Annotated in this window: 56 protein-coding genes and 1 tRNA gene (2 of these 57 cut by a window edge); 37 read left to right on the top strand and 20 right to left on the bottom strand. The window is 67.6% G+C overall.

The features are described 5' to 3' along the window. A protein-coding gene (gene serS / locus DIE02_RS11865; protein ID WP_044849213.1) for a serine--tRNA ligase crosses the window boundary here: on the bottom strand, window positions 1-1,099 show its 5' portion. It extends 203 nt beyond the left edge of the window; the window shows 1,099 of its 1,302 coding nt (coding positions 1-1,099); its start codon is at window positions 1,097-1,099; the stop codon falls past the left edge of the window. A 251-nt stretch (window positions 1,100-1,350) separates the two neighbouring features. Between serS and DIE02_RS11860 the strand changes: the two genes are divergently transcribed. Continuing rightward, the gene (locus DIE02_RS11860; RefSeq protein ID WP_124487783.1) at window positions 1,351-1,617 is read left to right on the top strand and encodes a DUF2164 domain-containing protein; all 267 of its coding nucleotides are present in this window, start codon (window positions 1,351-1,353) and stop codon (window positions 1,615-1,617) included. A 43-nt stretch (window positions 1,618-1,660) separates the two neighbouring features. Here the strand turns inward: DIE02_RS11860 and DIE02_RS11855 are convergent, their stop codons facing one another. The 3 genes from DIE02_RS11855 to DIE02_RS11845 all read right to left on the bottom strand — a co-directional run bounded on the left by DIE02_RS11855 (window position 1,661) and on the right by DIE02_RS11845 (window position 6,220). Further along, a complete protein-coding gene (locus tag DIE02_RS11855) occupies window positions 1,661-2,971 on the bottom strand; it encodes a replication-associated recombination protein A (protein ID WP_044849211.1) in 1,311 nt (436 codons plus the stop codon). 203 nt (window positions 2,972-3,174) lie between these two features. After that, entirely contained in the window at window positions 3,175-3,864 is a 690-nt protein-coding gene (gene lolA / locus DIE02_RS11850) for an outer membrane lipoprotein chaperone LolA (protein WP_044846204.1), read from the bottom strand. A gap of 46 nt (window positions 3,865-3,910) precedes the next feature. Further along, entirely contained in the window at window positions 3,911-6,220 is a 2,310-nt protein-coding gene (locus DIE02_RS11845; RefSeq protein ID WP_124487781.1) for a DNA translocase FtsK, read from the bottom strand. Between the two features lie 425 nt (window positions 6,221-6,645). On the opposite strand from DIE02_RS11845, the gene trxB reads away from it, so the two are divergent. From trxB to DIE02_RS11830, 3 genes are all read left to right on the top strand, one after another. Then, on the top strand, window positions 6,646-7,608 hold the full coding sequence (trxB, locus tag DIE02_RS11840; RefSeq protein ID WP_044846206.1) for a thioredoxin-disulfide reductase: 963 nt from the start codon (window positions 6,646-6,648) through the stop codon (window positions 7,606-7,608). A 136-nt stretch (window positions 7,609-7,744) separates the two neighbouring features. Further along, window positions 7,745-8,524: a Smr/MutS family protein gene (locus DIE02_RS11835; RefSeq protein WP_124487780.1), complete on the top strand. Its 780-nt coding sequence runs from the start codon at window positions 7,745-7,747 to the stop codon at window positions 8,522-8,524. Beyond that, on the top strand, window positions 8,511-9,134 hold the full coding sequence (locus DIE02_RS11830; RefSeq protein ID WP_044846208.1) for a trimeric intracellular cation channel family protein: 624 nt from the start codon (window positions 8,511-8,513) through the stop codon (window positions 9,132-9,134). The genes DIE02_RS11835 and DIE02_RS11830 overlap by 14 nt, the downstream gene beginning before the upstream one ends. Window positions 9,135-9,222: 88 nt before the next feature. Here DIE02_RS11830 and DIE02_RS11825 read toward each other — a convergent pair whose 3' ends face one another. The 4 genes from DIE02_RS11825 to DIE02_RS11810 all read right to left on the bottom strand — a co-directional run bounded on the left by DIE02_RS11825 (window position 9,223) and on the right by DIE02_RS11810 (window position 13,623). Continuing rightward, window positions 9,223-10,341: an ABC transporter ATP-binding protein gene (locus tag DIE02_RS11825; RefSeq protein ID WP_124521644.1), complete on the bottom strand. Its 1,119-nt coding sequence runs from the start codon at window positions 10,339-10,341 to the stop codon at window positions 9,223-9,225. 110 nt (window positions 10,342-10,451) lie between these two features. Continuing rightward, window positions 10,452-11,309: a carbohydrate ABC transporter permease gene (locus DIE02_RS11820; RefSeq protein ID WP_124522128.1), complete on the bottom strand. Its 858-nt coding sequence runs from the start codon at window positions 11,307-11,309 to the stop codon at window positions 10,452-10,454. Next, window positions 11,299-12,237 (bottom strand): carbohydrate ABC transporter permease, encoded by a 939-nt coding sequence (locus tag DIE02_RS11815; protein WP_124487779.1) that lies wholly within the window; start codon window positions 12,235-12,237, stop codon window positions 11,299-11,301. The genes DIE02_RS11820 and DIE02_RS11815 overlap by 11 nt, the downstream gene beginning before the upstream one ends. Window positions 12,238-12,375: 138 nt before the next feature. Next, window positions 12,376-13,623, bottom strand: coding sequence for an ABC transporter substrate-binding protein (locus DIE02_RS11810; RefSeq protein ID WP_124521642.1), 1,248 nt, complete (start codon window positions 13,621-13,623; stop codon window positions 12,376-12,378). A gap of 432 nt (window positions 13,624-14,055) precedes the next feature. Here DIE02_RS11810 and zwf point away from each other — a divergent pair, with 432 nt between their 5' ends. From zwf to DIE02_RS11780, 6 genes are all read left to right on the top strand, one after another. Then, window positions 14,056-15,525, top strand: coding sequence for a glucose-6-phosphate dehydrogenase (gene zwf / locus DIE02_RS11805; protein ID WP_124487777.1), 1,470 nt, complete (start codon window positions 14,056-14,058; stop codon window positions 15,523-15,525). Between the two features lie 86 nt (window positions 15,526-15,611). Beyond that, entirely contained in the window at window positions 15,612-16,292 is a 681-nt protein-coding gene (gene pgl, locus DIE02_RS11800) for a 6-phosphogluconolactonase (RefSeq protein WP_124522130.1), read from the top strand. Next, window positions 16,270-18,198, top strand: a complete 1,929-nt coding sequence (locus tag DIE02_RS11795; protein ID WP_124487775.1) for a bifunctional transcriptional regulator/glucokinase — start codon at window positions 16,270-16,272, stop codon at window positions 18,196-18,198. Before pgl ends, DIE02_RS11795 begins: the two co-directional genes overlap by 23 nt. Before the next feature lie 574 nt (window positions 18,199-18,772). Then, window positions 18,773-19,204, top strand: a complete 432-nt coding sequence (locus DIE02_RS11790) for an STM2901 family protein (protein ID WP_124487774.1) — start codon at window positions 18,773-18,775, stop codon at window positions 19,202-19,204. Then, window positions 19,204-19,560, top strand: a complete 357-nt coding sequence (locus tag DIE02_RS11785) for a DUF1493 family protein (protein WP_124522132.1) — start codon at window positions 19,204-19,206, stop codon at window positions 19,558-19,560. Before DIE02_RS11790 ends, DIE02_RS11785 begins: the two co-directional genes overlap by 1 nt. Before the next feature lie 73 nt (window positions 19,561-19,633). Next, entirely contained in the window at window positions 19,634-20,095 is a 462-nt protein-coding gene (locus DIE02_RS11780; RefSeq protein WP_124487772.1) for a type VI secretion system amidase immunity protein Tai4, read from the top strand. A 20-nt stretch (window positions 20,096-20,115) separates the two neighbouring features. Here the strand turns inward: DIE02_RS11780 and DIE02_RS11775 are convergent, their stop codons facing one another. Next, on the bottom strand, window positions 20,116-21,333 hold the full coding sequence (locus DIE02_RS11775) for a Bcr/CflA family multidrug efflux MFS transporter (protein WP_124487771.1): 1,218 nt from the start codon (window positions 21,331-21,333) through the stop codon (window positions 20,116-20,118). 247 nt (window positions 21,334-21,580) lie between these two features. Between DIE02_RS11775 and DIE02_RS11770 the strand changes: the two genes are divergently transcribed. From DIE02_RS11770 to DIE02_RS11730, 9 genes are all read left to right on the top strand, one after another. Beyond that, the gene (locus DIE02_RS11770) at window positions 21,581-22,033 is read left to right on the top strand and encodes a hypothetical protein (RefSeq protein WP_124487770.1); all 453 of its coding nucleotides are present in this window, start codon (window positions 21,581-21,583) and stop codon (window positions 22,031-22,033) included. Window positions 22,034-22,207: 174 nt separating this feature from the next. Then, window positions 22,208-23,491 (top strand): glutamate-1-semialdehyde 2,1-aminomutase, encoded by a 1,284-nt coding sequence (gene hemL, locus DIE02_RS11765; RefSeq protein ID WP_124487769.1) that lies wholly within the window; start codon window positions 22,208-22,210, stop codon window positions 23,489-23,491. Between the two features lie 15 nt (window positions 23,492-23,506). After that, on the top strand, window positions 23,507-24,628 hold the full coding sequence (gene ribD / locus DIE02_RS11760) for a bifunctional diaminohydroxyphosphoribosylaminopyrimidine deaminase/5-amino-6-(5-phosphoribosylamino)uracil reductase RibD (RefSeq protein ID WP_124487768.1): 1,122 nt from the start codon (window positions 23,507-23,509) through the stop codon (window positions 24,626-24,628). Window positions 24,629-24,642: 14 nt separating this feature from the next. Next, on the top strand, window positions 24,643-25,272 hold the full coding sequence (locus tag DIE02_RS11755) for a riboflavin synthase (RefSeq protein WP_124522134.1): 630 nt from the start codon (window positions 24,643-24,645) through the stop codon (window positions 25,270-25,272). Between the two features lie 182 nt (window positions 25,273-25,454). Further along, entirely contained in the window at window positions 25,455-25,973 is a 519-nt protein-coding gene (locus DIE02_RS11750; protein ID WP_124487766.1) for a DUF1993 family protein, read from the top strand. 187 nt (window positions 25,974-26,160) lie between these two features. Then, window positions 26,161-27,303 carry a bifunctional 3,4-dihydroxy-2-butanone-4-phosphate synthase/GTP cyclohydrolase II gene (gene ribBA, locus DIE02_RS11745; protein ID WP_044846224.1) on the top strand — a complete coding sequence of 381 codons (1,143 nt, stop codon included), beginning with the start codon at window positions 26,161-26,163 and terminating at the stop codon, window positions 27,301-27,303. Between the two features lie 53 nt (window positions 27,304-27,356). Beyond that, the gene (ribH, locus tag DIE02_RS11740; RefSeq protein WP_040143614.1) at window positions 27,357-27,872 is read left to right on the top strand and encodes a 6,7-dimethyl-8-ribityllumazine synthase; all 516 of its coding nucleotides are present in this window, start codon (window positions 27,357-27,359) and stop codon (window positions 27,870-27,872) included. Next, on the top strand, window positions 27,869-28,306 hold the full coding sequence (gene nusB / locus DIE02_RS11735) for a transcription antitermination factor NusB (RefSeq protein ID WP_044846225.1): 438 nt from the start codon (window positions 27,869-27,871) through the stop codon (window positions 28,304-28,306). The genes ribH and nusB overlap by 4 nt, the downstream gene beginning before the upstream one ends. Before the next feature lie 70 nt (window positions 28,307-28,376). Further along, the gene (locus tag DIE02_RS11730; protein WP_124522136.1) at window positions 28,377-29,573 is read left to right on the top strand and encodes a pyridoxal phosphate-dependent aminotransferase; all 1,197 of its coding nucleotides are present in this window, start codon (window positions 28,377-28,379) and stop codon (window positions 29,571-29,573) included. A gap of 120 nt (window positions 29,574-29,693) precedes the next feature. Here the strand turns inward: DIE02_RS11730 and DIE02_RS11725 are convergent, their stop codons facing one another. Further along, window positions 29,694-30,821, bottom strand: a complete 1,128-nt coding sequence (locus DIE02_RS11725; protein WP_124522138.1) for a transglycosylase SLT domain-containing protein — start codon at window positions 30,819-30,821, stop codon at window positions 29,694-29,696. A 597-nt stretch (window positions 30,822-31,418) separates the two neighbouring features. Between DIE02_RS11725 and DIE02_RS11720 the strand changes: the two genes are divergently transcribed. Next, window positions 31,419-32,975, top strand: a complete 1,557-nt coding sequence (locus DIE02_RS11720; RefSeq protein ID WP_124487762.1) for a UbiD family decarboxylase — start codon at window positions 31,419-31,421, stop codon at window positions 32,973-32,975. 34 nt (window positions 32,976-33,009) lie between these two features. Continuing rightward, window positions 33,010-33,684, top strand: a complete 675-nt coding sequence (locus tag DIE02_RS11715; protein WP_124487761.1) for a LysE family translocator — start codon at window positions 33,010-33,012, stop codon at window positions 33,682-33,684. Window positions 33,685-33,787: 103 nt separating this feature from the next. Here the strand turns inward: DIE02_RS11715 and DIE02_RS11710 are convergent, their stop codons facing one another. After that, a complete protein-coding gene (locus tag DIE02_RS11710; protein WP_044846230.1) occupies window positions 33,788-34,081 on the bottom strand; it encodes a hypothetical protein in 294 nt (97 codons plus the stop codon). A 512-nt stretch (window positions 34,082-34,593) separates the two neighbouring features. Between DIE02_RS11710 and DIE02_RS11700 the strand changes: the two genes are divergently transcribed. Together DIE02_RS11700 and DIE02_RS11695 are read left to right on the top strand one after the other, a co-directional pair. Next, window positions 34,594-35,523, top strand: coding sequence for a Rossmann-like and DUF2520 domain-containing protein (locus DIE02_RS11700; RefSeq protein ID WP_124521629.1), 930 nt, complete (start codon window positions 34,594-34,596; stop codon window positions 35,521-35,523). A gap of 76 nt (window positions 35,524-35,599) precedes the next feature. After that, window positions 35,600-36,163, top strand: coding sequence for a YggT family protein (locus DIE02_RS11695; protein WP_044846232.1), 564 nt, complete (start codon window positions 35,600-35,602; stop codon window positions 36,161-36,163). Between the two features lie 14 nt (window positions 36,164-36,177). Here the strand turns inward: DIE02_RS11695 and DIE02_RS11690 are convergent, their stop codons facing one another. Both DIE02_RS11690 and crcB read right to left on the bottom strand, forming a co-directional pair. Next, entirely contained in the window at window positions 36,178-36,528 is a 351-nt protein-coding gene (locus DIE02_RS11690; RefSeq protein ID WP_124487758.1) for a DUF190 domain-containing protein, read from the bottom strand. A gap of 24 nt (window positions 36,529-36,552) precedes the next feature. Next, window positions 36,553-36,939, bottom strand: a complete 387-nt coding sequence (crcB, locus tag DIE02_RS11685) for a fluoride efflux transporter CrcB (protein ID WP_124522140.1) — start codon at window positions 36,937-36,939, stop codon at window positions 36,553-36,555. A gap of 53 nt (window positions 36,940-36,992) precedes the next feature. On the opposite strand from crcB, the gene DIE02_RS11680 reads away from it, so the two are divergent. Together DIE02_RS11680 and DIE02_RS11675 are read left to right on the top strand one after the other, a co-directional pair. Continuing rightward, window positions 36,993-37,211: a hypothetical protein gene (locus tag DIE02_RS11680; RefSeq protein WP_124521625.1), complete on the top strand. Its 219-nt coding sequence runs from the start codon at window positions 36,993-36,995 to the stop codon at window positions 37,209-37,211. A 137-nt stretch (window positions 37,212-37,348) separates the two neighbouring features. Beyond that, window positions 37,349-38,560 carry a S53 family peptidase gene (locus DIE02_RS11675; RefSeq protein WP_124522142.1) on the top strand — a complete coding sequence of 404 codons (1,212 nt, stop codon included), beginning with the start codon at window positions 37,349-37,351 and terminating at the stop codon, window positions 38,558-38,560. Between the two features lie 128 nt (window positions 38,561-38,688). Here the strand turns inward: DIE02_RS11675 and DIE02_RS11670 are convergent, their stop codons facing one another. Beyond that, a complete protein-coding gene (locus DIE02_RS11670) occupies window positions 38,689-39,573 on the bottom strand; it encodes a Sir2 family NAD-dependent protein deacetylase (protein ID WP_124521621.1) in 885 nt (294 codons plus the stop codon). 79 nt (window positions 39,574-39,652) lie between these two features. Continuing rightward, a complete protein-coding gene (locus DIE02_RS11665) occupies window positions 39,653-40,258 on the bottom strand; it encodes an NUDIX domain-containing protein (RefSeq protein ID WP_124522144.1) in 606 nt (201 codons plus the stop codon). An 81-nt stretch (window positions 40,259-40,339) separates the two neighbouring features. Between DIE02_RS11665 and DIE02_RS11660 the strand changes: the two genes are divergently transcribed. The 3 genes from DIE02_RS11660 (at window position 40,340) to DIE02_RS11650 (ending at window position 42,369) form a co-directional block, all read left to right on the top strand. Then, on the top strand, window positions 40,340-41,095 hold the full coding sequence (locus tag DIE02_RS11660) for a DeoR/GlpR family DNA-binding transcription regulator (protein ID WP_124522146.1): 756 nt from the start codon (window positions 40,340-40,342) through the stop codon (window positions 41,093-41,095). Window positions 41,096-41,224: 129 nt separating this feature from the next. Continuing rightward, window positions 41,225-41,836 carry a chromate transporter gene (locus DIE02_RS11655; protein WP_124521619.1) on the top strand — a complete coding sequence of 204 codons (612 nt, stop codon included), beginning with the start codon at window positions 41,225-41,227 and terminating at the stop codon, window positions 41,834-41,836. Then, window positions 41,833-42,369, top strand: a complete 537-nt coding sequence (locus tag DIE02_RS11650) for a chromate transporter (protein WP_124521610.1) — start codon at window positions 41,833-41,835, stop codon at window positions 42,367-42,369. The genes DIE02_RS11655 and DIE02_RS11650 overlap by 4 nt, the downstream gene beginning before the upstream one ends. An 83-nt stretch (window positions 42,370-42,452) precedes the next feature. On the opposite strand, the gene DIE02_RS11645 is transcribed toward DIE02_RS11650, so the two are convergent. Continuing rightward, entirely contained in the window at window positions 42,453-43,613 is a 1,161-nt protein-coding gene (locus tag DIE02_RS11645; RefSeq protein ID WP_124487752.1) for an enolase C-terminal domain-like protein, read from the bottom strand. A gap of 589 nt (window positions 43,614-44,202) precedes the next feature. After that, entirely contained in the window at window positions 44,203-44,547 is a 345-nt protein-coding gene (locus DIE02_RS11640; RefSeq protein WP_124522149.1) for a cupin domain-containing protein, read from the bottom strand. A 304-nt stretch (window positions 44,548-44,851) separates the two neighbouring features. On the opposite strand from DIE02_RS11640, the gene DIE02_RS11635 reads away from it, so the two are divergent. Beyond that, window positions 44,852-44,926, top strand: a tRNA-Gly gene (locus DIE02_RS11635). 142 nt (window positions 44,927-45,068) lie between these two features. Then, the gene (trmB, locus tag DIE02_RS11630; RefSeq protein ID WP_124487751.1) at window positions 45,069-45,836 is read left to right on the top strand and encodes a tRNA (guanosine(46)-N7)-methyltransferase TrmB; all 768 of its coding nucleotides are present in this window, start codon (window positions 45,069-45,071) and stop codon (window positions 45,834-45,836) included. 124 nt (window positions 45,837-45,960) lie between these two features. On the opposite strand, the gene DIE02_RS11625 is transcribed toward trmB, so the two are convergent. The 3 genes from DIE02_RS11625 to DIE02_RS11615 all read right to left on the bottom strand — a co-directional run bounded on the left by DIE02_RS11625 (window position 45,961) and on the right by DIE02_RS11615 (window position 47,902). Beyond that, the gene (locus tag DIE02_RS11625; protein ID WP_044846253.1) at window positions 45,961-46,791 is read right to left on the bottom strand and encodes an undecaprenyl-diphosphate phosphatase; all 831 of its coding nucleotides are present in this window, start codon (window positions 46,789-46,791) and stop codon (window positions 45,961-45,963) included. 76 nt (window positions 46,792-46,867) lie between these two features. Beyond that, on the bottom strand, window positions 46,868-47,449 hold the full coding sequence (locus DIE02_RS11620) for a DUF1439 domain-containing protein (protein WP_044846254.1): 582 nt from the start codon (window positions 47,447-47,449) through the stop codon (window positions 46,868-46,870). A 141-nt stretch (window positions 47,450-47,590) separates the two neighbouring features. Next, window positions 47,591-47,902 carry a YkgJ family cysteine cluster protein gene (locus DIE02_RS11615; protein WP_044846310.1) on the bottom strand — a complete coding sequence of 104 codons (312 nt, stop codon included), beginning with the start codon at window positions 47,900-47,902 and terminating at the stop codon, window positions 47,591-47,593. Between the two features lie 172 nt (window positions 47,903-48,074). Here DIE02_RS11615 and hemN point away from each other — a divergent pair, with 172 nt between their 5' ends. From hemN to urtC, 7 genes are all read left to right on the top strand, one after another. Next, window positions 48,075-49,466, top strand: a complete 1,392-nt coding sequence (hemN, locus tag DIE02_RS11610) for an oxygen-independent coproporphyrinogen III oxidase (RefSeq protein ID WP_124522151.1) — start codon at window positions 48,075-48,077, stop codon at window positions 49,464-49,466. Window positions 49,467-49,538: 72 nt separating this feature from the next. After that, window positions 49,539-49,796: a hypothetical protein gene (locus DIE02_RS11605; protein ID WP_044846256.1), complete on the top strand. Its 258-nt coding sequence runs from the start codon at window positions 49,539-49,541 to the stop codon at window positions 49,794-49,796. 104 nt (window positions 49,797-49,900) lie between these two features. Further along, complete coding sequence (locus DIE02_RS11600) at window positions 49,901-50,557, top strand: protein-L-isoaspartate O-methyltransferase (RefSeq protein ID WP_124487749.1); 657 nt, start codon at window positions 49,901-49,903, stop codon at window positions 50,555-50,557. Window positions 50,558-50,568: 11 nt separating this feature from the next. Beyond that, window positions 50,569-50,892 (top strand): rhodanese-like domain-containing protein, encoded by a 324-nt coding sequence (locus DIE02_RS11595; protein WP_006758748.1) that lies wholly within the window; start codon window positions 50,569-50,571, stop codon window positions 50,890-50,892. A gap of 551 nt (window positions 50,893-51,443) precedes the next feature. Further along, entirely contained in the window at window positions 51,444-52,751 is a 1,308-nt protein-coding gene (gene urtA, locus DIE02_RS11590; RefSeq protein WP_124522153.1) for an urea ABC transporter substrate-binding protein, read from the top strand. A gap of 133 nt (window positions 52,752-52,884) precedes the next feature. Next, entirely contained in the window at window positions 52,885-54,504 is a 1,620-nt protein-coding gene (urtB, locus tag DIE02_RS11585) for an urea ABC transporter permease subunit UrtB (RefSeq protein ID WP_124522155.1), read from the top strand. 1 nt (window position 54,505) lies between these two features. Further along, window positions 54,506-55,248, top strand: partial view of an urea ABC transporter permease subunit UrtC gene (gene urtC / locus DIE02_RS11580; RefSeq protein WP_044846260.1) — the 5' portion only. 445 nt of this gene lie beyond the right edge of the window; 743 of the gene's 1,188 nt are visible here — the first part of the coding sequence; the start codon lies at window positions 54,506-54,508; the stop codon falls past the right edge of the window.

Genomic DNA, 55,248 nt, shown 5'->3' with positions numbered 1-55,248 from the left:
GGCGCGCCTGGAACGCTTCGGTGTTCGAGCAGCTCGAGATCTCGCGATAGGTGTTCTGCGCGGGCAGCCACACTTCGAGGTCGAACGTCTTCGCGGCCGAGAAGCCCATGTCGCCCGTGCACAGCGTGATCACGCGGTACGGCAGGCCGAGCTTCTGCAGGATCGCCTCCGCGTGGCCGACCATCTCGTCGAGTGCCGCATACGACGCGTCCGGCGCGACGACCTGCACCATCTCGACCTTGTCGAACTGGTGCTGGCGGATCATCCCGCGCGTGTCGCGGCCATACGAGCCGGCTTCGGAGCGGAAGCACGGCGAATGCGCGGTCAGCTTGATCGGCAGCGCGGAGCCTTCGACGATCGACTCGCGCACGGTGTTCGTCAGCGAAATCTCGGACGTGGAGATCAGGTACTGCGTGATCGTGTTTTCGGCGCCGCCCTTCTCGACGCGGAACATGTCGTCCGCGAACTTCGGCAGCTGGCCCGTGCCGTACAGGATCTCGGGATTCACGATGTACGGCGTGTACGTCTCGCTGTAGCCGTGCTGCAGCGTGTGCGTGTCGATCATGAACTGCGCGAGCGCGCGGTGCAGGCGTGCGATCGAGCCGCGCAGCATCGTGAAGCGTGCGCCGGCGAGCTTCGCGCCGGTTTCGAAATCGAGGCCGAGCGGCGTGCCGACGTCGACGTGATCCTTCACCTCGAAGTCGAACTGGCGCGGCGTGCCCCAGCGGCGCACTTCGACGTTGTCGGCTTCGTCCTTGCCGACCGGCACGCTTTCGTGCGCGATGTTCGGCATGCCCAGCATCAGGTCGGACAGGCGCGTCTGAATCTCGCCGAGCTTGGCCTCCGACGCCTTCATTTCGTCGCCGATCCCGCCGACTTCGGCCATGACGGCCGACGTGTCCTCGCCCTTCCCCTTCATCGCGCCGATCTGCTTCGACAGGCTGTTGCGGCGCGCCTGAAGCTCTTCGGTACGGGTCTGGATCGCACGGCGTTCCGCTTCGAGGGCGGAGAACGCGGCGACGTCGAGGGTGTAGCCGCGATCGGCGAGGCGCTTCGCGACGCCGTCGAGGTCTTTGCGCAGCAACTGGATGTCGAGCATGGGAGGACTTGGAAAATCGTTGTGTAAGACGGGAATTCTAACGCACCGCGGGGCCGCCACGGCATTGGCCGGATGGACAGTGCCGCAAACGCGCGACGGGCGTGGCAGTATCGCATTGCCGGCCTGCGCGCCCGCAGCCGGCGAAGCGCGTTGCGCGACGCCGCGGCGCAGCGCGCGACAGCCGCCCCGGCCGGGCGCAACGCGGCGGGCAACGCACCCGTCTTCGCATCACCATCACCCGAGGGAACCCGATGGCCATCGAACTGGACAAGGATGTTCGCGACCGCGCGATCGCGTCGCTGCAACGCTATTTCACAGAAAACATGGACGAGCCGATCGGCAACATCCAGGCCGGTGCGCTGCTGCATTTCTTCGTCGAGGAAATCGCGCCGGCAATCTACAACCTCGCGATCGCCGATGCGCAGGAGCGCCTGCACGCACGGGTCGCCGAGCTCGACATCGACTGCCACGAGGAGCCGTTCGAGTACTGGAAGAAGCAGCCGGGCCGCCGGCGCTGACACGCCCCCCGGCAGCGCCGGCCGTCGGGCCGCGCGCAGCCGGTCAGTCCTTCTTGCCGGCCTCGCGGTCGAGCTCGCGCAGCCACGCGAGCTTGTCGGCGATCTTCGATTCGAGCCCGCGCGGCACCGGCTTGTACCAGCGCGGTTCGCGCATCCCTTCCGGAAGATACGACTCGCCGGCCGCATAGGCATTCGGCTCGTCATGCGCGTAGCGATACGCGTGACCGTAGCCGAGTTCCTTCATCAGCTTGGTCGGCGCATTGCGCAGATGCACGGGCACCTCGCGCGACTTGTCCTGCTTCACGAACGCCATCGCCTGGTTGAACGCGTTGTAGCCCGCATTGCTCTTCGCCGCGCACGCGAGATAGATCACCGCCTGCCCGAGCGCCAGCTCGCCTTCGGGCGAGCCGAGCCGCTCGTAGGTCTCGGCCGCGTCGTTCGCCACCTGCAGTGCGCGCGGATCGGCGAGGCCGATGTCTTCCCACGCCATCCGCACGATGCGCCGCGCGAGATATTTCGGATCCGCGCCGCCGTCGATCATCCGGCAGAACCAGTACAGCGCACCGTCCGGGCTCGAACCGCGCACCGACTTGTGCAGCGCCGAGATCTGGTCGTAGAAGTTGTCGCCGCCCTTGTCGAAGCGCCGCGCGTTCAGCGTCATCGCGCTGCTGACGAACTCGGCATCGATGGTCGTGACCTTGGCCGAGGCTGCGGCCGTCTGCGCCTGCTCGAGCAGGTTCAGGAAGCGCCGCGCGTCGCCGTCCGCATAACCGATGAGCGTATCGATCGCCTTGTCGTCGAACGCGAGCCCGTCGAGCGCGATTTCCTGCGCGCGCTTGAGCAGCTGACGCATCTCGTCGTCGTTCAGCGACTGCAGCACGTACACCTGCGCCCGCGACAGCAGCGCCGAGTTGACTTCGAAGCTCGGGTTCTCGGTCGTCGCGCCGATGAAGGTCACGAGCCCCGACTCGACGAACGGCAGCAGCGCATCCTGCTGACCCTTGTTGAAGCGGTGGATTTCGTCGACGAACAGGATCGTGTGGCGGCCGGTGCGATTCAGCGTGTCCTTCGCCTGCTCCATCGACTCGCGGATGTCCTTCACGCCGCCGAGCACCGCGGACAGCGCGATGAACTCGCAGTCGAACGCGAGCGCGGTGAGGCGCGCGAGCGTCGTCTTGCCGACGCCGGGCGGCCCCCACAGGATCATCGAATGCGGCTTGCCGGATTCGAACGCGAGCCGCAGCGGCTTGCCTTCGCCCAGCAGATGCGTCTGGCCGATCACCTCGGCGAGCGTCTTCGGCCGCAGCGCCTCGGCGAGCGGCCGGCGCGGCTCGACTTGAAACAGGTCGGACATGAACCCTCGCTCCAGATCAAACGATGGCGGCCGAACGGGCCGCCGGACCCGACATTATGACAGCCGCGCGACTGCACCGCCGCGCCTGGTGCTTGCGCCCGATCCCGACGCCCGATGCCCGACGCCCGATGCCCGCGCCCCAAAAAACAACACGGGCCTGCCGTCGCCGGCAGGCCCGTGTCGGGAAAACGGCGTGGTGCCGGTCAGCCGTTGATCACGTCCGCGCCCTTCGGCACGACGAACTTGAACGTATCGCTCTTCAGCGGCGGGTTCGTCTGGATGTTCGTGAACGTGAGCAGCGTGACGTTGCCGAACACGTCGTGCAATTCCATCGCGGCGAGCGTGCCGTTGCGGAAGCCGATGCCGATCCGCTGGAATTGCGTGTCCTGCGCCTTCGGCAGCATCTCGAGCCACTCGATGCCGCCCTTCTCGCCTGCATCGCGCAGCGTGTAGTTCTTGTCGAGATCGTTGCTGCCGAACAGGATCGCGGCCGGGCTCGCGCCCAGCGCGCCGTTCAGCTTGCGTTCGGTGACCTGGTTCAGGTCGCGGTCGTACACGTAGAGCTTGTCGCCGTCGGCCTGCAGCACCTGCTGGTACGGCTTCTGGTACGTCCAGATGAACTTGCCCGGACGCGAGAACACGAACGTGCCGCTCGAGTTGTCGTTCGGCTTCGGCGCGGCCTGCACGGCGCTCGCGCCCTTCGCCGGCGCCTTGACGATCTGCTGCGTGAAATCGCCTTTCGCCGAGCGCACCTGCGATACGAAGGCCTTCAGCTGCTCGGTGCCGCCCGCGAACGCGTGCGTCGCCGCGAGCATCAGCGATGCGCCGGCGAGCGCCGCGCCGAGCCAGCGCCGCGTCGAACGAAGGGACACTGCGAACGAATGTTGCTGCATATTGCGGTTTTCTCCCTGGGTGGCCGGCGCTGCGGGCGCCGCGGACTCATTCCGCGTCGCGCGCCGGCACAAGAATTTCGCGGTTGCCGCTCGACGACATCGCCGACACGAGCCCCGACTGTTCCATCTGTTCGAGCAGCCGCGCCGCGCGGTTGTAGCCGATCCGCAGATGGCGCTGCACGAGCGAAATCGACGCGCGGCGGTTCTTGATGACGATCTCGACCGCCTGGTCGTACAGCGGATCAGACTCCTCGCCGCCTTCGCCGGTTCCCGCGCCGGCCGAGCCCTCGTCGCCGTCGGCCGTGCCGCCTTCGAGCAGCCCTTCGACGTAGTTCGGCTCGCCCTGCTCCTTGAGCTTCTCGACGACGCGATGCACTTCGTCGTCGGCGACGAATGCGCCGTGCACGCGCACCGGCAGCCCGGTGCCCGGCGGCAGGTAAAGCATGTCGCCCATCCCGAGCAGCGATTCGGCACCCATCTGGTCGAGAATCGTGCGCGAGTCGATCTTCGACGACACCTGGAACGCGATCCGCGTCGGCACGTTCGCCTTGATCAGGCCGGTAATCACGTCGACGGACGGACGCTGCGTTGCGAGGATCAGGTGGATGCCGGCCGCGCGCGCCTTCTGCGCGATCCGCGCGATCAGTTCCTCGACCTTCTTGCCGACGACCATCATCAGGTCGGCCAGCTCGTCGATCACGACGACGATGTTCGGCAGGCGGCCGAGCGGTTCAGGATCGTCCGGCGTCAGGCTGAACGGATTCGGAATCTTTTCCTCGCGCTTCGCCGCTTCGTCGATCTTGTTGTTGTAGCCCGCCAGGTTGCGCACGCCGAGCTTGCTCATCAGCTTGTAGCGGCGCTCCATCTCCGCGACCGTCCAGTTCAGCGCATGGCCGGCCTGGCGCATGTCGGTGACGACCGGGCACAGCAGGTGCGGAATGCCTTCGTAGACGCTCATTTCGAGCATCTTCGGATCGATCAGGATCAGGCGCACCTGCTCGGCAGTGGCCTTGTACAGCAGCGACAGGATCATCGCGTTGATCCCGACCGACTTGCCCGAACCGGTCGTGCCGGCGACCAGCAGGTGCGGCATCTTCGCGAGGTCCGCGCAGACCGGCTTGCCGCCGATGTCCTTGCCGAGGCTCAGCGTCAGCGCCGACGACGCGGCCGCATAGACTTCCGAGCCGATGATCTCGGACAGGTGGACCGTCTGGCGGCGCTGGTTCGGCAGCTCGAGCGCCATGTAGTTCTTGCCGGGGATCGTCTCGACCACGCGGATCGACACGAGCGACAGCGAACGCGCGAGATCCTTAGCGAGGTTGACGATCTGGCTGCCCTTCACGCCGGTGGCCGGCTCGATCTCGTAGCGCGTGACGACCGGGCCCGGATACGCAGCGACGACGCTCGCCTCGACACCGAAGTCCTTCAGCTTCTTCTCGATCAGGCGCGACGTGAATTCGAGCGTATCGGCAGAAATCGCTTCCTGCGTCTTCGGCGCGGGATCGAGCAGCGACACCGGCGGCAGCGTCGAATCGCCCGGCAGGTCGGTGAAGAGCGGCACCTGGCGCTCGCGCTCGACGCGCTCGGACTTCGCCGGCGTGACGACCGGCGGCACGATCGTCACGGGTTCGTGATCCTCGATGCGCACGCGCTCCTCTTCGACCTTGCCTTCGCGGCGCACGGCCGCGGCCTCGCCGAGCTTGCGGTCGCGCTCGGCCTCGCGGCGCAGCTTCGCGACGTTGACGGCGGACAGGATCGCCCCGCCCACGCGCTCGGCGACCGACAGCCACGAGAAGCGGAAATACAGCGACAGGCCGATCGCGAGCAGGATCAGCAGCAGCAGCGTGCCGCCGGTGAAGCCGAACGCGTGCGACATCGCACCCGCCACGGCCTCGCCGATCACGCCGCCCGGTGCGCGCGGCAGCTGCACCTTCAGCGACCACATGCGCAGCGCCTCGATGCCGTCGCACGCGAGCACGACGAGCACGAACGCCAGGATCTCGGTGAGCCAGCCGATCGGCCGCTCGGGTTCGTCGGCGACCGCCTCGTGGCGCGTGATGCGCCGGTAGTTGACCGCGATGCGCCGCCCGAGCGGCACGATCAGCCAGTAGGCCGACAGGCCGAACAGCAGCAGGATGATGTCGGCCGTCCACGCGCCGACGCGGCCGGCCCAGTTCGAGATGTGGTCCACCTGCGCGGCGTGCGTCCAGCTCGGATCGCGCCGGCTGTAGCTCAACAGGGCCATCACCAGAAAAGCGCAGAGCGCGACCTGGAGAATCCAGCGGATCTCCGTGAGGAGCTTCGACATCCGGTGCGGCAACGCCTGTGCCTGGGCGGAATAAGGAGCTTTTGCCATGAATCCGTATAAAGAGGACGGGCCGCGCGCCCGCCTGTCGTTCGATCGCGCTTATTGTAAACGCTGCACCGGGGCGCCAAGTGTAAATGACGGTTACATAAGAGGGTCGGGGCGGCCGAAGCCGATACCCACGCACGCGATCCGGCCGCCGGTCGGCCCGTGACGCCCGGCCGCGGCAATGCGCCGCCACGGGCCGCAGCCGCCCGCCCCAACCCGACCCGACCCGACCCCGCCCAACCTGCCCCGCCGCTGCTGGCGATCCGCCGACGAACGCTATCGCCACGATTGAAACTCTCGTTCGGCAGCGCAGCAACGGGGCCTTTATAATGCGCGTCTGATACCCATCTACGACGGCATCCCGGTCAACCCAGACCGTCCGGCGAGCCTTACCCCGCCCGCCGCGGCCGCCCTTTACGGATTCGCACATGTCCACGCCCAAACACGCCAAAGTCCTGATTCTCGGTTCCGGCCCCGCCGGCTACACGGCTGCCGTCTACGCGGCTCGCGCCAACCTGTCCCCGGTGCTGATCACCGGCATCGCGCAGGGCGGCCAGCTGATGACCACGACCGACGTCGAAAACTGGCCGGCGGACGCGAAGGGTGTGCAAGGCCCGGAACTGATGGCGCGCTTCCTCGAGCACGCCGAGCGTTTCAACACCGAAATCGTCTTCGACCACATCCACACCGCGAAACTGCACGAAAAGCCGATCCGGCTGATCGGCGATTCGGGTGAATACACGTGCGACTCGCTGATCATCGCGACCGGCGCATCCGCACAGTATCTCGGCCTGCCGTCCGAAGAATTGTTCATGGGCAAGGGCGTGTCGGCCTGCGCGACCTGCGACGGCTTCTTCTACCGCAACCAGGAAGTCGCGGTGATCGGCGGCGGCAACACGGCGGTCGAGGAAGCGCTCTACCTGACGGGCATCGCGAAGAAGGTCACGGTGATCCACCGCCGCGACAAGTTCCGCGCCGAGCCGATCCTGATCGACCGCCTGCTGGAGAAGGAAAAGGAAGGCGTCGTCGACATCAAGTGGGATCACGTGCTCGACGAAGTGACGGGCGAGGATTCGGGCGTCACGGGCCTGCGCATCAAGAACGTGAAGACCGGCGAGAAGCAGGACCTCACCGTGCAGGGCGTGTTCGTCGCGATCGGCCACAAGCCGAATACCGACCTGTTCCAGGGCCAGCTCGAGATGAAGGACGGTTACATCCTGACGAAGAGCGGCCTGCAGGGCAACGCGACGTCGACTAGCGTGCCGGGCGTGTTCGCCGCCGGCGACGTACAGGACAACGTGTACCGCCAGGCGATCACGAGCGCCGGCACGGGCTGCATGGCCGCGCTCGACGCGCAGCGCTACCTCGAAAGCCTGCACGACAAGAAGTAAGCGTCGAGCCTTCGCGCGCCGGGCGCTACAATGGGGTCCGCTGCCGCGAAGCGGGCTTGACCGGAAAGCCGCTGCCGTCGCGCAGCGGCTTTTTTTGTGCCCGCGCGCCCGAACGCGCCTGCCCGGTTACCGAATCATGGCGAAGAACCAGCCCCATCCGAGCGATCCCGCGAAGCGGAAGATCGCCGCCCGTCCCGCAAACCCGGCGCCCGCGGCGCCGCCGCCCGCGCCCGACGCCGCCGCATTGCGCGGCCAGGGCCTGGCCGGCCTCGGCGCGTTGCGCAAGTCGCTGCAAGGCGAAGCCGATCGCCGCGACCGCGAGCGCATCGAAACCGCGAAGGCCGAACGCAAGGCCGAAGCCGACGCGAACCTGTTCCGCAACGAAATCGGCGCGATCCAGCCGCTGAACGCGCCGCCGCGCGCGAAATCCGGCCGTACGCCACCCGACCCGGTGCCGAAGCAGACGCAGCGCGACGAGGAAGCCGTGCTGAACGCGACGCTGTCCGACGAATTCGATCCCGAGACGCTGCTCGACAGCGACGAATCGCTGTACTACCACCGCCCCGGCATCAGTCGCGACGTCGTGCGCAAGCTGAGGAGCGGCGCGTGGATCGTGCAGGCGCAGATCGACCTGCACGGGATGCGGCGCGACGAGGCGCGCGATGCGCTCGCCGAATTCATCCGCGAAGCCGGCAAGAAGGGGCTACGCTGCCTGCGCGTGATCCATGGCAAGGGGCTCGGCTCGATCGGCAAGGAACCCGTGCTGAAAGGCAAGGTGCGCGCGTGGCTCGTGCAGAAGGAAGAAGTGATCGCGTTCTGCGAGGCGCGCAGCCACGACGGCGGCGCGGGCGCGGTGCTCGTGCTGCTGCAGCCGCTCGCGGCGCCCGCCGATCGGGGGCCGCGTGCCGCATCCTAGGCTGACGCTCGCGATCGCGGTACTGGAGGCGATCGCGACGCTGGCGTTCGCGATCTCGGGCTTCATCGAGGCGCGCAAGAACCGTCTCGACTCGGTCGGCACGTTCGTCGTCGCGCTCGCCACCGCATTCGGCGGCGGCACGCTGCGCGACATCCTGCTCGAACGCCGGCCGTTCTACTGGGTCGTGCACGACGACTACGTGATCGCGATCTTCGTGCTCGCGCTGTTCGCGCCGTTCGTGTTGCGGATGCTGTCGCGGCTGTCGGCCGAGCGGCTGCTGCTGGTGGCCGACGCGATCGGGCTCGGCATCTTCAGCATCTCGGGGACCGCGATCGCGCTCGATGCCGAGATGCCGCGCTTCATCGCGGTGATGATGGGCGTGATCACCGGCGTGGTCGGCGGCATCATCCGCGACGTGCTGTGCAACGACATCCCGCTGATCCTGCGCGATTCGCGGCCGTACGCGACCTGCGCGTTCGTCGGCTGCTGGTTCTACCTGCTGCTCGCGTGGCTGCAGTTCGACTCGGTGTACAGCGTGCTGCTCGCGACCGGCTTCATCCTCGTCGCGCGGCTCGCGACCTTCAAGTTCGACGTGCGGTTGCCGCACTGATCGCCGCCGCAACACCGGACGCACCGCCAGAAACAAAAGGGGCCGCTCCTTCGAGACGACCCCTTCTTCATTCAGCGCAACCGCGGCCTCACGCGATCCGCTCTTCCGACGCCGGATCGAACAGCACCGCCTTCGACACGTCGAACAGCAGCGACTGCGTCTGCCCCGGCTGCGGGTTCGCGGCCGGGTGCACGCGGCTCACGATCCGCTTGCCGTTGACCTGCGCGAACACGTGCGTGTCCGGCCCGGTCGGCTCGGTCACGTCGACGCGCACGTCGATCGGCTGCAGCTTCGACGCCTCGCCGTGGTGCGCATTGCGCGCGTCGGTGATGCGCTCCGGACGCAGGCCGAGGATCACCTCGCGGCCCACGTGGCCGTTCATCCGCTTCGCGTCGAACGGCAGGTTCAGCGCGCTGCGCGCGAGGCCCGTATCGATCTCGAGCGCGACCCCGCTGCCCTGCTCGACCAGGCGGCCGTTGATGAAGTTCATCGGCGGCGCGCCGATGAAGCCCGCGACGAACAGGTTCGACGGCGAATCGTAGATTTCCTGCGGCGCGCCGAACTGCTGGACCACGCCGTCCTTCATCACCGCGATCCGGTCGCCGAGCGTCATCGCCTCGATCTGGTCGTGCGTCACGTAGACGATCGTCGTGCCGAGGCGCTGGTGCAGCAGCTTGATTTCCGCGCGCATCTCGATGCGCAGCTTCGCGTCGAGGTTCGACAGCGGCTCGTCGAACAGGAACAGCGACGGATCGCGCGCCAGTGCGCGCCCCATCGCGACGCGCTGGCGCTGGCCGCCCGACAGCTGGCCCGGCTTGCGGTCGAGCAGATGCTGGATCTGCAGCATCGCCGACACGCGCTCGACGATCTGCTGCTGCTCGCTCTTCGGCACCTTGCGGATGTTCAGGCCGAACGAGATGTTCTCGCGCACCGTCATCGACGGGTACAGCGCGTACGACTGGAACACCATCGCGATGTCGCGATCCTTCGGCGACAGGTCGTTGACGACCTTGCCGTCGATGCAGATCTCGCCGCTCGTCACGGTCTCGAGACCGGCGATCATGTTGAGCAGCGTCGACTTCCCGCAGCCCGAGCCGCCGACCAGGATCAGGAACTGTCCGTCCTCGATCTCGATGTCGACACCCTTCAGAACCGGCACCCCGTTCGGGTAGGTCTTGTACACGTCACGGATGGAAAGGCTTGCCATGCTGTGAATCCTCTGTCTCGTCTCGCGCGGCGCCACGGCGCCGCGTCGGGTTCGTTTCGATGCGCCGCGCGTCGTGCGCGGCCGGTTCGTCGTATCGGATGAAGCCGCGCTTACCCCTTCACCGCGCCCGCCGTCAGCCCGCGCACGAAGTAGCGGCCGGCGACCACGTAGACGAGCAGCGTCGGCAGCGCGGCGATGATCGCGCCGGCCATGTCGACGTTGTATTCCTTCACGCCCGTCGACGTGTTGACGAGGTTGTTCAGCGCAACCGTGATCGGCATCGAGTCGACGCCGGAGAACACGATCCCGAACAGGAAGTCGTTCCAGATCTGCGTGAATTGCCAGATCAGGCACACCATGAAGATCGGCAGCGACACCGGCAGCAGGATCTTCGTGAAGATCGTGAAGAAACCCGCGCCGTCGATGCGCGCGGCCTTCACGAGCTCGGCCGGCACGCTCACGTAGAAGTTGCGGAAGAACATCGTCGTGAACGCGATGCCGTACACGACGTGCACGAACACCAGGCCCGGAATCGTGTTGGCGAGGCCGAGCATCCCCTGCAGGCGCGCCATCGGCAGCAGGATCACCTGGAACGGGATGAAGCAGCCGACCAGCATCATCGTGAACAGCGCATCCGCGCCGCGAAAGCGCCAGTGCGTGAGCACGTAGCCGTTGAACGCGCCGATCAGCGACGAGATCAGCACGGCCGGAATCACCATCTGCAGCGAGTTCAGGAAGAACGGCTTCATGCCGTCGCAGCGCACGCCGGTACACGCGCCGCTCCACGCCTTCACCCACGGATCGAAGGTCCAGTGCGTCGGCGGCGTCAACAGGTTGCCGGTGCGCAGCTGCTCGAGGTCCTTGAAGGACGTCGACAGCATCACGTAGATCGGGAACAGGAAATACAGCGCGAACAGGATCAGCGCCGCATAGATCACTGCCCGGCTGATCGTCACTTTAGGCTGCATTGCGGGTGCTCCTCGATTCCATATACATCAGCGGCACCAGCACCGCGACCACGGTCGCGAGCATCATCACCGACGACGCCGCGCCGAGCCCGAGCTGGCCGCGGTTGAACGAAAACGTGTACATGAACATGGCCGGCAGCGACGACGACGTGCCGGGGCCGCCGGCCGTCAGCGCGACGACCAGGTCGAAGGTCTTGATCGTGATGTGGCAGAGGATCAGCAGCACCGAGAAGAACACCGGGCGCATGCTCGGGATCACGATCTTGCGGTAGATGGTCGGCAGCGTCGCGCCGTCGACCTGCGCGGCCTTGAAGATCTCCGCGTCGACGCCGCGCAACCCGGCGAGGAACAGCGCCATCACGAAGCCGGTCGACTGCCACACGGCGGCGATCACGATACAGAAGATCGCCTTGTCCGGATCGTCGAGCCAGCCGAACGAGAAGCTCGTCCAGCCCCAGTCGTGCATCACCTTCTCCAGGCCGAGGCCCGGGTTCAGGATCCACTGCCATGCGGTGCCCGTGACGATGAACGACAGCGCCATCGGATACAGGAAGATCGCGCGCAGCGCGCCTTCGTTGCGGATCCGCTGGTCGAGCAGGATCGCGAGGAACAGCCCGAGCGCGACGCAGATCGCGATGAACGGAATCCCGAACCAGCCGAGGTTCGCGGCGGAGGTCCACCACACGTCGTTCTGGAACAGATCCGAATAACGGCCGAAGCCGTCGAATTCGTAGTTCGGCAACAGCCGCGAATTGGTCAGCGACAGATAGCCGGTAATCAGGATGAAGCCGTAGATGAACACCACGGCGATCGCGAGGCTCGGCGCGAGCACGAGCTTCGGAATCCAGCGATCGGCGAAGGCCGACATCGGCGACGTGCGCCGTGCGGCGGCAGCGCCGGATCCGTTTCCGCTAAGAGGGGCAGCCACTTGATTCGACTCCTGGAACGAGGGTGACGCAGGCCGGGCCGGCGCCGGGTACGACACGGGCCCGCGAGCGAGCCCGTTTGCTGCACATGCAGGAACGCCCGGCCGATCCTGCGTTTCCGGCCGGGCGCCTGTCGCGCTTTACTTCACCTTCGCGGCCTTCGCGAGCGCGGCGACCGCGCTCTTCGAATCCTGCTGCGAGTTCATGAACTTCGTCACGACGTCGGTGATCGCGCCGGCCGTTGCATCGCCCTGCGCCATCCCGTGCGCGAGCGACGGCACGAAGCCGCCCGACTTGATCGCGGTCTGCTCGTCGGCATACGACTTCTTCGCGCAGTCGTCGAACTTGTCCATCTTCACGCCGAGGCGCACCGGCACCGAGCCCTTCAGCAGGCTGAACTGCTCCTGGAAGTCCGGCGTCATGATCGTCTTCGCGAGTGCGACCTGGCCCGGCGTCGCGTCCTTCTGCCCCTTCTGCTGGAAGAACACGAACGAGTCGACGTTGAACGTGTACGAATTCGCGGTGCCCGGCACCGCCGCGCAGATGTAGTCCTTGCCCGCCTTCTTGCCGGCGTTCTCGAACTCGCCCTTCGCCCAGTCGCCCATGAACTGCATGCCGGCCTTGCCGTTGATCACCATCGCGGTCGCGAGGTTCCAGTCGCGGCCGTTGCGGCCCGTGTCGAAGTAGCCCTGGATCTTGCGCACCGTGTCGAACACCGACAGCATCTGCGGCGACGTCAGCGTGGCCTGGTCGAGATCGACGAGCGCCTTCTTGTAGAACGCCGGACCCTGCGACAGCACGACGTCTTCCCACAGCGTCAGGTCCTGCCACGGCTGGCCGCCCATCGCGACCGGCTGGATGCCGGCAGCCTTCAGCTTGTCGGCCACCGCGAAGAATTCGGGCCAGGTGGTCGGCACCTTCGCGCCGACCTTGTCGAGCGCGGCCTTGTTGATATAGAGCCAGTTCACGCGGTGCACCGAGAACGGCGCGGCGACGGTGTGGCCCTTGTACTTGATGATCTTGTCGATTTCCGGCGGCAGGTTCTGCTTCCAGTCGCCGGCGGCGGAATCGATGTTGACGAGCACGCCCTGGTCGGCCCAGTCCTGGATCAGCGGGCCCTTGATCTGCGCGGCCGACGGTGCGTCGCCGCTGATCACCTTGGTCTTCAGCGCGGTCATCGCCGCGGCGCCAGCGCCGCCCGCGACCGCGAAGTCCTTCCACACGTAACCCTGCTTCTGCACGTCGTCCTTCAGCACGCCGACGGCCTTCGACTCGCCGCCCGAGGTCCACCAGTGCAGCACGGTTACGTTCTCGGCCGCCTGCGCCGCCACGGCGCCAGCCATCAGACCCGCGGCGCAGAGCGCGCCCATGATCGAGCGAACTTTCATTACTTATCTCCTCCAGACTGAATCAACTCGTGAGGTTCCCTGACGGGGAACCGGCTTCTTGATAAACGACGGGGAAATCGAGCCGCGGGACGCATTGCAGCGTACGGGGCCGATGACCGGCCGGGCTCTTACAGAAAGCGTGAATCGAGATTCAACGGCGTGTCTCCTCTTTGTGTTTCTGGCCCGCCGCGATGCCGCGGCGCGAGCCCGGGGGCGACGATGCGCGGACGATGCGCACCGTCAATGTCCGATAACATTCGGCACAAGGCGCTCCCGAAGGCGAAGCTCGCGCAGTTCATCGACCGCGCTTCTTTTTTTCTTCGCCCAGGTGCTACCCCTTGCGGCGGATTGTAGTTAAACTACAATTCAGTGTCAAAAATATTTTTATCGCACTACGGATCGCTTCCCAGCACCCCCAATCGGCGGAGACACATGCATACCGATTCCAGCTTTACCTTCGTACTTTTCGGCGGCACCGGCGACCTGTCGATGCGCAAGATCCTGCCCGCGCTGTTCGAAGCGCACCGCGGCAACATGCTTGCGGAAAGCGGCCGGATCGTTGCCGTCGCGCGGCACGAATCGGATCGGGCCGGCTATCTCGAGTGGGTCGACACGCATGTGAAGCCGCATGCGGCGAAGGCGGCCGGCAAGGCATTCGACGAAAGCGTGTGGAAATCCTTCCTCGAGCGCATCGAATACGTGAAGCTCGACCTCGGCCGTGCGGAGGACTACGTCGTGCTGCGCGACGCGGTCGCGCAGCTGTCCGGCATCCGCGTGTTCTATCTCGCCACAGGGCCGTCGCTGTTCGTGCCGATCTGCAAGGCGCTCGCGTCGGTCGGCCTGAACGAGGGCGCGCGCATCGTGCTCGAGAAGCCGCTCGGCTACGACCTGAAATCGTCGAACGCGATCAACGACGCGGTCGGCGAGATCTTCGCGGAAGACCAGATCTACCGGATCGACCACTATCTCGGGAAGGAGCCGGTACAGAACCTGCTCGCGCTGCGCTTCGGCAATGCGCTGTTCGAGCCGCTGTGGCGCCGCGAATGGGTCGAGAGCATCCAGATCACGATCGCCGAGGAGCTCGGCGTCGAGGCGCGCGGCGATTTCTACGACAATACGGGCGCACTGCGCGACATGGTGCAGAACCACCTGCTGCAGCTGCTGTCGATCGTCGCGATGGAGCCGCCGCACTCGATGGATTCCGACGCGGTGCGCGACGAAAAGCTGCGCGTGCTGCGTGCGCTGAAGCCCATCGATCCGCGCGACATCGGCAAGGTCGCGGTGCGCGGCCAGTATCATGCGGGCGTGATCAAGGGCGCACAGGTGCCGGCCTATGCCACCGAGCCCGGCGTGAAACCCGACAGCCCGACCGAAACCTTCGTCGCGCTGAAGGTCGAGATCGAGAACTGGCGCTGGGCCGGCGTGCCGTTCTTCCTGCGCACCGGCAAGCGTCTGGCCGACCGCGTCGCGGAGATCGTCGTGAACTTCCGGCCGGTGCCGCACTCGGCGCTGGGCCCGACCGCGCTGCGCCCCGGTTCGAACCGCCTCGTGATCCGGCTGCAGCCGAACGAGACGATTCGCCTGTACTGCCTCGCGAAGCAGCCCGGCGAAGGGATGAACCTCGCGAGCGTGCACCTCGACCTCGCGTTCGACCAGTTCTTCAAGGAAGGGCAGATGGAGGCGTACCAGCGCCTGCTGCTCGACGTGATCAACGGCCGCCTCGCCCTCTTCGTGCGTCGCGACGAGCAGGAAGCCGCGTGGCGCTGGGTCGAGCCGATCCTGAACGAATGGGCACGCTCGCTGAAGCCGCCGAAGCCGTACGCGGCAGGCACGTGGGGGCCGGCCGCGGCGAGCGCGATGCTCGCGCAGCACGGCACCTGCTGGCTCGAAGAAGAAAACTGATGCAAACCGTTGCCGTGCGCGCCAGCGCGCGGCAACGTGCCCCACGATTCGCACGAATTGAACAGACAAAGCAGTCCGGAGGAGATGTGATCGAGATCCACGCTTTCGACACCCAGGAAGCGCAAAGCGAAGCGCTCGCGCGCGCCGTCGGCGATGCGCTGCGCGCCGCGCTCGGCGGCCCCGCGCGCCCGACGCTCGCGGTGTCCGGCGGCACGAGCCCGCGCCCGTTCCTGCACACGCTGTCGCACGCAGCGCTCGACTGGGCCGGCGTCGACGTCACGCTGGTCGACGACCGCTGGGTGCCGGAGAACGATGCGGCCAGCAACGCGCACCTCGTGCGCGACACGCTGCTGCAGCACGCGGCGGCCCCTGCCCGCTTCCTGCCGCTCGTCGACACGCGCGCATCGCTCGATGCGCACGTCGCCGCGCTCAACGCCAACGCCGACTACCGCGTGCCGAACGTCGCGGTGCTCGGCATGGGCGAGGACGGCCACACGGCGTCGATCTTCGCGGACGCGCCCGAATGGGACCATGCGATCACGACGCCCGAGCGCTTCGTCGCCGTGCATCCCGGCGCCGCGCCGCATGCACGCGTGAGCTTTTCGCTCGATGCGCTGAAGCGCGTCGACCGGCTGTTCCTGTTGATCGCGGGCCCCGCCAAGCGCGACGTCCTCGACGCCGCGGCCGCGACGCTGCAGAAGAACGCGATTTCCCAACTGGCCAACGACAAGGGGACCCAGCTCGATGTCTACTGGTGCGCAAAGTAAGGCTGTCGTCGCGGGCCAGCATGCCGACGGCCCGCGCCTGCTCGCGGACGTCGGCGGCACCAACGCGCGATTCGCGCTGGAAACCGGCCCCGGCGAGATCACGCAGATCCGCGTCTATCCCGGCGCCGACTACCCGACGCTCACCGACGCGATCCGCAAGTATCTGAAGGACGTGAAGATCAGCCGCGTGAACCACGCGGCGATCGCGATCGCGAACCCGGTCGACGGCGACCAGGTGACGATGACCAATCACGACTGGAGCTTCTCGATCGAGGCGACGCGCCGCGCGCTCGGCTTCGACACGCTGCTCGTCGTCAACGACTTCACCGCGCTCGCGATGGCGCTGCCGGGCCTGACCGATGCGCAGCGCGTGCAGATCGGCGGCGGCGCGCGCCGCCAGAACAGCGTGATCGGGCTGCTCGGGCCCGGCACCGGGCTCGGCGTGTCCGGCCTGATTCCGGCGGACGACCGCTGGATCGCGCTCGGCAGCGAAGGCGGTCACGCGTCGTTCGCGCCGCAGGACGAGCGCGAGGATCTCGTGCTGCAGTACGCGCGCAAGAAGTTTCCGCACGTGTCGTTCGAGCGCGTGTGCGCGGGGCCCGGCATCGAGATCATCTATCGTGCGCTCGCCGCGCGCGACAAGAAGCGCGTCGCCGCGACCGTCGACACGGCCGAGATCGTCGAGCGTGCGCATGCGGGCGACGCACTCGCGCTCGAGACGGTCGAATGCTTCTGCGGGATCCTCGGCGCGTTCGCGGGCAGCGTCGCGCTGACGCTCGGCGCGCTCGGCGGCGTGTACATCGGCGGCGGCGTCGCGCTGAAGCTCGGCGAACTGTTCACGCGCTCGTCGTTCCGCGCACGCTTCGAGGCGAAGGGCCGCTTCACGCAGTATCTCCAGAACATCCCGACCTACCTGATCACCGCCGAATATCCGGCGTTCCTCGGGGTATCGGCGATCCTCGCGGAGCAGCTGTCGAACCGTTCGGGCGGCGCGTCGTCGGCCGTGTTCGAGCGGATCCGCCAGATGCGCGACGCGCTGACGCCGGCCGAGCGCCGCGTCGCCGATCTCGCGCTGAACCATCCGCGCTCGATCATCAACGACCCGATCGTCGACATCGCGCGCAAGGCGGACGTGAGCCAGCCGACGGTGATCCGCTTCTGCCGCTCGCTCGGCTGCCAGGGGCTGTCGGACTTCAAGCTGAAGCTCGCGACCGGCCTCACCGGCACGATTCCGATGAGCCACAGCCAGGTCCATCTCGGCGACACGGCCACCGACTTCGGCGCGAAGGTGCTCGACAACACGGTGTCCGCGATCCTGCAGCTGCGCGAACACCTGAACTTCGAGCACGTCGAGAACGCGATCGAGATCCTGAACGGTGCGCGCCGCATCGAGTTCTATGGGCTCGGCAACTCGAACATCGTCGCGCAGGACGCGCACTACAAGTTCTTCCGCTTCGGAATCCCGACGATCGCGTACGGCGACCTGTACATGCAGGCCGCATCGGCCGCGCTGCTCGGCAAGGGCGACGTGATCGTCGCGGTGTCGAAGTCGGGACGCGCGCCGGAGCTGCTGCGTGTGCTGGAGGTCGCGATGCAGGCCGGCGCGAAGGTGATCGCGATCACGTCGAGCAACACGCCGCTCGCGAAGCGCGCGACCGTCGCGCTCGAGACCGATCACATCGAGATGCGCGAATCTCAGCTGTCGATGATCTCGCGAATCCTGCATCTGCTGATGATCGACATCCTCGCGGTCGGCGTCGCGATCCGTCGCGCGTCGACCAACGGCGAGCTGCCGGAGGCCGTCGCGCAGGCGCGCGCACGGGCGAGCGACGACGAAACGGCCGACGTGCTCGACTGGCTGAGCCACGGCGCGTCACCGGCGGCGAAGGACGTCGCGCGGGATTGACGCTTCGGCGAAACGCCGTCGATACACGACACCCCGAATGCTGGATTCAAGCCCGGCGTTCGGGGTGTTTCACATGTGCGGCACCGCCCCGCACCACAGCGGCCCGGCAGGCATCGACGATGCCGTCTGCCGAGGGCTGCGCGTGACTCATACGTTCGTACACGCCCCTATTTTCGAACAAGTCCAATTGTCAGCAGTTGCCCAGGCTCGGTAACTTCCTTCGCTCCCCGTGATGCGGCCATCCCGGTTCGACGCGAGAAATGACGCGTTTCTCGCAGAACCCCGATTGGCATCGACAGCATCACGTTCATCCAGTTTGCGGAGAGGGATATGCCTAGACCACGCTTTTCAGCCGCATGGGCAGCAGCAATGCGCATTTATGCGCCGATAAATTCCACGGAGAAAGTTGCGCGAACGATTGGGGGCAACGTGGCCACCAATATCCAGCGATCGGGCAAAGCAGAAGTGATCAAATCCCCCGCCTTCGCTGGGAGGCAGCACCCGAGACGATAGGCAGGGGATCGTTCTCTTCGAGGTTTCAGCCTCGTCGATAGCCTGAGAGAGGAATACTATAATGAACAATACCTATGCCTTTGGTACACATCGAGATCTCACGCCGATGGAGCTGTTTTTCCTTGTCTTTGTCGATGAGACATGCAAGGAGCTTGGTGTTGACGATGTAGCAGCGGTGGTTGCCATTGTGGCCGGTCAAAATTGGATGCCAACACGAGCAAAGCCTTTTGGTACCACGCCGGGTACTTCTGTTGCGTCGATATTGAGTCGCAAGTATCTGGACTACGATTTGAAGAAGAAGATCCTCCCAACGCTGACCAACGCCAGCGTTAAGCGCTTGAGGTTCATTCTGGTGAGAAACATCGGGGTTTTCGTTGGGCGCGCGGTTCCTGTCGTTGGCTGGGTCATTGCTGCCAACGATGTCACGATGATCAGCATTCGTTCCGTGTCGCGCTATAACGCGCTTGTTAAGCCTGAGGACAAGGTGTTCTGATGAGCCAATTTACATGGAACGAGTTTGAGGATTTTGTGAGAAGGGAGGCCGGTGTTAGTCCCCAAAAAATTCTCACAAAAGGTCATGCCATCGAGGGTGATTTGGATATCACTGGCGACGATGCGATCGAGTTTATGGAGAGCTTCTTCGATAAGTTTCCGGTGCAAGTTGGAGATTTTGAGTTCAATCGCTACTTCTCAGGAGAGGGCTTCAGCTTGATTGAAGTGGCGCGGATGGCTTTCTCCAGAAAACGCCGAGAAAAATATGACAAAGTGCCACTGACTCTAGGCATGCTCTATCAGGCTATTTTGGATGGAGAGTGGAACAATCAGCGCTTGGAAAGTCTGCCGCGCTGATCGTACCTCGCCAAATAGACCGGTTTATTTTTTAGGCGATGTGTTGGATCTGTGCACGCGTCTGGAGCCTGCCATGAGACAAAATCCGCTGTTCCAGCGTGTGATATTTTTGGCACTGACGTTGGCGGCACAATCGGGCCATGCAACAGATACGACATCGTCGCCACAAGCCAGCGCCCGAACCTACGCCCAGAATTACAAGGACATGGTGCTCGCCGAGTGTGTCGCGACCGCGTATCGGAATGAACCGTCCGCTGCGATGGACGCGGGATGCAGCGCGAGTGCGCTGATGGACTGGACGTACTTCGATCTTGAACGGAATCCCGACGCGGGCAAATCGCTAGTCAATCGTTTTCTTGCACGCGACTATCGCAATCCGATCGTCGAGTCCGAAATCAAAGGCGTCGGGTTCGATTTTTTGAAATGCCTGGACCTGTACCACAGCAAGGAACTCGACGCTCAGGTCAAACGGTTCGTCATCAACCCGAAGCGCAGCTATCGACTCGATAATCGCTCGTCAGACCGCTCCAGGTGAGGCCGATCCTCCCGCACCGCTCAAGCCCCCGCTTTCACCGGCCGGCCATGCCAGCGCAGCACGAGGTAACGCCCGACGAAACACAGCACGCCGCAGACGCCGATCGTCACACCCATCGCGAACGGCGTGCCGTCCGCCAGTGCGCCGATCGCGATGCTCGCGAGCGCGCCGAGCGCGAGCTGCATCGCGCCGAACACGGCCGCCGACGCACCCGCGTTGTGCGGATAGCGGTGCATCAGGTCGGTCGTGCAGTTCGCGGACAGGATCCCGACCACGCCGACGACGAAGAACAGGCACACGACGATCGACCACAGCCCGCCCAGTCCCGTCAGCGCGACGAATGCGACCGCGAGCGACGCGACGCAGCTCACGAGCGACGCGGTCGCGATGAGGCGCAGCGAGCCGACGCGGCCGACGAGCCGCGTGTTCGCGAAGTTGCCGATCATGATCCCGACGACGTTCAGGCCGAACAGCAGCCCGTAATGCTGCGGCGACACGTGGAAATACTCGATGTACACGAACGGCGTCGCGGTGATGTAGGAGAACATCGACGCGAACGCCATCCCGCCGCACAGCATGTGCCCCCACGCGACCGGATCGGACAGGATGCGCCCGTACGACGCGAACGACGCGAGCACGGCCGTGCTCTTGCGCCGCTCCTTCGGCCAGGTTTCGGGCACGCGCAGGTACGCGGTCGCCGCGCACAGCGCGCCGAACGCGGCCAGCACGACGAACACGCCGCGCCAGCCGGCGAAGCGCAGGATCTGGCCGCCGATCAGCGGCGCGAGCAGCGGCCCGACCGCGGTGACGATCGCGACCATCGACAGCACCTTCGCCGCATCGGTCGGCTCGTGCGCGTCGCGCGCGATCGCACGGGCGAGCACCGACGCGGCGCCCGCGCCGAGCGCCTGCAGGAAGCGCACGAGGATCAGCATGTCGATCGAGCCCGACACGAAGCAGCCGACACTCGCGAGCGTGAACAGCGCGATGCCGCCGAGCAGCACGGGCCGGCGGCCCCACGTATCGGACAGCGGACCGTACAGCAGCATGCCGATCGAGAAGCCGGCCATGAAGCTCGTCAGCGTGCGCTGCGCGGCGCCGGGGCTCACGGAGAAGCCGTCGGCGATCGACGGCAGGCTCGGCAGGTACATGTCGGTGGCGATCGGCCCGCAGGCGGCGAGAGCACCGAGCAACAGGATCAGCCGGGCATCGGGCCGGCGCCGGACGACGTGGGACATGGGTATCCGCAATGGAGGCCCGCGCGCATCGGGGCACGCGTGGCGGTGAAGACGGGAGGCTACGCCGCAAGCGGCGCGTTCAAGCACATGATTGTACGCGCAACTTTTTCGCGTGCCGCGCGCGGTCTGCCGCGCCAGGCTGGAACACGCGCGCATGACCGGCGTCGCGGCAGACCGCGCGCGGATTCGATTAAGCTTGCTGCTCCCCGCCTCTCTTGTCTGATCAATCCGACGCACGACCGACCCGATGACCGCCTTCCTGCTGATCTGGAGCCCCAAGAAATGGCCGTGGCCCGAGCTGCCCGACGTCGCCGCGCGCGTGAAGGCCGGCGATGCCGTGCACGACGTGTGGGGCTGCGGCTTCGCGCGCGGCATCCTGCCGGGCGACCGTGTGTTCCTGCACCGCGTCGCGCAGGAGCCGAAGGGCGTGTTCGGCTCGGGCTACGTGACGCGCGCGCCCTACGAGGTGCCCGACCCGGCGACGAAGCGCGGCTACCGGCTGTGCATCGATTTCGTCTACGACTGGCTGGTCGACGCCCACCAGGACGTCGTGATCCCGCGCGACGCGCTGCGCGCGCATCCGTACTCGGTGCAGACCTGGGACGCTCAATCCTCCGGCACGTCGATCAAGCCGATGGTCGAAGGCCCGCTCGAGAAGCGCTGGGCCGAGCTGACCGGCAAGCGCCGGTCGCCACGATAAGCGGGCCGGATCGGCCGCGCGCCGTTCGCGCCGGCCAATCCCCCACGCGCGCAAAGGCCGCAGACCCGGCCGCGGGCCCGCCGGGCGCGTCTCCGGTACAATCAGACGATCGTTCCGCTCAGGCGCCGCGGCCCGTGCACAGGCCCCCGCGCCCTTCTCTCGCAGGTTTCGCACATGTCCAACAATCAGATCCTCTTCGAACGCGCCCAGAAGACCATCCCGGGCGGCGTCAACTCGCCGGTGCGCGCCTTCCGTTCGGTCGGCGGCACGCCGCGCTTCGTGTCGCGCGCGCAAGGCCCGTACTTCTGGGATGCCGACGGCAAGCAGTACATCGACTACATCGGCTCGTGGGGCCCGATGATCGTCGGCCACGTCCATCCGGAAGTGCTGTCGGCCGTGCAGAACGTGCTCGCCGACGGCTTCTCGTTCGGCGCGCCGACCGAAGCGGAAATCGAGATCGCCGAGGAAATCTGCAAGCTGGTGCCGTCGATCGAGCAGGTGCGGATGGTGTCGAGCGGCACCGAGGCCACGATGAGCGCGCTGCGTCTCGCGCGCGGCTTCACGGGCCGCAGCCGCATCGTCAAGTTCGAGGGCTGCTACCACGGCCACGCGGACAGCCTGCTGGTCAAGGCCGGCTCGGGCCTGCTGACGTTCGGCAACCCGACGTCGGCCGGCGTGCCGGCCGACATCGCGAAGCACACGACCGTCCTCGAATACAACAACGTCGCCGCGCTGGAAGAAGCGTTCGGCGCGTTCGGCCACGAGATCGCCGCGGTGATCGTCGAGCCCGTCGCGGGCAACATGAACCTCGTGCGCGGCACGCCCGAGTTCCTGAACGCGCTGCGCGCGCTGTGCACGAAGCACGGCGCCGTGCTGATCTTCGACGAGGTGATGTGCGGGTTCCGCGTCGCGCTCGGCGGCGCGCAGGCGTACTACGGGATCGCGGCCGACCTCACCTGCCTCGGCAAGGTGATCGGCGGCGGGATGCCGGCTGCCGCGTTCGGCGGCCGCCGCGACATCATGGCCCACCTCGCGCCGCTCGGCGGCGTGTACCAGGCCGGCACGCTGTCGGGCAACCCGATCGCGGTCGCCGCGGGCCTGAAGACGCTGCAGCTGATCCAGGCGCCCGGCTTCTACGACGCGCTCACCGCGCAGACGAAGCGCCTCGCCGACGGCCTCGCGGCCGAAGCGCGCGCGGCCGGCGTGCCGTTCGCGGCCGACTCGATCGGCGCGATGTTCGGCCTGTACTTCGCCGAGCGCGTGCCGACCAGCTTCGCGGAAGTCACGAAGAGCGACACCGAGCGCTTCAACCGCTTCTTCCACCTGATGCTGGACGAAGGCGTGTACTTCGCGCCGTCCGCGTACGAGGCCGGCTTCGTGTCGAGCACGCACGACGACGCGGTGATCGACGCGACGCTCGCGGCCGCGCGCCGCGCGTTCGCGGCGCTGGCCGCCTGACCCGGGTCCGCACGCATGTTCTCGGATACCGATTTCGCCCACATGCAGCGCGCGCTGACGCTCGCGGCGCGCGGCATGTATACGACCGCGCCGAACCCGCGCGTCGGCTGCGTGATCGTCAAGGACGGCGACGTGATCGGCGAAGGCTTTACGCAGCCGGCCGGCCAGGACCACGCGGAAGTGCAGGCGCTGAAGGACGCGCGCGCGCGCGGCCACGACGTCGCCGGCGCCACCGTGTACGTGACGCTCGAGCCGTGCAGCCACTTCGGCCGCACGCCGCCGTGCGCGAACGCGCTGATCGACGCGCGCGTCGCGAAGGTCGTCGCGGCGATGGAAGACCCGAATCCTCAGGTGTCCGGGCGCGGCCTCGGGATGCTGCGCGACGCGGGCATCGACGTGCGCTGCGGGCTGCTCGCGCATGAAGCGGGCGAACTGAACATCGGCTTCGTGTCGCGTATGACGCGCGGTCGCCCGTGGGTGCGGATGAAGACGGCCGCGTCGCTCGATGCACGCACCGCGCTGCCGTCCGGCGAAAGCCAGTGGATCACCGGCGAGGCCGCGCGCCTCGACGGCCACGCCTGGCGCGCGCGCGCGTGCGCGATCCTCACCGGGATCGGCACCGTGCGCGAGGACAACCCGCTCCTGACCGTGCGCGGCATCGACACGCCGCGCCAGCCGCAGCGCGTGCTGGTCGACAGCCGCCTCGACCTGCCGCTCGATGCGCGCCTGCTCGAAGGCGCGCCGCTGCTGATCTTCTGCGGCCGGCTCGATGCCGCCGGCGAAGTGCGCGCGAACGTGCTGAAGTCGCGCGGCGCGGAAATCGTGCCGCTCGCGAATGCGCACGGCAAGGTCGACCTGCCCGCGATGCTGGCGGCGCTCGGCGCGCGCGGCGTCAACGAGCTGCACGTCGAGGCCGGCCACAAGCTGAACGGCTCGCTGCTGCGCGAGCAGTGCGTCGACGAGCTGCTGGTCTATCTCGCGCCGAGCCTGCTCGGCAGCGACGCGGCCGGCATGTTCGACCTCGCCGCGCCGGCGAGCCTCGACGCCCGCACGCGGCTCGCGTTCCACAGCGTCGAGCGGATCGGCGACGATCTGCGGATCCTGGCGCGTGTCGCGCCGCCCCCTGCCACGCATTGAACGGAGCCGTCACGATGTTTACCGGAATTGTCGCGGCCGTCGGCCGCATCGAATCGATCACCCCGCTCGGCGTGTCGCCCGACGCGGGCGTGCGGCTGACCGTACAGGCCGGCGGGCTCGACCTCGCCGATGTCGCGCTCGGCGACAGCATCGCGATCCAGGGTGCGTGCATGACGGTGATCGCCAAGACCGGCACCGGATTCGACGTCGACGTGTCGCGCGAAAGCCTGAACCGCACGGTCGGGCTCGCGCAACCCGGCGAAGTGAACCTCGAGAAGGCGCTGCGCGCGCACGACCGCCTCGGCGGGCACATCGTGTCGGGCCACGTCGACGGCCTCGGTACCGTGACGCGCTTCGCGCCGGTCGGCGAATCGCACGAGCTGCGCATCGTCGCACCGCGCGAGCTCGGCCGCTATCTGGCGTACAAGGGCTCGATCACGGTCAACGGCGTGAGCCTGACCGTCAACACGGTCGACGATCGCGCCGACGGCTGCGAATTCTCGATCAACCTGATCCCGCATACGGTCGATGTCACGACGCTGCGTCACGTGAAGGCCGGCGACAAGGTCAATCTCGAAGTCGACATGATCGCGCGGTATGTCGAGCGGATGATGTCGGCATCGCAGGGCGTGCATCAGGACTGATCCGGCGGTTCCGCCCCCTGGGCAGGGATTGGCGGCTGGCGGCTCGGCGCGGCACCTGGCCTGATGGCCAACGACGCGCACGCGCCATCCCGTCGCGCTAAGATGCAACGGCAGCGTTTTCGGCGCCGCGACGCACGGTGCGCCGCGTACCGGCTGCCCCTTTTCCTCCAGGAGTCGTCCCCATGTCCATCTCGATGTACCAGGCTTCGCTGCCCGTCCTGATCCGCGGCCTGACCAACCTGCAGCACATCCTCGGCAAGGCGCAGGCGCATGCGGCCGAGAAGCAGATCGACCCGTCGGTGTTCATCGGCGCACGCCTCTATCCGGACATGCTGCCGCTCGTCCGCCAGGTGTACATCGCGACCGACACGGCCAAGGGTTGCGCCGCCCGGCTCGCCGGCGTCGACATCCCGAGCTTCCCCGACGTCGAGCAGACGTTCGACGAACTGCATGCGCGCATCCAGAAGACGATCGACTACCTGAAAGGCTTCGACGCCGCGCAGATCGACGGCAGCGAAGAACGCCAGGTCGTGCTCAAGATGCGTGTCGGTCCGATCGAGTTCACCGGGCAGTCGTACCTGCTGAACTTCGTGCTGCCCAACTTCTTCTTCCACGTGACGACGGCGTACGACATCCTGCGTCACAGCGGCGTCGAACTCGGCAAGCTCGACTACCTCGGCGGCCGCAACGACCACGCGTGACGCACGGCGGGGCCCCGGCCAGCCTGCGGCTGCCTGACATCGGGCGGGCCGCGGCGGCCCGGGCAGGCCCGCCTCGCAGGCCGGTCGCGCCGCGTTTCGGCGCGCTCGCCGGCCGCGCGCAGCCGGTGCCAGCCGAAACGCGGCCCGGCTGGCGTAAAATACGCACTTTCCTCTTTCTCGCCCCCTTATGACGCTCGCCTCCACGCTCGACATCATCGCGGAGTTGAAAGCCGGCCGGATGGTGATCCTGGTCGACGAAGAAGACCGCGAAAACGAAGGCGACCTCGTGATCGCCGCCGAATTCGTCACGCCGGAAGCGATCAACTTCATGGCCAAGTACGGCCGTGGCCTGATTTGTCTGACGTTGACGCAGGAACGCTGCAAGCAGCTGCACCTGCCGCTGATGACCTACCGCAACGGCACCCAGTACGGCACCGCGTTCACGGTCAGCATCGAAGCGGCCGAAGGCGTGACGACCGGCATCTCGGCCGCCGACCGCGCGCATACGATCGCCACGGCGGTCGCGCACGACGTCCGTCCCGAGCACATCGTGCAGCCGGGCCACGTGTTCCCGATCATGGCGCAGCCGGGCGGCGTGCTGGTGCGCGCCGGCCACACCGAGGCCGGCTGCGACTTCACCGCGCTCGCCGGGCTCACGCCGGCCGCGGTGATCTGCGAGGTCATCAAGGACGACGGCACGATGGCGCGCCTGCCCGACCTGCTCGAGTTCGCGAAGGAACACGGCCTGAAGATCGGCACGATCGCCGACCTGATCCAGTACCGCAGCCGCACCGAATCGATCATCGAGCGAATCGCCGAGCGCACGATGCAGACCGCGCACGGCACGTTCCGCGCGGTGCTGTACCGCGACCAGCCGAGCGGCTCGCCGCACATCGCGCTGGTGCGCGGCACGCCGTCGCCCGACGTCGATACGCCCGTGCGCGTGCACGAGCCGCTGTCGGTCCTCGACCTGCTCGAGACGGGCGTCTCGACACACTCGTGGACGCTCGACGCGGCGATGCGCGACATCGCGGAACGCGACCTCGGCGTGATCGTGCTGCTCAACTGCGGCGACACGAAGGAACATCTGATCGACGTCTTCAAGGCGTTCGACGAGGAAGAAAAGGCTGCTGCGCTGAAGCGCCGGCCGGTCGATTTCAAGACGTTCGGCATCGGCGCGCAGATCCTGCGCGATGTCGGCGTCGCCAGGATGCAGGTGCTGTCGAATCCGCGCAAGCTGGGCAGCATGTCCGGCTACGGCCTCGAAGTCACGGGCTTCATTCCGATGCCCGGCGGCGAAGCCAAGTCCTGCCCGGCGTCCCACGCGTAACCCGCCACGACGCTTTCGCCCTATAACCGTTCATCCACACCACGGACCAGATCATGGAAATCGGACAATACCAACCGAATCTCGAAGGCGACGGCCTGCGTATCGGCATCGTGCAATCCCGCTTCAACGAACCCGTCTGCAACGGCCTCGCCGATGCGTGCGTCGAAGAACTCGAGCGCCTCGGCGTCTCCGGTGAAGACGTGCTGCTCGTGTCGGTGCCCGGCGCGCTGGAAATCCCGCTCGCGCTGCAGAAGCTCGCGGAAAGCGGCCAGTTCGACGCACTGATCGCGCTCGGCGCGGTGATCCGCGGCGAGACGTACCATTTCGAACTCGTGTCGAACGAAAGCGGCGCGGGCATCACCCGCATCGGCCTCGACTTCAACCTGCCGATCGCGAACGCGGTCCTGACGACCGAAAACGACGAGCAGGCCGTCGCGCGCATGACCGAAAAGGGTCGTGACGCCGCACGCGTCGCGGTCGAGATGGCCAACCTGACGATGGCACTCGACCAGCTCGGCGACGACGAGGACGAAGAAGAAGACGAAGACGACGAAGAGGAGCGCGCATGAAGAAGAGCGCCCGCCGACAATCGCGCGAGCTGGCGACGCAGGGCCTGTATCAGTGGCTGCTGTCGAACGCGGCCCCCGGCGAGATCGACGCGCAACTGCGCGGCGCGCTCGGTTACGACAAGGCCGACAAGGAGCTGCTCGACGCGATCCTGCACGGCGTGATTCGCGAGCATGCGACGCTCGTCGAAGCCCTCACGCCGTCGCTGGACCGTCCGGTCGACCAGCTGTCGCCGGTCGAACGCGCCGTGCTGCTGATCGCGACGTTCGAGCTCACGCATCATGTCGAAACGCCGTACCGCGTGATCATCAACGAAGCAGTCGAACTCGCGAAGACGTTCGGCGGCTCCGACGGCTACAAGTACGTCAACGGCGTGCTCGACAAGCTCGCCGCGAAGCTGCGCCCCGCCGAAACGCAGGCGCGCCGCAACGGCTGATTCCGCAGGTGGACGGGCGCGCGAGCGCCCGTTTTTCGTTCTCCCTCCCCCTCCCCGCTCCGCCCGACCGATGAATACCACCGCCGATTCGCTCGTCACGCTCGCCGCACGCGTCGACGCGATCCAGCCCTTCTACGTGATGGAACTGATGAAGGAGGCACAGCGGCTCGAGTCCTCCGGGCGCGACGTTATCCACATGGGCATCGGCGAGCCGGACTTCACCGCACCGGAGCCCGTCGTCGAGGCGGCGGCGGCCGCGTTGCGCCGCGGCGTCACGCAGTACACGAGCGCGCTCGGCATCGCGCCGCTGCGCGAAGCGATCGCCGCGCACTACGCGCGCGCGTACGGCCTCACGATCAGCCCCGAGCGGATCGTCGTGACGGCCGGCGCGTCGGCCGCGCTGCTGCTCGCGTGCCTCGCGCTCGTGGGCCGCGACGACGAGGTGCTGATGCCCGACCCGTCGTACCCGTGCAACCGGCACTTCGTCGCGGCGGCCGAAGGCCGCCCGGTGCTCGTGCCGAGCGGCCCGGAAGCGCGCTTCCAGCTCACCGCGGACGACGTCCGCACGCGCTGGGGCAGCCGCACGCGCGGCGTGCTGCTCGCGTCGCCGTCGAACCCGACCGGCACGTCGCTCGAGCCGGACGAACTGAAGCGGATCGTCGAAGCCGTGCGCGCCCGCGGCGGCTTCACGATCGTCGACGAGATCTACCAGGGGCTCAGCTATGACACGGCGCCCGTGTCGGCGCTGTCGTACGGCGATGATGTCGTCACCGTCAACAGCTTCTCGAAGTACTTCAGCATGACCGGCTGGCGGCTCGGCTGGCTGGTCGTACCGCCCGCGCTCGTGAGCACGTTCGAAAAGCTGTCGCAGAACCTGTTCATCTGCCCGTCCACGCTCGCGCAGCACGCGGCGCTCGCGTGCTTCGAACCGGCGGCGCTCGACATCTACGAGGCGCGCCGCCTCGAATTCAAGCGTCGCCGCGACTTCATCGCGCCGGCGCTCGAACGGCTCGGCTTCACGGTGCCCGTGATGCCGGACGGCGCGTTCTACGTCTATGCGCACTGCGGCGGCGTCGCCCATCCGGCGGCCGGCGACAGCGCGGCGCTCACGCAGGCGATGCTGCACGACGCGGGCGTCGTGCTGGTGCCGGGCATGGATTTCGGCGTGCATGCGCCGCGCGACTATATCCGGCTGTCCTATGCGACCGCCTATTCGCGCCTCGAAGAGGCCGTCGAGCGGCTCGCGACGCTGTTCGGCCAGCACTGACGTCCGAGCGGCCCTCCCGGCCGGCGTGCCGGGCGCTACCGTCCGCGCCAAAACAAAAAGGCACCCGAATCGGGTGCCTTTTTGCTTGAGTCCTGCCGGAACCGCGGGGCGTTGCGTGACTTACGCGCCGAGCTCCGAATGATCGCCGTGCGCCTGCTTCGCGGTGTCGACGCTTGCGTCGTCCTGCTGCGGCGCGCCCTTCGGCGCGGCGGCGGCCTTCGCGGCGATCGGCTGCGCGGTGTCGAGCGTCGCGTGCACGCGCTTCGTGCTGCCTGCCGCTGCCGTCACGGCCGCGGTGACGATCGGCTTCGACGGCTGGGCCGGCGCCTGCGGCGCATTGACCGGCACGCTGCGGCCGTGCGCGACGTCGCGCAGGCGGCCGCGCTCGGCCATGACCTTCGAGCCGTACACGGTGTCGTCCGGGTTGGTCGAGCCGTTGTACAGACGCAGGCCGTTCGCAAGCGAGCCGCCGCGGGCGATGCAGTCCTTCAGCACGAGCGCGCCGACCTGCAGGTTCGCGAGCGGCTGCAGCGCGGTGTCGGTACCGCCGAAATATTCGAACTTGTCGGAATGGACCTTCGACATGACCTGCATCAGGCCTTGCGCGCCGACGCCGCTTTCCGCGTACGGGTTGAAGCCCGATTCGATCGCCATCACGGACAGCAGCAGCAGCGGATCGAGGCCGACGTCGTGGCCGGTCTGGAACGCGGCCTTGACGAGCTGGCCGAGCGGCTCCTGGGCGACCCGGTAACGGCGCGACAGGTAGGTGGCGACGAGCGCCTGCTGGCGGTTCGACGCGAGCGCGCGGTCGTCGCGCGCATCGGCCGGGACCCGCTGGGACGGGATCAGTTTCGCGAGCGCGACAGGCGACGGGCCGTTGCGGGCCGCATCGGACGCATCGCTTTGCGCGGCGGTTTCCGGTGCCACGTCGAGACCGACGGCGAGCGCATCCGTCTCGGGAGCCTCTTCCTGCTGCGGCTGCGCGCCGGCGGGCGCGAAGTTCGGCAGCGGATGGCCGGTCAGCAGACGGGCCGGACCGGCCTGCACGGCCGCGGATACGACCGGCATCAGCTTCGCGGCGAGGTTCCCGCGCACGGTCGGCAGCAGCCACAGGGCCAGTGCGATCGCGACGGCGAAACAGCCGACGACGCTGAATAAATGGTGACTGACACGCGTCCCGCGACGCAGCATGTTGCGCACGATCTGTGCATGCTGCTCACTGGGACGCCACGATAACCAAGCGTTCATTCAGATCATCTCCCATGAACATGACTCGTGCGGCTCGCTCGGCTCGATGGCGAGACAGAAAACGCGCCGCGGAATCACGACGCCGCACGCCTTGGTCGGGGCATGCAGGCATCGGGGAAACGGTATAAGTACCGTTCGAGGCCACGGTATAAGACGGCCGGCACCTTCGCACACTGGGCGAGGCGGGCATACGCGGTGGCACCCACGCAAAAAACCAGCGTCTGGTGGCGCTGGCTGGGACTACGACAAAGGCCGTCGAATACGCCGTGCAGGTTTCGGCGGACGGTGACGCGCTGCGTCAAAGATCGGTGATTGGCGGCTCGAAGCCTTTTACCCTGCAGCCAATGTGAGCGGATTCTAGCAGGGTTTTATAGATCGTCAACACTATAAAACCTCAAAATTATAACAAAAAGTAATTTTGAACCGCCCTTCAGATCGCGAGCCCCCTGCCGTAGGGGCTCTCCGCGCGGTCCACTTTTTTCTCCGCCCGGGCGTCCGCGCGGCGGCCCGGGTAAAATCTGCGCTCGATTCGGGGCCGCAGCCGGCCGCTGCGCCCGCCCATCGCTGCCCGCCTTGCGGGCGGCTCGGACCTTGTTCATGAAATACAAAGACTTACGCGATTTCATCCAGCGCCTCGAGGCGCTCGGCGAACTGCGGCGCGTCACGCAACCCGTGTCGCCCGTGCTCGAAATGACCGAGCTGTGCGACCGCGTGCTGCGCGCCGGCGGCCCGGCGCTGCTGTTCGCCGCGCCGCCCGGCAATGCGTTCCCGGTGCTCGGCAACCTGTTCGGCACACCGCGCCGCGTCGCGCTCGGGATGGGCGTCGATGCCGGCGACGACGCCGCGCTCGGCTCCCTGCGCGACCTCGGGCGGCTGCTGTCCGCGCTGAAGGAGCCGGATCCGCCGAAGAGCCTGAAGGACGCCGGCAAGCTGCTGTCGCTCGCGAAGGCCGTATGGGACATGGCGCCGAAATCGGTGTCGTCGCCACCGTGCCAGGAGATCGTCTGGGAAGGTGCCGACGTCGACCTGCACAAGCTGCCGATCCAGACCTGCTGGCCCGGCGACGCGGGGCCGCTCGTCACGTGGGGCCTCACGGTCACGCGCGGGCCGAACAAGCCGCGCCAGAACCTCGGCATCTACCGCCAGCAGCTGATCGGCCGCAACAAGCTGATCATGCGCTGGCTCGCGCATCGCGGCGGTGCGCTCGACTTCCGCGAATTCGCGTTGAAGAACCCCGGCAAGCCATATCCGGTCGCGGTCGTGCTCGGCGCGGATCCGGCCACGACGCTCGGCGCGGTGACGCCGGTGCCCGATTCGCTGTCCGAGTATCAGTTCGCCGGCCTGCTGCGCGGCAGCCGCACCGAGCTCGCGAAGTGCCTGACGCCCGGCGTCGACACGCTGCAGGTGCCCGCCCGCGCGGAGATCGTGCTCGAAGGTTTCATTTATCCGCAGGAAGGCGCGCCCGCCCCCGCCCCGGCCGGCGCACCGCCGCGGCCGGCCGGCAACGCGTCGGCCGCTTATGAGCACGCGCTCGAAGGCCCGTACGGCGACCACACCGGCTACTACAACGAACAGGAGTGGTTCCCGGTGTTCACCGTCGAGCGCATCACGATGCGTCGCGACGCGATCTATCACTCGACCTATACGGGCAAGCCGCCCGACGAGCCGGCCGTGCTCGGCGTCGCGCTCAACGAGGTGTTCGTGCCGCTGCTGCAGAAGCAGTTCACCGAGATCACCGACTTCTACCTGCCGCCGGAAGGCTGCAGCTACCGGATGGCGATCGTCCAGATGAAGAAGAGCTACGCCGGCCATGCGAAGCGCGTGATGTTCGGCGTGTGGAGCTTCCTGCGGCAGTTCATGTATACGAAGTTCATCGTGGTCGTCGACGAGGACGTGAACATCCGCGACTGGAACGAGGTGATCTGGGCGATCACGACGCGCGTCGACCCCGTGCGCGACACCGTGATGGTCGACAGCACGCCGATCGACTATCTGGATTTCGCGTCGCCCGTCGCGGGCCTCGGCTCGAAGATGGGGCTCGACGCGACCAACAAGTGGCCCGGCGAGACGAACCGCGAATGGGGCCGCCCGATCGAGATGGACGCCGCCGTGAAGGCGCGCGTCGACCGCCTCTGGCAGGAGATCGGACTGTAAGTCCGCGCGCTGAACGCACCCGACAAGAACGACGATGAGCTTTCCTCCCGCCTCGATGCTGTCCGACGGATTCTTCCTGTCGCTTTCGCTATGTCTCGACATCGGCCTCGTCAACGTCGCGATGCTGTCGCTGACGCTGTCGCACGGCTTCCGGCCCGGCTTCTGGCTCGGCGTCGGCTCGTGCGTCGGCGACCTCGTCTACGCGGCGCTCGCGCTCGCCGGCATGGCCGTGCTGCTGCAGTTCGAGACCGTGCGCTGGATCGTCTGGATCGGCGGCGGTGCGGTGCTGCTGTTCCTCACGTGGAAGATGGCGCGTGAAGCGCTCGCGCCGGCCGGCGGCACCGACGACGGCGATGCGGACGACACGCCGCAGCCGCGTGCCAGTGCGCGGCGCAGCTTCATGCGCGGGATGCTGCTCGCGATGTCGTCGCCGAGCGCGATCCTGTGGTTCGCGGCGGTCGGCGGCGCGCTAATCGCGAAAGCCGGCGCGACCACGCCGGCCACGGCGTCGGTGTTCCTGTCCGGCTTCTTCCTCGGCGGCCTCGCGTGGACGCTGTTCATGTGCACGCTCGCGAGCCAGGGCCGCAAGCGCGCGGGCGCGGGGCTGATGCGCGCATGCCACGTCGCGTCGGCGCTGCTGTTCGCGTATTTCTCGTACAGCGTGATCGTCGGCGGCTATCGCGACCTGATCGCGCACGCCGTGTCGTAACCGGCGCGCACCCGATCGCGCGCCCAATGAAAAACGGCGCAACGCCCCACGCGGGACGTTGCGCCGTTTTGCCGCGCGCGGTCAGGCCGCCGCGCGGAATGCGTCAACGACGCCAGTAGCCGTGGTGGCCCCAGCCGCCGTAACCGTGACGCCAGTACGGACGGCCGTAGTAGCCGCCGACGACCACGGGGGGCGGTGCATAGTAGGCCGGCGCCGGCGCGTAATACACGGGCGGGGGCGGCGGTGCGTAGTACACGGGCGGCGGCGCCGCATACACGGGATACGCAGGTGCGATCGGAACCCCGATGCCGACCCCGATCGACACGTGGGCCTGCGCGGCGCTCGCGGCACCCAGGCCCAGCGCGGCGGCGGCGATGAACGGAATGAGCTTTTTCACTTCGATTCTCCTGCTGGAGCGGTAATTTGTGCGCTCCTGTCGGCAACGGCGGGCATGCACGTCGCATGCAAGCAATGTAGCGAAAACCCGCCGCGCGCGTATCGCGCATTTGTTGCAAATTGCAATTCCATCCGGCTGCAAACACCGTGCGGCGTGGCCTTGCGGATCCTTGACATCGCTTGCCGGTCGCGTGATTCCGTCCGACCAGTGAAAGCGCGACACATTGTCCGGTCAGTCTTACCGGATCCGGCAAGCACGGCGGGCACGCTTCCGTAATGAACGATTACAAATTTGAGACAAGACGCCGACAATTCAACGGGGATGTGGCCCCCGCGTGATTCGGGGCCGAATCACGCGATCGTCGCGGGCGGCGAAAACGGCCGCGCGAATTTACCGCTACCCCGTGTCGCACGCGGTCTTCCAGGTCGTCCTCGCCCGACGCCGCCCTTGCGCGGCCGCCCCGTCATTCCTGCGATACTGGCGGCTGCTCCGTTTTCGCTTCGTGACCCACCATGTCCCTTCCCGACACGCCCCGCCTCGGCTTCATCGGCGCCGGCCGCCTGGCGCGCTGCCTTGCCCTGCGTTTCGCGGCGGCCGGCTTTCCGGTCGTCGCGATCGCGAGCCGCACGGCGGAATCGGCCACGGCGCTCGCCGCGCGCATCGACGGCTGCCGCGCGGTCGACACGCCGCAGCAGGTCGTCGACGCCGCCGACCTGATCTTCCTCACCGTGCCCGACGACCATCTCGCGTCGACCGCCGCGGCGTTGCGGTTCGACGCGGCGCGCGCGGCGAGCCAGGCGCTCGTCCACTGCAGCGGTGCGTCGGCGGTCGAGCTGCTCGATCCGGCCAAGCGGCAAGGCGTGGCCACGGGCGGCTTCCATCCGCTCTACCTGTTCGGCGGCACCGACGCCGATCTCGCCCGCATCGACGGCTGCTCGGTCACGCTCGAAGCCGACGGCGCGCTGCACGCGACGCTGCTGCGGCTTGCTGACGCACTCGGCTGCCATCCGCTGTCGATTCCGGCCGGCGGCCGGATGCTCTATCACGCGGCCGCCCATTACGCGGCGAGCTTCGCGCTGTGCGGGCTGTCGGAGGCGGTCGAGCTGTGGCGCGGCCTCGGCTTCGACGAGGAAGCGGCGCTGCGCGCGCTGCTGCCGATGCTCGCCGGCACGATCGAGACCGCGCGCGACAAGGGCCTCGCGAACGCACTCGCGGGCCCGGTATCGCGCGGCGACACCGGCATCGTCGAGCGTCAGCTCGCGCTGCTCGAGGCGCGCGGCGGCGATCACGCGACGCTGTACGCGCTGATGACCCGCCGCGCGGTCGCGCTCGCGGCGAAGCGCGCCGCGCCGCCGGCCGCGCTGCCGGCGCTCACGCAGGCCGTCGAAACGTCGCTCGCGCGCACGACCGGGCACCCCTCCCCGCCGCGGGACGAGGCGTGATAAGGTGTCGGCCGATGCGCCGCCATCCGGCGTTGGCGGCCGCACGCTACTCGACTGTATAAAAAGGATGCCAACGATGTTCGGCGAGATCGCCCGTTTTCTGCTCAATACCGTCTTCACGCTGTTCGGCGCCGCGCTGATCCTGCGCGTCTGGATGCAGGCCGTCCGCGTGCCGCCGTACAACCCCGTCACGCAGGCCGTGCTGCAGGCGACCAACTGGCTCGTGCTGCCGCTGCGCCGCGTGATCGCGGGCGTGCGCGGCATCGACTGGGCAAGCGTCGTCGCAGCGCTGCTCACCGCGCTCGTCTATGTGGTGCTGATGGTCGTGATGGCCGGCTTCGACCCGGCCTCGGTGATCGCGACGCTCGTCGTGGTCGCGCTGCTCACCGTCGTGAAGTGGGCGCTCAATCTCGTGATCTGGATGACGATCCTGATGGCGCTGCTGTCGTGGCTCAATCCGCGCTCGCCGGCGATGCCGATCCTCTACCAGCTCACCGCACCGTTCCTGAACCCGCTGCGCCGTGTGATCCCGAACCTCGGCGGCATCGACCTGTCGCCGATCCTGCTGTTCGTGATCGTGCAGGTGCTGCTGATGATCGTCACGCGCGCCGCCGTGTCGCTGACGATCTTCGGCATCTGATCCGACGTGTCGCGCTACGCTGCCGGCCCCTGCGCCGGCGGCGCCTCGAGCGTGTCGATCACGCCGAAATTCGCCGGAATCATCGCGTAACACACGCGCACTTTCTCGCGCGACACGCGCTCGAGCAGCCGCTTCGCCTCGTCCTCGGTGACGATGAACTCGACCTCGACCGCGAGCGAACCCTGCAGTTCGAAAAAGCGGTCCTCGTGCAGCACCCGATGCCGGCCGAAGCCGGCCATCGCGCGAAACGCCGAACCGCCCGCGACCCCCATCCGGTTTCCCTCCTCCAGCAACCACTCCCACAGCGGCTTCCAGTGCAGCCGGTGCTGCTCGTGCACGTAGAAGCGCAAGAAGACCCTGTCCATCGCGTCCTCCCGGTGCCGGCGCGCTCAGGCCGCCGCGAACCACGCGCGCGCGGTCCACATGCCGAGCGCCGTCAGCGTGAACGATCCAGTCAAGTGTAGGGCAGCCACCGCGAACGCCCATCCGAATTCGCCCTGCACCGCGTGCGTCATCACTTCGACCGAATAGGTCGAGAACGTCGTGAGGCCGCCGAGGAAGCCGGTGATCACGAACAGCCGCCACTCGGGCGGCAGCCCGACGCGGGTGGTAAAAACGACGGCGGCAACGCCGATCACGTAGCCGCCGATCAGGTTCGCGGCGAGCGTGCCGAGCGGCACGGCGGGAAAGAACGCGTTGAGCGCAAGGCTCAGAAACCAGCGCAGCAATGCGCCGAGCCCGGCGCCGACGAAGATCGCGACCATCGAATAGACCAAGGGAGCTCCTCGCTGACGAGCCCGCATCGCGGATGCGGCCTACGCCGAACTGTATGCGCAATCGCGCCGCGACGGCAATGCCGGAGGACCGGCGGACGGGGCCCGCATCGCGTCGCACCGGCATCACGCATTTCATTGTTCCGGCATCCGTGCCGCAATCGATTTTTTCCAATCGATTACGCCGGACATTACAAATCAAACCGGCGTCGATTATTTATCAGATTTTTAATACCGGAAAGATCAGCTTCGTCGGGCGGCACGCCAGCGCTTGAACGCCGCATTCCATTGGTATTTCACGTATTTACCCTCATCAGATATTCCCGTATTCGTTCGATATCCGATGCAATTTACGCAGCCGATTTCGTAGAATTGTTTCGCCCGCTACTCCATCGACATGGAGATTCGAAGAATGAACAATATCCGCCTGTCTTCCATGTTGATACCGGCGCTGTGCGCGTCGCTGCTCGCGTCGAGCGTCGCGCTCGCCGGGGACAACGGGCCGCCGCCCTACGTCGAGGGCGCCCGTGCACCCAAGGGATTCGCCCGTCCGCCGTTCCATACGAAACCGCGCGCAAGCACGGCCACGGTGGCCGGCCTCACGCCGGCGCTCACCCGGCACGCGTACGGATTCGACACGATCGCCAACCAGGGCGACGGGATGGTCGTTGCGATCGTCGACGCATACGACGACCCGCGGATCGAGTCCGATCTCGGCGTGTTCAGCAACGCGTTCTCGTTGCCGGCCTGCACCACGGCGAACGGCTGCTTCACCAAGGTATATGCACGCGGCGCGCGGCCCAGGGCCGATTCGGGCTGGGCGCTCGAGATATCGCTCGACGTCGAATGGGTGCATGCGATCGCACCGAAGGCGAGAATCGTGCTCGTCGAGGCCGCGTCGGCCAGCTTCAACGACCTGATGGCCGCGGTCGACGTCGCGGTCAAGCGCGGCGCGTCGGTCGTGTCGATGAGCTTCGGCGGCAACGAGTTCAACAGCGAAACCGGCTTCGACAGCCACTTCAACGTATCGGGTGTCACGTTCGTCGCGTCGTCCGGCGACAGCGGCACCGGCACCGAGTACCCGGCGGCGTCGCCGTACGTGGTGGCGGTGGGCGGCACGACGTTGTCCACCGACGTATCCGGCGCCTACGTCGGCGAGGCCGCGTGGAGCGGCAGCGGCGGCGGCGTGAGTTCCGTCGAGGGCGAACCGGCCGGCCAGACCGCCTGGCCGGTGCCGGTCGCCGGCAAGCGCGGCGTGCCCGACGTCAGCTACGACGCGAACCCGTCCAGCGGTTTCGCGGTGTACGACTCGGTCACCTACCAGGGGCAGGCGGGCTGGTTCCAGGTCGGCGGCACCAGCGCAGGCGCGCCGCAATGGTCGGCACTCGTCGCGATCGCGAATTCGCTGCGCGCGGCGGCCGGCAAAAGCCCGTTGAGCGGTACCTACAACACGCTCTATACGGTCGGGAAAAACGCCTACGGCAGCGACTATCACGACGTCACGACCGGGTCCAACGGCAGCTGCGGCAGCATCTGCAACGCCGCGGGCGGCTACGACTACGTGACCGGCCTCGGTTCGCCGCAAGCACCGGCACTCGTGCAGGCGCTCGTCGGCCAGCCGTAACGGGTGAACGCAGGCCGTGCCGGGGTGCGGCGTTCAATCGCCGTGCCGTGCGACAAGCCCCGGCACTCGTGCAGGCGCTCGTCGGCCAACCGCAACGGGCGAACGCAGCCCGTACCGGGGTGCGGCGTTCAACCCCCGTGCCACGCGCGGTCGAGCGCGGCGAGCGTCGCGAGCGCGCCGCCCTTCAGCCCGATCACGTCCGCGCGGCGCGCATGGGCTTCGCGTGCGTTGATGCGGATCACGTCGGCGCCGAGCCGTTCGCTCAGCAGCCGCACGGTCGGAATCGCGGTGCCCGCGCCGATCTCGACGACGCTCACCCGTCCTGCCTGCGCGATCCAGTCGTGCAGCGCCCGCTCCTGCGCGTCGTAGCGTTCGCCGAGCCAGCCGTGGTCGCCGAACATCAGGATGTTCGGCCGCGCGAGGCCGCCGCACCGCGGGCAGCGCGGCAACTCGCCGACCAGCCGACACGCGGCTGCGTCGACGTCGGGCGTGAACGGCGCGGCGTCCCACGTGTCGTCCGAGCAGGGTCGCAGGCATTGCATCGAATGAATCGAACCGTGAATCTCGACGACACGCGCCGGATCGAAGCCGGCCTTCTGGAACTGGCCGTCGACATTGCTCGTCAGCACGAAGCCGCCGTTCGGCATCGCGTCCATCCAGCGCCGCAGGATCGCGAAGCCCGCGTGCGGCACCGTCCGACGGTAGAGTTCGAGACGGTGCCCGTAGAAGCCCCACGCAAGCTGCGGATGCGCGCGGAACGCCTGCGGCGACGCGATCTCGTGGAATTCGAAACGCTCGTGGCGCAGCGCCGGATACGCGCGCCAGAAGCCGTCCGTGCCGCGGAAATCGGGCAGCCCCGAATCGACGCCGATGCCGGCGCCGGCCGTCACGAGCAGCGCATCGGCCCGCGCGAGCGCCTCGACGGCGGACGCGACCAGATGCGCCGGCAGTGGCGCGGCAGCGGCATTGGAATCGGCGGAACCGATGGAGTCGGGCGAATCGGAAATCGGCATGATGGCGCAGCGGTAGCGTCGAACGGTGTACGAATGGCGTCGCGCGATCATACGCCCGTTCGAGTGCCGCGCCGCGGCCTCATCCCGTCGTTGCGCGCCCGCCCGCGGGTTCACGCAGCGCGACGTACTGCAGCAGCATGATCGTCTTCGCGTCGACGATCTCGCCGCGCTCGACGGCATCCAGCGCCGTGTGCAGCGGCATCTCGACGACCTCGAGATCCTCGCCCTCCTCCGCGATCCCGCCGCCGTCGCCCGTGCGCAGCGACGCATCGTATTCGCCGACGAAGAAATGCAGCTTCTCCGTCACCGAGCCCGGGCTCATGAACGCCTCGAACACCTTGCGCACGCCGCGCACGCGATAGCCGGTTTCCTCTTCGGCCTCGGCACGGATGCGTGCGTCGGGCGTCGCGTCGTCGAGCAGGCCCGCGGCGGCTTCGAGCAGCATCCCGTCGTGTCCGTTGACGAACGCCGGCATCCGGAACTGCCGCGTGAGCAGCACGTCGCCCGTCGCCGCGTTGCGCAGCAGGATGGTCGCGCCGTTGCCGCGATCGTAGGTTTCGCGGCTGAGGCGCTGCCACGTGCCGTCGCGGCGCAGGAAATCGAACGTGACCTTCTTCAGCACATACCAGTCATCGGACAGCACCGTCGTATCGACGATGCGGACGCGGTCCCGCGTTGCGGCCATGGCGGCCTCCCATTCGACAAGTGATGGCACTCATGGTAACGTGCATATTCGTGCAATTTCAAGAAATTTCGTGCAAACACGATGCTGACGACCCAACGCAAGAAAGCGATCCTCGACGCGCTCGCCCGCGACGGCCAGGTGCTGGCTGTCGAACTGAGCGCGCAATTCGGCGTGTCCGAGGACACCGTGCGCCGCGACCTGCGCGAGCTGGCGGCCGAAGGCCTGCTGCAACGCGTGCACGGCGGCGCGCTGCCGGCGTCGCCGGCCGTCGCGCCGTTCGCGCAGCGCGAGACGCTCGACACGGCGGAAAAGCGGCGTATCGCACGCCGGGCCGCGCAGATGATCGTGCCGGGACAGGTCGTGATCGTCGACGGCGGCACGACGTCGGCCTTGCTCGTCAGCCAGTTGCCGCCCGACCTGCGCGCGACGATCGTCACGCACAGCCCGAGCGTCGCCGTCGCGCTGGCCGCGCATCCGTCGATCGACGTGATCCTGATCGGCGGACGGTTGTACAAGCATTCGATCGTCGCGGTGGGCGCCGCGGCGATGGAAGGCATCGCGCGCATCCACGCCGACCTGTATTTCATGGGCGTCACGGGCGTTCATCCGGTCGCGGGGCTCAGCACCGGCGACTTCGAGGAAGCGGCGATCAAGCGCGCGCTGGCCGCGCGAGCCGGCGAGACGATCGTCCTGGCGTCGCAATCCAAGCTGCGTGCGGCGTCGCAGTTCGTGATCGGCGAGCTCGCGCTCGCACAGGCCATCGTGGTCGAACGGGAAACCGATGCGGCGCTGACCGAGCCGATCGAGGCCGCGGGCGTGACGGTCGTGCGGGCCTAGCCGCGCGCCGGTTTCGGCGGCCGCGCCGACGTCGTTGCACAAGCATCCTCGCCGGCCCGATGTCAGCGTGCTGACAGGCACCGCTTGCTACCATGGGCGACTGCCCACCCGCCGCGCCTTGTCCGTCCGATGTCTTCGCCCGCCACCCCGATCGCACCCGCGCCGCCCGACGGCGCTGCCCCGCCCCCCGGCGTCCTCGCCCTGTTCATCGCGTTCGCGCAAATCGGCCTCACCAGCTTCGGCGGCGGGCTGAGCGGGCGCATGATGCGCGACTTCGTGCACGAGCGGCGCTGGCTCGACGAAGAGGCGTTCCTCAACGGCCTCGCGCTGTCGCAGGCGCTGCCGGGCGTCAACGTGAAGAACCTCTCAATCTGGATCGGCTACCGGCTGGCCGGATGGCGCGGCGCGGTGGCCGGCTTCACCGGCATCATCGCACCGCCGGCCGTGCTGATCGTGCTGTTCGGCGTCGCGTTCTCGACGCTCACGCGTTTTCCGCTCACGCATGTCGCACTCGCGGGCGCGGCCGCCGCGGCGATCGGGCTGTCGATCTCGATGGCGATCACCGCGGTGCGCCGGCTGCCGCGCCGCGCGCTGCCGTTCGCGGTGACGACGCTCACGTTCGTGTCGGTGGCGGTGCTGCACTGGCCGCTCGTCTGGACCGTGCTGATCGGCGGCACGCTGAGCGTCGCGCTCGAATACCGCCGTGCGGGCGCCGCCACCGGCGGGAGCGCCGAACGATGACTGCCCCGTCACGCTACGCCGCCCTGTTCGGCGTATTCGCGCCGCTGTCGATCGCGACGATCGGCGGCGGACAGGCGATCATCGCCGACATCCAGCGGCAGGTCGTCGACGTGCATCACTGGATGACGGCCACGCAGTTCGTGAACGACTTCGCGATCGCGCGGATGGCACCCGGCCCCGGCTCGCTGCTCGCGACGCTGATCGGCTGGCAGGTGGCGGGCTTCTGGGGCGCGGTGATCGCGACGCTCGCGCTGTTCGGGCCGACCGCGTTCCTGATCTACGGCGTCGCGCATCTGTGGCGGCGGCACCAGGGCGCACGCTGGCAGATCGCACTCGAAGCCGGCCTGCGCCCGGTCGCGGCCGGCATGATCCTCGCGTCGGTCTGGGTGCTGCTGCGCGCGCTCGACGGCGGCTGGGCCGCGCGGGCGATCGCGGTCGGGTCGACCGTGTGCGTGATGGGCACGCGCATTCATGCGTTGCTGCTGATCGTCGTCGGCGCGTTGCTGCTGGTCGGCGTGCACGCGATCGGCTGACGGCGGCATCCGCGCCAAGCCGGCCCGCCAAAGCATGCACGGCCCGCTTCGCGATCGACGCGCGCTGACACCGGCGGCGCCGGTCAGCGGCCCGCGACCGAGCGAAACGCGCGACAGGCATCGGCATGCAGCTCGAAACCGATGCCCGGCGCCTGCGGCACGGGCGTGTAGCCGGCGTCGACCGTTGCGCCGTCCGCCAGCCCGCTGAACGGATGGAACGCGAACGGGCTGACTTCCGCGCCGCCGAGCCCGAGCGCCGACACGACGTGCAGCGAGAACAGATGACCGCCATGCGGCCAGAACGCATCGCGCCGCCAGCCGTTCGACACGAAATGGTCGACGATCTGCAGGTAGCCCGGCAGGCCATAGCAATGCACCGGATCGAACACGAGGACGTCGCGGTCCGGGCGCAGGCCGCCGTAGCGCTCGAGCAGCTTCGCTTCCGCGAGCGAGAACAACGCCTCGCCGGCCGCGACCGGCGGCGTGTATTGCGCAGTCAGGTCCGCGTGAAGCGGCAGGTCGAGCGGGTCGCACAGATCCTCGAACCACCAGAGTTCGAACGGGGCCAGCCGCGCGGCGGCAGCGGGGCCGCTCGTCGCGTCGTACGCGTTCATCGCGTCGACCGCGAGATGCGAGCTGTCGGCAAGGCAGGCCGCGGCGGTTTCGACGCGGCGTGTGTCCTGGTCGATATCCGGGCCGCCGATCTTGATCTTTGCGTGCGTGTAGCCGAGATCGGCGATGCGGCGCATCTCGTCCGACAGGTGCGGGAGATCGTCGTGCGGATAGCGGTAGCCGCCGCCCGCGTAGACGCGCACGCGGGGCGCCGCGTCGCGCGCGAGCCGGTCGGCGACGAAGCGATGGAGCGGCAGGCCCGCGATCTTCGCGGCGGCATCCCAGATCGCCATGTCGAGCACGCCGACCGCGACGCAGCGTTCGCCGTGCCCGCCGGGCTTTTCGCCCGCCATCATCGCGCGCCATGCGCGAAACGGATCGAGATTCGTGCCGGCATCGTCGGCGATGGCGTGCGCGGCGGCCAGCAGACGCGGCGCGAACCGTTCGCGAATCAGCCCGCCCTGCGCATGGCGGCCGACCGACGCGTAGCCATAGCCCGTGACCGGCCGGCCATCGCGCACGACATCGGTGACGATCGCGACGACGCTCGTCGTCAGGCCGCCCGACGGAATCGCCGGATCGGCATAGCGGGAAACCGGGATCGCCTGCTCGCGGATGTCGGTGATGCGCATGGTCGGGGTTCCGGGAAAACGTTCGGCGTTCGCGGGCCATGCACGCGCGGCAGCCGGCGTGACGGGCGGATCGCTGCATCATAGGCGCTTGCGCGATACCCTGCAGGCTCGCGATCGTCGCGATGCCGTGAAGTCATGCGGCTTGAGCGACAGCATCCGAATCGCGCCGTACCGCATCGGTGTGCGAACGCGTGCTCCGTCATGCGCGAGGCGCGTGACACGTGCACTTGCGCGTCGGCCATGCGCGGCCTCGGCAACGCGCGCCGAGATCCAATGGCGCCCCCACGATTTACGCTTGTACCGCGGCACCGCCGCGCCGATCGGCATCGCATGCGAAACATGTCGCTGCCGGTGAACAGGCGGGTGAACAGCGCGTCACCCGGCGCGATCCGCGCGATAGTGGAACCGGCCGGGCGTGCGACCACGCTCGGGAGCTGTTTCCGACCCGGAACGCGTTTTATTTTGTTGGGCCGGGGTTCGCTGCTGGCGATCCCCGGCTGAATCCGCTGTTCGTCGGTATCGGCTGAAGGTGCGGCTCAACGCGTCGGTGCGACCGGCGCGTTGGCGCAGCCCGAACCGATCCACACGCTCAGGCGAAGACGAAGTACTTGCGCACCGTCTCCACCACTTCCCACGTTCCTTTCATGCCGGGTTCGATCACGAACACGTCGCCGGCCCTCAGGTGCACAGGCTCCTCGCCTTCCGGCGTGATGATGCAGTAGCCGTCGAGGAAGTGGCAGTACTCCCATTTCTCGTAGTTCACCTCGAACTTGCCCGGCGTGCAGATCCAGGTGCCCATGATCTTGCTGCCGTCCTTGGAGACGTAGGCGTTGAGGTTCACGGTGTGCGGATCGCCGCCGATGCGCTTCCACTTGGTCGCGTCGACGACCGGGGTCGGGCAGGTTTTGCGCAGAACGGTGATGAAATCGGACATGTCAGCTCCAGACTAACGATCGGGTAAGAGGTCTGTCACGTTAGTTCGAAAGCTGCACCGCAGCTTGTATGCGTCCGACACCGACTCGTCCATTTTCGACACGTGCCCGCATGCGGGCGCGCCGCCAGCGCATTTTCCGGACGGCCTTGCGTTGACGGACCGCTGCAGACCGATCCTTGACGCTCGTTACCGGCGATCGATCGCACCGCCACCGGGCCACGCCGGTTTCAAGGCGGGCGGCCAAAACGCCTCAAAACGCCTCGCTTGCAACATCCGCGCCAAACCCTGTAGAATTACCCGTTCTGCGGGCGTCGTATAATGGCCATTACCTCAGCTTCCCAAGCTGATGACGTGGGTTCGATTCCCATCGCCCGCTCCACCTTCGGCTGCTCGGCAGCCTGCGCAAGAGCCGCCTCGTCGAAGGCGGCTTTTTTGTACCATCTGCCTGTCCATCCGGCAGCACCGCTGCGCGTAGCGGGCGTAACGGGCCCGCGCCCGAACCAAGCCTTTCTCTGTCACCGATGATGCACGACGATCCGAACGAAGCCGGCCTGCCGCCGGACGACGCCGCCCTTCCCGACGAAGCCGCCGACGGCGCCGACGAAGTCAATCCGCTGCACCGACGCCGCATCCGCAGCTTCGTGACGCGCGCCGGCCGCGTGTCGACCGGCCAGCGCCGCGCGCTCGACGATCTGGGCCCGCGATTCGTCGTGCCGTACGCCGCTGAAATCCCCGACTGGGACGCCGTGTTCGGCCGCCGCGCGCCGCGCATCCTGGAAATCGGCTTCGGGATGGGCGCGTCGACCGCGGAAATCGCCGCGCATCGCCCGGGCGACGACTTCCTCGGCGTCGAGGTGCACGAGCCGGGCGTCGGCGCGCTGCTGAAGCTGATCGGCGAGCAGGAGCTGCCGAACATCCGCATCATCCAGCACGACGCGGTCGAAGTGCTCGAGCACATGCTCGCGCCGGAAAGCCTCGACGGCGTGCACATCTTCTTCCCGGATCCGTGGCACAAGGCGCGTCACCACAAGCGCCGGCTGATCCAGCCGCCGCTCGTCGCGCACCTCGCATCGCGCCTGAAACCAGGTGCGTACCTGCATTGCGCGACCGACTGGCAGAACTACGCGGAACAGATGCTGGAAGTGCTCGGCGCCGAACCGACGCTCGAGAACACGGCCGCCGACTACGCGCCGCGCCCCGACTACCGCCCCGTCACGAAGTTCGAACGGCGCGGGCTGCGGCTCGGCCACGGCGTGTGGGACCTGGTGTTCCGCAAGCGCGCCGGCTGAACACGGCTCGCGGCGGCATGGCGCACGCTGCGCGCCGCGCCATGAAAAACGGCCCGACCGGCATCTTGCCGATCGGGCCGTTCTTCATCCATCTGTCGGGAGCACCTGCGCCCCCGCACCGGCATCACGCCCAGTTCAGCCACCCGCTGTAGCCCACCAGCAGCACGAACAGGCCGAACGCGATCCGGTACCACGCGAACACGGTGAAGTCGTGCGTCGCGACGAAGCGCAGCAGCCAGCGCACGCACACGAACGCGCTGACGAACGCGGCAACCAGCCCGAGCGCGAACAGGCCGAGCGAGTCGACCGTGAATGCCTGCCAGTCCTTGACGGTTTCATAGAGCGTCGCGCCGAAGATGATCGGAATCGCGAGGAAGAACGAGAATTCGGTCGCGACGCGCCGGTCGAGGCCGAACAGCATCCCGCCGATGATCGTCGAGCCGGAGCGCGACATGCCCGGCACCAGCGCGAAGCATTGCGCGAGGCCGACCTTCAGCGCATCGAGCGGCGTGAGCGCATCGACCGACTGCACGCGCGGCGGCTCGCTGCGTTCGCGCTGCCGCGCCTCGGCCCACAGGATGATCGCGCCGCCGACGACGAGCGCGAATGCGACCGGCACCGGCGAGAACAGCACGGCCTTGATCTTCTTCTCGAACAGCAGGCCGAGCGCGATCGCGGGAATGGTCGCGATCACGACGTTCAGCGTGAAGCGCTGCGCGTCGGGCCGGCTCGGCAGCCCGGACACGATGGACACGATCCGCTGCCGGTATTCCCAGCAGACCGCGAGAATCGCGCCGAACTGGATCACGACGTCGAAGGTCTTCGCGTGCGCATCGTTGAAATTCAGGAAACTGCCCGCGACGATCAGGTGGCCGGTGCTCGACACCGGGAGGAATTCCGTCAGCCCCTCGACGACGCCGAGGATCAATGCCTTGCAGATCAGGATCCAGTCCATCCGTGGCCCAACTCCGAAGTAGTCGAAAGAAAGGGCCGCGTCACCGCCGCGGCCCACCCGGCCGCGCGGTGCGCCGTCACTTTTCGACGATCGCCACGCGTATGCCGTTTGTAAGAATCGTAATTGTACCGGGTTCGTAGTTCACGCCGGCAAATTGCAGTTGCTCGGGCTTGAACGTATAGATCGGATAGTTGGTCAGCACCTGCGTCGCGAGCAGGCCGGCGGCCGCGCCGACCTGTTGCGCGTACATCTGCGCGTTGCCGTCGAGCACGAGGCTGTCGACGGCCGGCGCCTTCAGCACGACCGAGCGGCTCGGCGCGTCGTAGGCCAGCTGGCCCGACACGGTGAACTTGCCGCTCACCGGTTCGCTCAGGAACGGACTCGCGAAATGCGCATCGAGCTGCACCGCGACGCGGTTCTGGTCGGGCAGCAGGTTGACGGCCGGATTCGCCAGCGACACGTCGACGACCTGCGCGACCGTCTTCTGGTACGGAAACTTGCGCGCGACGGCCTTCTGCACGTCGCCGCGCGAGAACGTGTAGTGATCGGGAATGAACGGGAACGTCGACGCGCAGGCGGCGAGCGATACCGACACGCCGATGGCGCCGGCGCAAGCGGCGAGGAAGCGGCGCCGGCCAGGCGTGCAAGATGCGGTCATGCTGAACAATCTCCTGTATCGGGCGAAGCGGCAGTCCGGTTATCGGCTCCGCCCCATGTGGCGCCGGGGACCCAAGTTAGTGCTTCGACGCGCGTCGCCGGTTCCATGCGCGTGCCGGCAAACGACAGCGCGGGCAGCGCGTCAGCGGGCCGCGCCGGGCGACGGCTGCGTCGCGATCTCGAGGCGCGTCAGCCACGCGAGCGCGTCGTCGCGCGACGCACCGCACATCTCGGCGGACGGCTGCAGCCCGGAACAGCACGCGGGCCGCTCGGGCCGGCCGAAGATCCGGCAGCGCAGGTCGTCGCCGAGCTGCACGCAGCGCACGCCGGCCGGCTTGCCGTCGGGCATCCCCGGAATCGGCGAGGAAATCGACGGCGCGATGCAGCATGCGCCGCACCCCTCGCGGCACGCATGCGGCGGCGGGACCTCGGCGGGCGCCGGACGGACAGGCATTTCGACGGACACTCGGCTCTCTCACGAACAACAAAAAAAACGGTGCGGCAACCGGACGCAGCGTGCGGCAGCCCACCGCGCATTGTGCCACCGCCGGCTGCGACGTTATTACACAATGCAGCCGGAACGCGCGTTCATATACTCCAAAGCATCCAAAAAGCGCGAGACCATCATGAGTTCCGGTTCTGCCGACACACTGTTCCGTCCCGATTTGCTCGCGAAGTACGGTGCGAACGGGCCGCGCTATACGTCCTACCCCACCGCGCTGCAGTTCCGCGACGAATTCGACCCGACCGACTACGTGCGCGCCGCGGGCGATCCCGGCGCGTCGGCGAGCGACCTGTCGCTGTACTTTCACATCCCGTTCTGCAATACGGCCTGCTTCTATTGCGGCTGCAACAAGATCGCGACCAACAACCGCCGCCGCGCGCGCCCGTATCTCGAGCAACTGAAGCGCGAACTGGCGCTGCAGGCCGCGCTGTTCGATCCCGCGCGCCCGGTCACGCAGCTTCACTGGGGCGGCGGCACGCCGACCTTCCTGTCCGACGACGAAACGGCCGAGCTGATGGCGGCCACCCGCGAACATTTCGCACTCGCGCCGGACGCCGACGCCGAGTTCTCGATCGAGATCGACCCGCGCACGGTCACGCCCGCGACGCTCGTCCACCTGCGCAACATCGGCTTCAACCGGCTGAGCCTCGGCGTGCAGGATTTCGATCCGGTCGTGCAGCAGGCGATCAACCGGGTCCAGCCGCTCGCGATGACGGCCGACCTGCTGTCGGCCGCGCGCACGACGGGCTTCCAATCGGTCAGCGTCGACCTGATCTACGGGCTGCCGCACCAGACGGTCGCCGTGTTCGCGCGCACGCTCGAGACGATCATCGAGCTCGCGCCGGACCGCCTGTCGGTATTCGGCTACGCGCACATGCCGCACCTGTTCAAGATGCAGCGGCAGATCGACGACGCGACGCTGCCGCCGCCCGCAACGCGCATCGCACTGCTCGGCCTCGCGATCGACATGCTGACGCAGGCCGGCTACGTGTACATCGGGATGGACCACTTCGCGCGGCCTTCCGACGAACTCGTGCGCGCGCAGCGCAACGGCACGCTGCAACGCAATTTCCAGGGCTACAGCACGCGCGCGGATACCGACCTGATCGGCTTCGGCGTGTCGTCGATCGGCAAGGTCGGCGACGTCTACGCACAGAACGCGAAGGACCTGCCGGCCTATGGCGCCGCGCTCGACGCGGGCCGGCTGCCGATCGCGCGCGGCGTGCGGCTCACGCCCGACGACCGGCTGCGCCGCGACGTGATCACGCAGCTGATGTGCAACCTCGAACTGCCGTTCTCGCATATCGAGGCGGCGCACGGGATCCGCTTCGCCGATCACTTCGCGCGCGAGCTCGACGCGCTGCGCGGGTTCGAGCAGGACGGCCTGCTGACCGTCGCCGGCGACCGCCTGACGATCCATGCGGCCGGCCGGATGGTCGTGCGCAACATCGCGATGGCGTTCGACGCGTACCTCGGCCAGACGCCGCATCAGCGCTACTCGCGCACCGTCTGACACCGCACGGCCGCATGCGGGCGGCCGGTTTGATAAAGTAAGGAGCTCCACGCCCCTGCAAGAACCCGCACGATGCGCACCACCAAAGCAACCCACGCGGTCGAACGCCTCAAGACCCGTTCCGGCAACCCGCAGTTCGCCGCCGTCGCGATGGCGGGCGGCCTGTTCTACCTGGTCGACCGCTCCGGCGGCACCGCCGAGAAACGCAGCGAGCCGCTGCCGCTCGACGAATTCGTCAGGTTCGTCGACGAATTCGGCCCCAAAAAGCCGCGCAAGGCGAGCAAGCTCGACCTCGCGTTCGAGGCGCAGATCAAGAAGAGCAAGGCGTAAAGGTCTGTTGCAGGCCGTCTGAAGGCTTCGCCGCCGCCCCGTTTGGTACAATCACGAAGTTTCTCTATCCCCGCTGATGGCCGACCTGGCTGCGTGACCACACCATGAATATCGAAAACGCGCGTTTCAACATGATCGAACAACAGATCCGGCCGTGGGACGTGCTGGATCTGGACGTCCTGGGCCTGCTGTCGATCGTCAAGCGTGAACACTACGTGTCGCCCGAACACCGCGATCTCGCGTTCGCCGACCTCGAGCTGCCGCTGCCCGGCGGCCGCAGCAAGATGCTGTTCCCGCGCGTCGAAGCGCGCGTGCTGCAGGAACTGGCGGTCAAGAAGCACGAGAACGTGCTCGTGATCGGCGCGGGTTCGGGCTACCTGGCCGCGCTGTTCGCGCATCGCGCGCAGCACGTGACGGCCGTCGAGATCGATCCGGCCATTGCGAAGTTCGCGGCCGACAACCTGCGCAACGACGGCGTGACGAACGCGGAAGTCGCGCTCGGCGACGGCTCGCTCGGCTGGCCCGACAAGGCGCCGTACGACGTGATCTGCGTCGCGGGCGGCCTGCCGGTCGTGCCGCAGCAGATGCTCGAACAGCTGAAGATCGGCGGCCGCCTGTCGGCGTTCGTCGGCGGCCGTCCGGTGATGAAGGCGCAGGTCATCACGCGCATCGACGAGAAGCAGTACCGCGTCGCCGACGTATTCGAAACCTACGTCGACCACCTCGTCAACGCGATCGAACCGTCGCGTTTCAAGTTCTGAGCGGCGGCCCCATGCAGATCCTGACGCCCGCGATGCTCGCGGAATGGCTTCGCGATCCGGCGCGCCCCGCGCCGGTCGTGCTCGACGTGCGCGAGCCGTGGGAAATCTCGACCGCGCAGATCGCCGGCAGCGTGTCGATCCCGATGCAGCAGATCCCCGCGCGCAGCGAGGAGCTCGACGACGAAGCGGAAATCGTCTGCGTGTGCCATCACGGGATGCGCAGCGCGCAAGTCGCGATGTTCCTCGAATCGCGCGGCTTCACGAAGCTGTACAACCTGCAGGGCGGCATCGACGCGTGGTCGCGTGACGTCGATCCGTCCGTACCGCGTTACTGACCTTCCCGGCGGCGCATCGCGCGCCGCCACGGCGACCGGCGAGTAATAGCCGATCGCTCCAGTCCCGCCGAACGGGCGCGCATGGCGCGCCCGTTTGCGTTTCTGCTGCACCGTTCCATCCTCTTCCGTTTGTTTCCGCACGCCGGCCATCCGCGTCCGCTCGATGACGCGAGGCGGCGAGAACCCGGGCAACGCACCCGTCGAGCGGAGCGCCACGCCCTTCCCCCTGGCACTTCGTGACCAAGCCGTGTGCACGCGACGCCGACACGACACGACCGGATGCGTGCGCATCGATCACGCGCCGCACTTCCGTCGACGTGTGACGCACGCGCTCGAACACGGGCGCCCGCCGTGCACCATTTGCGCCCGTGCGAGCGCACCGCAACGGATCGCGCATGCTGCACGACGCGTCATGCGCACCGCGCCGGCGCCCCGCGCCGTCCCTCACAGGCACGCCCGGCGTGCATCGGCGCGACTGGCACATGCCTTGCGTTACTCCGATGCCGGCGCCGCCACGGCGCACGCACATCCAACATGACAAGGGGATCCCGATGAAACGTCGCAGTCTGTTGAAGTTCGGTTCGATGGCCGGTGCACTCGCGCTGGCAGGCAAGAGTCCGTTCGCTCACGCGGCCGATGCGGGCACGGGCCCGATCAAGGTCGGCATCCTGCATTCGCTGTCGGGCACGATGGCGATCTCCGAAACGTCGCTGAAGGACACGGCGCTGATGACGATCGCCGAGATCAACAAGAACGGCGGCGTGATGGGCCGCAAGCTCGAGCCGGTGGTCGTCGATCCCGCATCGAACTGGCCGCTGTTCGCGGAGAAGGCGCGCCAGCTGCTCACGCAGGACAAGGTCGCGTGCGTGTTCGGCTGCTGGACGTCGGTGTCGCGCAAGTCGGTGCTGCCGGTGTTCGAGGAACTGAACGGCCTGCTCTACTACCCGGTGCAATACGAAGGCGAGGAAATGTCGCGCAACGTGTTCTACACGGGCGCCGCGCCGAACCAGCAGGCGATCCCCGCCGTCGAGTACCTGATGAGCGCGGAAGGCGGCGGCGCGAAGCGCTTCTTCCTGCTCGGCACCGACTACGTGTATCCGCGCACGACCAACAAGATCCTGCGCGCGTTCCTGAAATCGAAGGGCGTGAAGGACGCCGACATTCAGGAGGTCTACACGCCGTTCGGCCACAGCGATTACCAGACGATCGTCGCGAACATCAAGAACTTCGCCCAGGGCGGCAAGACGACCGTGGTCTCGACGATCAACGGCGATTCGAACGTGCCGTTCTACAAGGAGCTCGGCAACCAGGGGATCAAGGCGACCGACGTGCCGGTGGTCGCGTTCTCGGTCGGCGAGGAAGAGCTGCGCGGGATCGACACGAAGCCGCTCGTCGGCCATCTCGCCGCGTGGAACTACTTCATGTCGGTGAAGAACCCGACCAACACGAAGTTCAAGGACCAGTTTGCCGCGTGGGTGAAGGCGAACAACCTGCCGGGCGGCGCGAAGCGCGTGACGAACGATCCGATGGAGGCGACCTACGTGGGCATCCACATGTGGAAGCAGGCCGTCGAAAAGGCGAAGAGCACCGACGTCGACAAGGTGCGCGTCGCGATGATCGGCCAGACGGTGGCCGGCCCCTCGGGCTTCACGCTCACGATGGACGGCAACCATCACCTGCACAAGCCGGTGATGATCGGCGAGATCCGCGGCGACGGGCAATTCAACGTCGTGTGGAAGACGAAGACCGCGGTGCGCGCGCAGCCGTGGAGCCCGTTCATCGCAGGCAACCAGGGCAAGCCGGACATCGTCAGCTCGATCCCGGCGTTCCTGCGCCGGCAGCGCGCGGCGCTGGCCTGATGCGATGCGGGGCGCGGCGCACCGGCGTGGCGCTCCGCTTGCAGGCCGGTGCGCGAATGCCGGTACTCACCGTAACGCATCGCACGCGCACCGCCGCACGAACCCGCTTTCCCACGCCCGACAGGATCTCCCGATGCCTACACGCTTTCGCCGCGCCGCCGTCGCGGTCGTCGCCTGTGCCGCGCTGGCGGGCGCACTGCCGCGCGCCGCGTTCGCCCTGACGGCCGCCGATACAGCCGCGCTCGCCGGCGACGACTTCGACGCGAAGACGGCCGCGGTCGACCGTCTCGCCGCCGATGCCGACCCGCGCGCCGTCGCGTTGCTCAATGCGCTGTCGAGCGGCGACGCGCTCGCGACCGGCGACGGCCGCCTGCTGATCCAGACCGGCGACACCGCGCACGACGCGCTCACGCAAGCCGCGACGCCGGCCGGCGACGCGCAGCCCGTGATGCTGAACAACCTGCTGCGCACGAAGATCGCCGGCGCGCTGTCGGGCCTCGCACTCGCGTCGCCCGACGTCGCCGCGCGCCGCGACGCGATCGATGCGCTGCTGAAGTCGCCCGACCCGGCGCTCAAGCCGATGATCGATCGCGCGCGCGCGAAGGAAACCGATCCCGCGCTGAAGCGCCGCCTCGACGCACTGTGGGCCATTGCCGCGCTGCACGACGCCGATCCGGCGAAGCGTCTGGAAGCCGTGCAGGTGGTGGCCGCGCGCCGCGACCTCGACATGATCGAGCAGTTGCGCCCGCTCGTCGCGAAGAATGCCGACGGCAGCTACACGGAACCCGACGCGCGCGTGCGCGACGCCGCGCAGCAAGGCCTCGACGCATTGCACGCGCTGCAGCGCCGCGGCGAAATCGCCGGCACCGTGTTCGCGGGCCTGTCGCTCGGCAGCGTGCTGCTGCTCGCGGCGCTCGGGCTCGCGATCACGTACGGGCTGATCGGCGTGATCAACATGGCGCACGGTGAATTCCTGATGATCGGTGCGTACGCAACCTATGTCGTGCAGACGCTGATCCAGCGCTACGCGCCGGCCGCGTTCGACTGGTATCCGCTCGTCGCGGTGCCCGTTTCGTTCGCGGCGGCCGCGCTGGTCGGCGTCGTGCTGGAGCGGCTCGTGCTGCGGCACCTGTACGGCCGCCCGCTCGAGACGCTGCTCGCGACCTTCGGCGTGAGCCTGATCCTGATCCAGGCGACGCGCATGCTGTTCGGCGCGCAGAACGTGCAGGTCGTGAACCCGTCGTGGATGAGCGGCGGCGTCACCGTGATGCAGAACCTGATCCTGCCGTACAACCGGCTCGCGATCCTCGCGTTCGCGCTCGCGGTCGTGTGCGTCGCGTGGGGCGTGCTGACGAAGACGCGGCTCGGCCTGTTCGTGCGCGCGGTCACGCAGAACCGCCGGATGGCCGCGTGCGTCGGCGTGAAGACCGCGCGCGTCGACGCGTATGCGTTCGCGTTCGGCGCGGGCATCGCGGGCCTCGGCGGCTGCGCGCTGTCGCAGATCGGCAACGTGGGCCCCGACCTCGGGCAGAACTACATCATCGATTCGTTCATGGCGGTCGTGCTCGGCGGGGTCGGCCAGATCGCCGGCACCGTGCTCGGCGGCTTCGGGCTCGGCCTCGTCAGCAAGGCGATCGAGCCGTTCTGGGGCGCCGTGCTCGCGAAGATCGCGGTGCTCGTGATGATCGTGCTGTTCATCCAGAAACGTCCGCAGGGCATGTTCGCCCCGAAGGGACGCAGCGCGGAGGCCTGACATGACTTCAATCACCGATTCGTTGTCGAAGCCGATCGCCGACGCGCCGAAGCCCGCTGCCGCCGCGCGTGCGGAAGAAAAATTCGCGCTCGGCCTGCCGCCCCGCCCCGCGCTGCTGTCGCGTCGCGCATGGCTCGCGCTCGTCGCGCTGTGCGTCGCGATCGGCATCGGCGTGCCGCTCGCCGCGCTGGTCGCGCCCGAGTCGAGCGCGTTCCATCTGTCCGCGTATGCGATGACGCTCGCCGGCAAGCTGATGTGCTACGCGATCGCCGCGCTCGCGCTCGATCTCGTGTGGGGCTACTGCGGCATTCTCAGCCTCGGCCACGGCCTCTTCTTCGCGCTCGGCGGTTATGCGATCGGCATGTACCTGATGCGCGAGATCGGCCGCGACGGCAAGTACGGCAGCGACCTGCCCGACTTCATGGTGTTTCTCGACTGGCATCAACTGCCGTGGTACTGGAGCGGCACGCAGCATCTCGCGTGGGCGCTCGCGCTGGTCGTGCTCGTGCCGGCCGTGCTCGCGTGGGTGTTCGGCTTCTTCACGTTCCGCTCGCGCGTGAAGGGCGTGTACCTGTCGATCATCACGCAGGCGCTGACGTTCGCGGCGATGCTGCTGTTCTTTCGCAACGAGACGGGCTTCGGCGGCAACAACGGCTTCACCGACTTCAAGCGCATCGCCGGGTTTCCGATCACGTCGCCCGGCACGCGCACGGTGCTGCTGCTGCTGACCTTCGCGACGCTCGT

Source organism: Burkholderia sp. Bp8991 (assembly GCF_003853795.1).
Lineage (GTDB): Bacteria > Pseudomonadota > Gammaproteobacteria > Burkholderiales > Burkholderiaceae > Burkholderia.
Note: the sequence above shows the minus strand (reverse complement) of the source record. Positions and strands in the feature narration are given on the sequence as shown.

What these genes read in the sequence shown, in the direction of transcription:
- DIE02_RS11620 (WP_044846254.1), bottom strand. Translation starts at nt 47,449, where the DNA reads ATGACCGCATCTTGCACGCCTGGCCGGCGCCGCTTCCTCGCCGCTTGC.
- DIE02_RS11725 (WP_124522138.1), bottom strand. Translation starts at nt 30,821, where the DNA reads ATGAACGCTTGGTTATCGTGGCGTCCCAGTGAGCAGCATGCACAGATC.
- DIE02_RS11690 (WP_124487758.1), bottom strand. Translation starts at nt 36,528, where the DNA reads ATGGACAGGGTCTTCTTGCGCTTCTACGTGCACGAGCAGCACCGGCTG.
- DIE02_RS11785 (WP_124522132.1), top strand. Translation starts at nt 19,204, where the DNA reads ATGAGCCAATTTACATGGAACGAGTTTGAGGATTTTGTGAGAAGGGAG.
- DIE02_RS11675 (WP_124522142.1), top strand. Translation starts at nt 37,349, where the DNA reads ATGAACAATATCCGCCTGTCTTCCATGTTGATACCGGCGCTGTGCGCG.
- DIE02_RS11650 (WP_124521610.1), top strand. Translation starts at nt 41,833, where the DNA reads ATGACTGCCCCGTCACGCTACGCCGCCCTGTTCGGCGTATTCGCGCCG.
- DIE02_RS11775 (WP_124487771.1), bottom strand. Translation starts at nt 21,333, where the DNA reads ATGTCCCACGTCGTCCGGCGCCGGCCCGATGCCCGGCTGATCCTGTTG.
- DIE02_RS11755 (WP_124522134.1), top strand. Translation starts at nt 24,643, where the DNA reads ATGTTTACCGGAATTGTCGCGGCCGTCGGCCGCATCGAATCGATCACC.
- ribBA (WP_044846224.1), top strand. Translation starts at nt 26,161, where the DNA reads ATGACGCTCGCCTCCACGCTCGACATCATCGCGGAGTTGAAAGCCGGC.
- hemN (WP_124522151.1), top strand. Translation starts at nt 48,075, where the DNA reads ATGAGTTCCGGTTCTGCCGACACACTGTTCCGTCCCGATTTGCTCGCG.
- DIE02_RS11595 (WP_006758748.1), top strand. Translation starts at nt 50,569, where the DNA reads ATGCAGATCCTGACGCCCGCGATGCTCGCGGAATGGCTTCGCGATCCG.
- DIE02_RS11625 (WP_044846253.1), bottom strand. Translation starts at nt 46,791, where the DNA reads ATGGACTGGATCCTGATCTGCAAGGCATTGATCCTCGGCGTCGTCGAG.
- DIE02_RS11695 (WP_044846232.1), top strand. Translation starts at nt 35,600, where the DNA reads ATGTTCGGCGAGATCGCCCGTTTTCTGCTCAATACCGTCTTCACGCTG.
- DIE02_RS11700 (WP_124521629.1), top strand. Translation starts at nt 34,594, where the DNA reads ATGTCCCTTCCCGACACGCCCCGCCTCGGCTTCATCGGCGCCGGCCGC.
- DIE02_RS11730 (WP_124522136.1), top strand. Translation starts at nt 28,377, where the DNA reads ATGAATACCACCGCCGATTCGCTCGTCACGCTCGCCGCACGCGTCGAC.
- hemL (WP_124487769.1), top strand. Translation starts at nt 22,208, where the DNA reads ATGTCCAACAATCAGATCCTCTTCGAACGCGCCCAGAAGACCATCCCG.
- DIE02_RS11720 (WP_124487762.1), top strand. Translation starts at nt 31,419, where the DNA reads ATGAAATACAAAGACTTACGCGATTTCATCCAGCGCCTCGAGGCGCTC.
- DIE02_RS11615 (WP_044846310.1), bottom strand. Translation starts at nt 47,902, where the DNA reads ATGCCTGTCCGTCCGGCGCCCGCCGAGGTCCCGCCGCCGCATGCGTGC.
- DIE02_RS11655 (WP_124521619.1), top strand. Translation starts at nt 41,225, where the DNA reads ATGTCTTCGCCCGCCACCCCGATCGCACCCGCGCCGCCCGACGGCGCT.
- DIE02_RS11645 (WP_124487752.1), bottom strand. Translation starts at nt 43,613, where the DNA reads ATGCGCATCACCGACATCCGCGAGCAGGCGATCCCGGTTTCCCGCTAT.
- zwf (WP_124487777.1), top strand. Translation starts at nt 14,056, where the DNA reads ATGCATACCGATTCCAGCTTTACCTTCGTACTTTTCGGCGGCACCGGC.
- DIE02_RS11810 (WP_124521642.1), bottom strand. Translation starts at nt 13,623, where the DNA reads ATGAAAGTTCGCTCGATCATGGGCGCGCTCTGCGCCGCGGGTCTGATG.
- DIE02_RS11600 (WP_124487749.1), top strand. Translation starts at nt 49,901, where the DNA reads ATGAATATCGAAAACGCGCGTTTCAACATGATCGAACAACAGATCCGG.
- DIE02_RS11855 (WP_044849211.1), bottom strand. Translation starts at nt 2,971, where the DNA reads ATGTCCGACCTGTTTCAAGTCGAGCCGCGCCGGCCGCTCGCCGAGGCG.
- DIE02_RS11680 (WP_124521625.1), top strand. Translation starts at nt 36,993, where the DNA reads ATGCGCAATCGCGCCGCGACGGCAATGCCGGAGGACCGGCGGACGGGG.
- DIE02_RS11665 (WP_124522144.1), bottom strand. Translation starts at nt 40,258, where the DNA reads ATGGCCGCAACGCGGGACCGCGTCCGCATCGTCGATACGACGGTGCTG.
- DIE02_RS11795 (WP_124487775.1), top strand. Translation starts at nt 16,270, where the DNA reads ATGTCTACTGGTGCGCAAAGTAAGGCTGTCGTCGCGGGCCAGCATGCC.
- DIE02_RS11820 (WP_124522128.1), bottom strand. Translation starts at nt 11,309, where the DNA reads ATGCAGCCTAAAGTGACGATCAGCCGGGCAGTGATCTATGCGGCGCTG.
- DIE02_RS11670 (WP_124521621.1), bottom strand. Translation starts at nt 39,573, where the DNA reads ATGCCGATTTCCGATTCGCCCGACTCCATCGGTTCCGCCGATTCCAAT.
- DIE02_RS11750 (WP_124487766.1), top strand. Translation starts at nt 25,455, where the DNA reads ATGTCCATCTCGATGTACCAGGCTTCGCTGCCCGTCCTGATCCGCGGC.
- DIE02_RS11715 (WP_124487761.1), top strand. Translation starts at nt 33,010, where the DNA reads ATGAGCTTTCCTCCCGCCTCGATGCTGTCCGACGGATTCTTCCTGTCG.
- DIE02_RS11790 (WP_124487774.1), top strand. Translation starts at nt 18,773, where the DNA reads ATGAACAATACCTATGCCTTTGGTACACATCGAGATCTCACGCCGATG.
- nusB (WP_044846225.1), top strand. Translation starts at nt 27,869, where the DNA reads ATGAAGAAGAGCGCCCGCCGACAATCGCGCGAGCTGGCGACGCAGGGC.
- trmB (WP_124487751.1), top strand. Translation starts at nt 45,069, where the DNA reads ATGATGCACGACGATCCGAACGAAGCCGGCCTGCCGCCGGACGACGCC.
- DIE02_RS11780 (WP_124487772.1), top strand. Translation starts at nt 19,634, where the DNA reads ATGAGACAAAATCCGCTGTTCCAGCGTGTGATATTTTTGGCACTGACG.
- urtA (WP_124522153.1), top strand. Translation starts at nt 51,444, where the DNA reads ATGAAACGTCGCAGTCTGTTGAAGTTCGGTTCGATGGCCGGTGCACTC.
- ribD (WP_124487768.1), top strand. Translation starts at nt 23,507, where the DNA reads ATGTTCTCGGATACCGATTTCGCCCACATGCAGCGCGCGCTGACGCTC.
- ribH (WP_040143614.1), top strand. Translation starts at nt 27,357, where the DNA reads ATGGAAATCGGACAATACCAACCGAATCTCGAAGGCGACGGCCTGCGT.
- DIE02_RS11835 (WP_124487780.1), top strand. Translation starts at nt 7,745, where the DNA reads ATGGCGAAGAACCAGCCCCATCCGAGCGATCCCGCGAAGCGGAAGATC.
- DIE02_RS11825 (WP_124521644.1), bottom strand. Translation starts at nt 10,341, where the DNA reads ATGGCAAGCCTTTCCATCCGTGACGTGTACAAGACCTACCCGAACGGG.
- DIE02_RS11640 (WP_124522149.1), bottom strand. Translation starts at nt 44,547, where the DNA reads ATGTCCGATTTCATCACCGTTCTGCGCAAAACCTGCCCGACCCCGGTC.
- DIE02_RS11860 (WP_124487783.1), top strand. Translation starts at nt 1,351, where the DNA reads ATGGCCATCGAACTGGACAAGGATGTTCGCGACCGCGCGATCGCGTCG.
- DIE02_RS11770 (WP_124487770.1), top strand. Translation starts at nt 21,581, where the DNA reads ATGACCGCCTTCCTGCTGATCTGGAGCCCCAAGAAATGGCCGTGGCCC.
- DIE02_RS11845 (WP_124487781.1), bottom strand. Translation starts at nt 6,220, where the DNA reads ATGGCAAAAGCTCCTTATTCCGCCCAGGCACAGGCGTTGCCGCACCGG.
- lolA (WP_044846204.1), bottom strand. Translation starts at nt 3,864, where the DNA reads ATGCAGCAACATTCGTTCGCAGTGTCCCTTCGTTCGACGCGGCGCTGG.
- DIE02_RS11605 (WP_044846256.1), top strand. Translation starts at nt 49,539, where the DNA reads ATGCGCACCACCAAAGCAACCCACGCGGTCGAACGCCTCAAGACCCGT.
- urtB (WP_124522155.1), top strand. Translation starts at nt 52,885, where the DNA reads ATGCCTACACGCTTTCGCCGCGCCGCCGTCGCGGTCGTCGCCTGTGCC.
- DIE02_RS11660 (WP_124522146.1), top strand. Translation starts at nt 40,340, where the DNA reads ATGCTGACGACCCAACGCAAGAAAGCGATCCTCGACGCGCTCGCCCGC.
- trxB (WP_044846206.1), top strand. Translation starts at nt 6,646, where the DNA reads ATGTCCACGCCCAAACACGCCAAAGTCCTGATTCTCGGTTCCGGCCCC.